The 56,227-nt window shown below is 70.0% G+C and carries 49 protein-coding genes and 19 tRNA genes (1 of these 68 cut by a window edge); 45 read left to right on the forward strand and 23 right to left on the reverse strand.

Annotation, left to right across the window (positions count from 1 at the left end; all coding sequences use genetic code 11):
• Positions 1–101 precede the first annotated feature (101 nt).
• The gene (locus VF647_17050) at positions 102–1,103 is read right to left on the reverse strand and encodes a ferritin-like domain-containing protein (GenBank protein HEX8453813.1); all 1,002 of its coding nucleotides are present in this window, start codon (positions 1,101–1,103) and stop codon (positions 102–104) included.
• Between the two features lie 167 nt (positions 1,104–1,270).
• Between VF647_17050 and VF647_17055 the strand changes: the two genes are divergently transcribed.
• Positions 1,271–1,936, forward strand: coding sequence for an LEA type 2 family protein (locus tag VF647_17055; GenBank protein ID HEX8453814.1), 666 nt, complete (start codon positions 1,271–1,273; stop codon positions 1,934–1,936).
• 508 nt (positions 1,937–2,444) lie between these two features.
• On the opposite strand, the gene VF647_17060 is transcribed toward VF647_17055, so the two are convergent.
• The 3 genes from VF647_17060 to VF647_17070 all read right to left on the reverse strand — a co-directional run bounded on the left by VF647_17060 (position 2,445) and on the right by VF647_17070 (position 8,274).
• Complete coding sequence (locus VF647_17060; protein ID HEX8453815.1) at positions 2,445–2,738, reverse strand: hypothetical protein; 294 nt, start codon at positions 2,736–2,738, stop codon at positions 2,445–2,447.
• A gap of 221 nt (positions 2,739–2,959) precedes the next feature.
• Positions 2,960–5,272, reverse strand: a complete 2,313-nt coding sequence (locus VF647_17065; GenBank protein ID HEX8453816.1) for a prolyl oligopeptidase family serine peptidase — start codon at positions 5,270–5,272, stop codon at positions 2,960–2,962.
• A complete protein-coding gene (locus VF647_17070; protein ID HEX8453817.1) occupies positions 5,269–8,274 on the reverse strand; it encodes a BTAD domain-containing putative transcriptional regulator in 3,006 nt (1,001 codons plus the stop codon). The genes VF647_17065 and VF647_17070 overlap by 4 nt, the downstream gene beginning before the upstream one ends.
• Before the next feature lie 230 nt (positions 8,275–8,504).
• On the opposite strand from VF647_17070, the gene VF647_17075 reads away from it, so the two are divergent.
• Both VF647_17075 and VF647_17080 read left to right on the forward strand, forming a co-directional pair.
• Positions 8,505–8,930, forward strand: a complete 426-nt coding sequence (locus tag VF647_17075) for a putative toxin-antitoxin system toxin component, PIN family (GenBank protein ID HEX8453818.1) — start codon at positions 8,505–8,507, stop codon at positions 8,928–8,930.
• Positions 8,927–9,178 carry a toxin-antitoxin system HicB family antitoxin gene (locus VF647_17080; protein ID HEX8453819.1) on the forward strand — a complete coding sequence of 84 codons (252 nt, stop codon included), beginning with the start codon at positions 8,927–8,929 and terminating at the stop codon, positions 9,176–9,178. Before VF647_17075 ends, VF647_17080 begins: the two co-directional genes overlap by 4 nt.
• A 59-nt stretch (positions 9,179–9,237) precedes the next feature.
• Here VF647_17080 and VF647_17085 read toward each other — a convergent pair whose 3' ends face one another.
• The 4 genes from VF647_17085 to VF647_17100 form a co-directional block, all read right to left on the reverse strand.
• Positions 9,238–10,026, reverse strand: a complete 789-nt coding sequence (locus tag VF647_17085) for a glycoside hydrolase domain-containing protein (protein ID HEX8453820.1) — start codon at positions 10,024–10,026, stop codon at positions 9,238–9,240.
• 41 nt (positions 10,027–10,067) lie between these two features.
• Positions 10,068–11,150: a magnesium/cobalt transporter CorA gene (gene corA, locus VF647_17090; protein ID HEX8453821.1), complete on the reverse strand. Its 1,083-nt coding sequence runs from the start codon at positions 11,148–11,150 to the stop codon at positions 10,068–10,070.
• A complete protein-coding gene (locus tag VF647_17095; protein HEX8453822.1) occupies positions 11,128–11,493 on the reverse strand; it encodes an SPW repeat protein in 366 nt (121 codons plus the stop codon). The genes corA and VF647_17095 overlap by 23 nt, the downstream gene beginning before the upstream one ends.
• A 73-nt stretch (positions 11,494–11,566) precedes the next feature.
• On the reverse strand, positions 11,567–12,475 hold the full coding sequence (locus tag VF647_17100; protein ID HEX8453823.1) for an ABC transporter substrate-binding protein: 909 nt from the start codon (positions 12,473–12,475) through the stop codon (positions 11,567–11,569).
• A 426-nt stretch (positions 12,476–12,901) separates the two neighbouring features.
• Here VF647_17100 and VF647_17105 point away from each other — a divergent pair, with 426 nt between their 5' ends.
• The 3 genes from VF647_17105 to VF647_17115 are packed head-to-tail and all read left to right on the forward strand — an operon-like array spanning position 12,902 to position 16,027.
• Positions 12,902–14,773 (forward strand): FAD-dependent thymidylate synthase, encoded by a 1,872-nt coding sequence (locus VF647_17105; GenBank protein ID HEX8453824.1) that lies wholly within the window; start codon positions 12,902–12,904, stop codon positions 14,771–14,773.
• A 1-nt stretch (position 14,774) separates the two neighbouring features.
• A complete protein-coding gene (locus VF647_17110) occupies positions 14,775–15,311 on the forward strand; it encodes a DUF402 domain-containing protein (GenBank protein ID HEX8453825.1) in 537 nt (178 codons plus the stop codon).
• A gap of 8 nt (positions 15,312–15,319) precedes the next feature.
• On the forward strand, positions 15,320–16,027 hold the full coding sequence (locus VF647_17115; protein ID HEX8453826.1) for a thioredoxin domain-containing protein: 708 nt from the start codon (positions 15,320–15,322) through the stop codon (positions 16,025–16,027).
• Positions 16,028–16,186: 159 nt separating this feature from the next.
• Here VF647_17115 and VF647_17120 read toward each other — a convergent pair whose 3' ends face one another.
• The 3 genes from VF647_17120 to VF647_17130 are packed head-to-tail and all read right to left on the reverse strand — an operon-like array spanning position 16,187 to position 17,666.
• Positions 16,187–16,399, reverse strand: a complete 213-nt coding sequence (locus VF647_17120) for a hypothetical protein (protein HEX8453827.1) — start codon at positions 16,397–16,399, stop codon at positions 16,187–16,189.
• Positions 16,400–16,428: 29 nt separating this feature from the next.
• On the reverse strand, positions 16,429–16,917 hold the full coding sequence (locus tag VF647_17125) for a vitamin K epoxide reductase family protein (protein ID HEX8453828.1): 489 nt from the start codon (positions 16,915–16,917) through the stop codon (positions 16,429–16,431).
• Positions 16,914–17,666, reverse strand: coding sequence for a DsbA family protein (locus VF647_17130; protein ID HEX8453829.1), 753 nt, complete (start codon positions 17,664–17,666; stop codon positions 16,914–16,916). Before VF647_17130 ends, VF647_17125 begins: the two co-directional genes overlap by 4 nt.
• A gap of 158 nt (positions 17,667–17,824) precedes the next feature.
• On the opposite strand from VF647_17130, the gene VF647_17135 reads away from it, so the two are divergent.
• Together VF647_17135 and VF647_17140 are read left to right on the forward strand one after the other, a co-directional pair.
• Complete coding sequence (locus VF647_17135) at positions 17,825–18,631, forward strand: hypothetical protein (GenBank protein HEX8453830.1); 807 nt, start codon at positions 17,825–17,827, stop codon at positions 18,629–18,631.
• Positions 18,628–18,843, forward strand: coding sequence for a hypothetical protein (locus tag VF647_17140; protein ID HEX8453831.1), 216 nt, complete (start codon positions 18,628–18,630; stop codon positions 18,841–18,843). The genes VF647_17135 and VF647_17140 overlap by 4 nt, the downstream gene beginning before the upstream one ends.
• A gap of 271 nt (positions 18,844–19,114) precedes the next feature.
• Here VF647_17140 and VF647_17145 read toward each other — a convergent pair whose 3' ends face one another.
• Positions 19,115–19,918, reverse strand: coding sequence for a gamma-glutamyl-gamma-aminobutyrate hydrolase family protein (locus VF647_17145; GenBank protein HEX8453832.1), 804 nt, complete (start codon positions 19,916–19,918; stop codon positions 19,115–19,117).
• A gap of 346 nt (positions 19,919–20,264) precedes the next feature.
• Between VF647_17145 and VF647_17150 the strand changes: the two genes are divergently transcribed.
• A complete protein-coding gene (locus VF647_17150; GenBank protein HEX8453833.1) occupies positions 20,265–21,272 on the forward strand; it encodes a hypothetical protein in 1,008 nt (335 codons plus the stop codon).
• Here the strand turns inward: VF647_17150 and VF647_17155 are convergent.
• Both VF647_17155 and VF647_17160 read right to left on the reverse strand, forming a co-directional pair.
• Positions 21,247–22,107, reverse strand: a complete 861-nt coding sequence (locus VF647_17155) for a metallophosphoesterase (protein ID HEX8453834.1) — start codon at positions 22,105–22,107, stop codon at positions 21,247–21,249. The genes VF647_17150 and VF647_17155 overlap by 26 nt on opposite strands.
• Entirely contained in the window at positions 22,104–23,036 is a 933-nt protein-coding gene (locus VF647_17160) for a hypothetical protein (protein ID HEX8453835.1), read from the reverse strand. The genes VF647_17155 and VF647_17160 overlap by 4 nt, the downstream gene beginning before the upstream one ends.
• A gap of 154 nt (positions 23,037–23,190) precedes the next feature.
• Between VF647_17160 and VF647_17165 the strand changes: the two genes are divergently transcribed.
• On the forward strand, positions 23,191–23,829 hold the full coding sequence (locus VF647_17165; protein HEX8453836.1) for a hypothetical protein: 639 nt from the start codon (positions 23,191–23,193) through the stop codon (positions 23,827–23,829).
• 297 nt (positions 23,830–24,126) lie between these two features.
• Here the strand turns inward: VF647_17165 and VF647_17170 are convergent, their stop codons facing one another.
• On the reverse strand, positions 24,127–25,020 hold the full coding sequence (locus tag VF647_17170) for a hypothetical protein (GenBank protein ID HEX8453837.1): 894 nt from the start codon (positions 25,018–25,020) through the stop codon (positions 24,127–24,129).
• 193 nt (positions 25,021–25,213) lie between these two features.
• Here VF647_17170 and aspA point away from each other — a divergent pair, with 193 nt between their 5' ends.
• The 8 genes from aspA to VF647_17210 all read left to right on the forward strand — a co-directional run bounded on the left by aspA (position 25,214) and on the right by VF647_17210 (position 35,589).
• Positions 25,214–27,091, forward strand: coding sequence for an aspartate ammonia-lyase (gene aspA / locus VF647_17175; protein ID HEX8453838.1), 1,878 nt, complete (start codon positions 25,214–25,216; stop codon positions 27,089–27,091).
• Between the two features lie 14 nt (positions 27,092–27,105).
• Positions 27,106–28,842 carry an aminodeoxychorismate synthase component I gene (gene pabB, locus VF647_17180; GenBank protein ID HEX8453839.1) on the forward strand — a complete coding sequence of 579 codons (1,737 nt, stop codon included), beginning with the start codon at positions 27,106–27,108 and terminating at the stop codon, positions 28,840–28,842.
• A 244-nt stretch (positions 28,843–29,086) separates the two neighbouring features.
• The gene (locus VF647_17185) at positions 29,087–29,347 is read left to right on the forward strand and encodes a hypothetical protein (GenBank protein HEX8453840.1); all 261 of its coding nucleotides are present in this window, start codon (positions 29,087–29,089) and stop codon (positions 29,345–29,347) included.
• Entirely contained in the window at positions 29,348–29,788 is a 441-nt protein-coding gene (locus VF647_17190) for a hypothetical protein (GenBank protein HEX8453841.1), read from the forward strand.
• A gap of 99 nt (positions 29,789–29,887) precedes the next feature.
• Positions 29,888–30,943, forward strand: coding sequence for an aminopeptidase (locus VF647_17195; GenBank protein ID HEX8453842.1), 1,056 nt, complete (start codon positions 29,888–29,890; stop codon positions 30,941–30,943).
• Between the two features lie 77 nt (positions 30,944–31,020).
• A complete protein-coding gene (locus tag VF647_17200; GenBank protein HEX8453843.1) occupies positions 31,021–32,244 on the forward strand; it encodes a hypothetical protein in 1,224 nt (407 codons plus the stop codon).
• A gap of 114 nt (positions 32,245–32,358) precedes the next feature.
• Complete coding sequence (leuS, locus tag VF647_17205; GenBank protein ID HEX8453844.1) at positions 32,359–34,809, forward strand: leucine--tRNA ligase; 2,451 nt, start codon at positions 32,359–32,361, stop codon at positions 34,807–34,809.
• Positions 34,810–34,980: 171 nt separating this feature from the next.
• Positions 34,981–35,589: a hypothetical protein gene (locus VF647_17210; GenBank protein ID HEX8453845.1), complete on the forward strand. Its 609-nt coding sequence runs from the start codon at positions 34,981–34,983 to the stop codon at positions 35,587–35,589.
• A 27-nt stretch (positions 35,590–35,616) separates the two neighbouring features.
• On the opposite strand, the gene VF647_17215 is transcribed toward VF647_17210, so the two are convergent.
• The 3 genes from VF647_17215 to VF647_17225 form a co-directional block, all read right to left on the reverse strand.
• Positions 35,617–35,961 carry a type II toxin-antitoxin system RelE/ParE family toxin gene (locus tag VF647_17215; GenBank protein HEX8453846.1) on the reverse strand — a complete coding sequence of 115 codons (345 nt, stop codon included), beginning with the start codon at positions 35,959–35,961 and terminating at the stop codon, positions 35,617–35,619.
• Entirely contained in the window at positions 35,958–36,296 is a 339-nt protein-coding gene (locus VF647_17220; protein ID HEX8453847.1) for a hypothetical protein, read from the reverse strand. Before VF647_17220 ends, VF647_17215 begins: the two co-directional genes overlap by 4 nt.
• Before the next feature lie 119 nt (positions 36,297–36,415).
• Positions 36,416–38,563 (reverse strand): prolyl oligopeptidase family serine peptidase, encoded by a 2,148-nt coding sequence (locus VF647_17225; GenBank protein HEX8453848.1) that lies wholly within the window; start codon positions 38,561–38,563, stop codon positions 36,416–36,418.
• 241 nt (positions 38,564–38,804) lie between these two features.
• Between VF647_17225 and VF647_17230 the strand changes: the two genes are divergently transcribed.
• From VF647_17230 to VF647_17320, 19 genes are all read left to right on the forward strand, one after another.
• Positions 38,805–38,878 (forward strand) — tRNA-Met (locus tag VF647_17230).
• Positions 38,879–38,922: 44 nt separating this feature from the next.
• Positions 38,923–38,995 (forward strand) — tRNA-Phe (locus VF647_17235).
• A gap of 25 nt (positions 38,996–39,020) precedes the next feature.
• Positions 39,021–39,093: transfer RNA gene (locus tag VF647_17240), tRNA-Trp, on the forward strand.
• Between the two features lie 19 nt (positions 39,094–39,112).
• Positions 39,113–39,185 (forward strand) — tRNA-Glu (locus VF647_17245).
• A gap of 29 nt (positions 39,186–39,214) precedes the next feature.
• A tRNA-Thr gene (locus tag VF647_17250) sits at positions 39,215–39,287 on the forward strand.
• 22 nt (positions 39,288–39,309) lie between these two features.
• Positions 39,310–39,381 (forward strand) — tRNA-Glu (locus VF647_17255).
• A gap of 7 nt (positions 39,382–39,388) precedes the next feature.
• Positions 39,389–39,461, forward strand: a tRNA-Gly gene (locus tag VF647_17260).
• Positions 39,462–39,506: 45 nt separating this feature from the next.
• Positions 39,507–39,580 (forward strand) — tRNA-Asp (locus VF647_17265).
• Between the two features lie 71 nt (positions 39,581–39,651).
• Positions 39,652–39,724, forward strand: a tRNA-Ala gene (locus VF647_17270).
• A 16-nt stretch (positions 39,725–39,740) separates the two neighbouring features.
• Positions 39,741–39,824, forward strand: a tRNA-Tyr gene (locus VF647_17275).
• A gap of 14 nt (positions 39,825–39,838) precedes the next feature.
• Positions 39,839–39,912 (forward strand) — tRNA-Val (locus VF647_17280).
• Positions 39,913–39,931: 19 nt separating this feature from the next.
• Positions 39,932–40,004, forward strand: a tRNA-Ala gene (locus VF647_17285).
• A gap of 15 nt (positions 40,005–40,019) precedes the next feature.
• Positions 40,020–40,091, forward strand: a tRNA-Thr gene (locus tag VF647_17290).
• Positions 40,092–40,132: 41 nt separating this feature from the next.
• A tRNA-Gly gene (locus VF647_17295) sits at positions 40,133–40,205 on the forward strand.
• Between the two features lie 9 nt (positions 40,206–40,214).
• Positions 40,215–40,287: transfer RNA gene (locus VF647_17300), tRNA-Gln, on the forward strand.
• 24 nt (positions 40,288–40,311) lie between these two features.
• Positions 40,312–40,398: transfer RNA gene (locus VF647_17305), tRNA-Ser, on the forward strand.
• Positions 40,399–40,408: 10 nt separating this feature from the next.
• Positions 40,409–40,494 (forward strand) — tRNA-Ser (locus tag VF647_17310).
• 24 nt (positions 40,495–40,518) lie between these two features.
• Positions 40,519–40,592: transfer RNA gene (locus tag VF647_17315), tRNA-Pro, on the forward strand.
• Between the two features lie 15 nt (positions 40,593–40,607).
• A tRNA-Ser gene (locus VF647_17320) sits at positions 40,608–40,690 on the forward strand.
• Positions 40,691–40,885: 195 nt separating this feature from the next.
• Here VF647_17320 and VF647_17325 read toward each other — a convergent pair.
• Positions 40,886–42,145, reverse strand: a complete 1,260-nt coding sequence (locus VF647_17325; GenBank protein HEX8453849.1) for a DUF4268 domain-containing protein — start codon at positions 42,143–42,145, stop codon at positions 40,886–40,888.
• A 399-nt stretch (positions 42,146–42,544) separates the two neighbouring features.
• Here VF647_17325 and VF647_17330 point away from each other — a divergent pair, with 399 nt between their 5' ends.
• The 6 genes from VF647_17330 to VF647_17355 all read left to right on the forward strand — a co-directional run bounded on the left by VF647_17330 (position 42,545) and on the right by VF647_17355 (position 47,911).
• Positions 42,545–43,267, forward strand: a complete 723-nt coding sequence (locus tag VF647_17330) for a vWA domain-containing protein (protein ID HEX8453850.1) — start codon at positions 42,545–42,547, stop codon at positions 43,265–43,267.
• Positions 43,268–43,366: 99 nt separating this feature from the next.
• Positions 43,367–44,758, forward strand: coding sequence for a protein kinase (locus VF647_17335; GenBank protein ID HEX8453851.1), 1,392 nt, complete (start codon positions 43,367–43,369; stop codon positions 44,756–44,758).
• A gap of 96 nt (positions 44,759–44,854) precedes the next feature.
• The gene (locus VF647_17340) at positions 44,855–45,688 is read left to right on the forward strand and encodes an FHA domain-containing protein (protein ID HEX8453852.1); all 834 of its coding nucleotides are present in this window, start codon (positions 44,855–44,857) and stop codon (positions 45,686–45,688) included.
• A gap of 8 nt (positions 45,689–45,696) precedes the next feature.
• Positions 45,697–46,086 (forward strand): hypothetical protein, encoded by a 390-nt coding sequence (locus tag VF647_17345; protein HEX8453853.1) that lies wholly within the window; start codon positions 45,697–45,699, stop codon positions 46,084–46,086.
• The gene (locus VF647_17350) at positions 46,083–47,336 is read left to right on the forward strand and encodes a metallophosphoesterase (GenBank protein HEX8453854.1); all 1,254 of its coding nucleotides are present in this window, start codon (positions 46,083–46,085) and stop codon (positions 47,334–47,336) included. The genes VF647_17345 and VF647_17350 overlap by 4 nt, the downstream gene beginning before the upstream one ends.
• On the forward strand, positions 47,333–47,911 hold the full coding sequence (locus VF647_17355; GenBank protein ID HEX8453855.1) for a hypothetical protein: 579 nt from the start codon (positions 47,333–47,335) through the stop codon (positions 47,909–47,911). Before VF647_17350 ends, VF647_17355 begins: the two co-directional genes overlap by 4 nt.
• Before the next feature lie 93 nt (positions 47,912–48,004).
• Here VF647_17355 and VF647_17360 read toward each other — a convergent pair whose 3' ends face one another.
• The 4 genes from VF647_17360 to VF647_17375 all read right to left on the reverse strand — a co-directional run bounded on the left by VF647_17360 (position 48,005) and on the right by VF647_17375 (position 53,101).
• A complete protein-coding gene (locus VF647_17360) occupies positions 48,005–51,232 on the reverse strand; it encodes a PAS domain-containing protein (GenBank protein HEX8453856.1) in 3,228 nt (1,075 codons plus the stop codon).
• Entirely contained in the window at positions 51,229–51,372 is a 144-nt protein-coding gene (locus VF647_17365) for a hypothetical protein (protein HEX8453857.1), read from the reverse strand. The genes VF647_17360 and VF647_17365 overlap by 4 nt, the downstream gene beginning before the upstream one ends.
• A 216-nt stretch (positions 51,373–51,588) precedes the next feature.
• Positions 51,589–51,765, reverse strand: coding sequence for a hypothetical protein (locus VF647_17370; GenBank protein HEX8453858.1), 177 nt, complete (start codon positions 51,763–51,765; stop codon positions 51,589–51,591).
• A 34-nt stretch (positions 51,766–51,799) separates the two neighbouring features.
• Entirely contained in the window at positions 51,800–53,101 is a 1,302-nt protein-coding gene (locus VF647_17375; protein ID HEX8453859.1) for a family 10 glycosylhydrolase, read from the reverse strand.
• 537 nt (positions 53,102–53,638) lie between these two features.
• On the opposite strand from VF647_17375, the gene VF647_17380 reads away from it, so the two are divergent.
• Together VF647_17380 and VF647_17385 are read left to right on the forward strand one after the other, a co-directional pair.
• Positions 53,639–55,129: a GAF domain-containing sensor histidine kinase gene (locus tag VF647_17380; GenBank protein ID HEX8453860.1), complete on the forward strand. Its 1,491-nt coding sequence runs from the start codon at positions 53,639–53,641 to the stop codon at positions 55,127–55,129.
• A gap of 155 nt (positions 55,130–55,284) precedes the next feature.
• On the forward strand, positions 55,285–56,227 hold the 5' portion of the coding sequence (locus VF647_17385) for a DUF4956 domain-containing protein (protein ID HEX8453861.1). 224 nt of this gene lie beyond the right edge of the window; 943 of the gene's 1,167 nt are visible here — the first part of the coding sequence; the start codon lies at positions 55,285–55,287; its stop codon lies beyond the right edge, outside the window.

Below are 56,227 nucleotides of genomic sequence, written 5' to 3' on the forward strand. Positions count from 1 at the left end.
TCGGCGCCGGGAAGGGCGTGCCCCGCGGGAAGGCGGTCCGCATCGTTCATCGTCCGGTCTTCCCCGAACGGATCACGAGTCTCATCCATGGATCGTTGCTCCTATCGAAGTAGACGTCCGACGACGAATCCAGCCACTCCCGCCATGAGCAGCGTCTGCACCGGCTTTTCGCGGATGCGCGCTTCCAGCGTGGATGCCGCGTCCATCGCACCCTGGCGGGCGGTCCCCACCCCGCCGCGCACCTTGCCGACCGGCGCGGCGAGCGGCCCCTCTTCCATGTCCAGCAGCCCGGAGATGCGGTTGCTGGCCCCGGTGGTCCCATCCGCGACGCCGCCGCGCACCGTCTCGGCCAGGCCGCTGACGCGCTCGCGTGCGGTACCGGCCAGCTCCGTCGCCCGTTCGCGCGCCGTGCCCGCGAGCTCGGTGGCCCGCTCCCTCGCCGTTCCCGCCACGTCGGCCAGCCGCTCGCGCGCGGTGCCGGCCGCGTCCACGATGCGCTCTTTCGCCACCCCGGCCACTTCCACGATCGTCTCGACGGCGTTCTCGACGGTGGTGCCGGTCACCAGCGCCTTCTCGCGCGCGGCGGTGGCGGCGTCGATCTCCGGGCCTTCACCCATGCCCACGCCCATCGCCTGCATCGCGTCGGCCACCCAGCGGTAGTGCCGCTCCTCGTCCAGCGCGTTGCGGTCGATGGCGCGCTTCAGGTTCTGCGGCCAGTGGTTGGCCTTGGCGGCGTACAGCTCGTACTTGCTGCGCACCTGCAGCTCGTTCTGCCGGAACGCGGCGAGCACCCCGCGGTCTCCACCGACCGCGCCGAGGCTCTGGAGCGCCTGCTTGAACGGCCCGGTGAGGTGGGGCTGGTTCTTCGCCTCGCCGCCCAGCCCCGCGATCAGCTCGTTCAGCTCCTGGATGTGGCGCTCGTGGTCGCGCCGGAAGCCCAGGATCTGGTTGGCGTGGTCGCGGTCCGCCAGCTTCTCGATGGCGACGTCGTACGCGCCGATCGCGTCATGGTCGAGCTGGAGCAGGTCGTTGAGCCCGTCGATGATGTCCGACACCGGCACCGGCGGTACCCCGCCTCCGGGCTGCGTCATGTCCGTGTCCACCGCTCCCTCCTCGTGATGTCCGTTCGCCTGTAGCCGCGCCGTGCGGCGCACATCCCCCGTCGTGTCCCGTCCCCTGGTTTCGCTGCCGACTGTCCCCTGCGGCGGGCGCCCCCCGGTTTGGCGACGGGCGTCCCCATGCACCTTCCATTCCAGCCGGAACACCCCCGATGCGTGCAGCCGCGCCGCTTTTCCGCGCCTCCGTGGACGATGACGGCGTGTGGGGCTCCGCTCTTGCACAGGTGTTGGCGCGTGTGGCCGCCGCGGCGGCTTCCAGGTGGCGCAACTCGATGAGGCGAAAGAAGATGTATACGCGACGCACGATCCCGTTCCGGCGCCAGGCGCTGCTCCTGCCGCTCCTCGCGGTGCTTTCCGGCTGCGCTTCGATGGGCAACCTGGGCGCCTTCCTGAGCGCCCCGACCTTCCAGGTGGACCAGAACCAGCAGGCGCAGCTCCGCCTCCTGCCGCCCGGCCCCGGGCGCCCCGCCGGCGGCGCGGCGATCCGCCTCTACGCGCGCGTCACCAACCCCAATCCGCTGGCGCTCACGCTGAGCACGCTGGCCGGGCAGCTGGAGCTGGAGGGGCGGCAGGCGGCGGAGGTGAACTTCCCGCTCGGCGTCCCCCTCGCCGCCGGCGGGCAGACGGTGGTGCCGCTCGACATTGCGGTGAGCTTCAGCGACGTCCCGGCGCTCGGGAGCGTGATCATGAACGCCCTCACCGGCCGCTCTATCGCCTACCGTCTGAACGGCACCGTCGGTGTGGATGCCGGCCCGCTCGGCCGGCCCACCTTTGGGCCGATGGCGCTGCTTTCGGGGAGCACGCGCGTTACGCGGTAGGGGTTGAGGTACGTGGAACGATGGCGGGGGTGCGGCTTTGACGGCTGCGCCCCCGCTTTCGTGTGTCCCACGGCGTAAAACTGCAGGCCTCACGCGGAGGCGCGGAGAGCGCGGAGGAGAATCGGCGCAGAAGCGTAGGGTGGTACGTGGGAGGGCACGGGCAGCCACGTGGGGCGGCCCCTACGGGATTCGGGATTGAAGGGGTGAGATCGAGGCTGCGGCGAGGAGGGCAGACACGCAGGTCTGCCCCTACGGAGATCGGTGCGCGAGGACGGGGGACGGGGCAGCGCGTGACACGGGCGCGATGAATCGCGCCCCTACAGGGCATCTGCGAAGCGCGAGGGCAGTTCTCCCCCTCACCCGCCCTGCGCCCCCGCAGGCGGGGGAGGGGGTCGGGGGGGAGGGGGCCCTCAAACAGAAGCGGAGCGCACGTTCGTGCGCTCCGCTCCGGGGACCCTCTGACGGGACGATCAGCGTGTCTGGCGGCCCCTGCGGGAGGGGCGCGGGATCACCCTTCTTCGCGCCCGACGCCGGCCAGGATGCCCACGGCCCGGAAGCACTTGTGGCAGTAGAGCGCGGCGGCGTACTCGCCCTCCGGGTCCGTGACCGAGGCGAAGCCGTTGGGGTCGATCTGCGGTTCGATGAAGGCGAGGACCTCGATGTTCCCCGGGCCGCACATGGGGCAGGGGACGTTGGAGGGATCCTTTCGGTACGCCATCAGGAGCTCCAGCGCTTCGGCGTCCGTAAACGGGCCCTTGGGCTGCGGAAGCGCGTCGGAAAGCTCACGGTCGATGCGGTTCATGGGTCCCTCCTGGGTGTCTGCGGCGCGCCGGCCCTCCGTCGCCCCGCCTGCATGCTGACCTGTCCCCGTGGCTCCTCAAATGCAACGCACGTGCCGAACCGCATAACAGACAAACGCTTACGAAAGTGCTCGCCAGCCCTGCCGCTCCGGCCCGGGGTGATTGGGCAAGGTCCGGGCCGGAACTTTGGGGAATGGGGAATGGGGTCGGGGGGAGGGCCCCCTCACCTCAGCGTCCGCTCGAACAGCTCGTAGATGCGCCGGTACTCGTCCGCCCACGACTCGGGGCGGGTGAAGCCGTGGTCCTCCACCGGGTACACGGCCAGCTCCCAGTTCGTCTTCCCCAGCTCGATCAGGCGCTGGCTGAGGCGCACGATGTCCTGGAAGTGCACGTTGGTGTCCACCATGCCATGCGCCATCAGCAGGTCGCCGCGCAGGCCCTCGGCGAAGTAGATGGGCGACGAGCGGCGGTAGGCGAGCGTGTCATCCTGCGGCTGGTTCAGGATGCGCGCCGTGTACGGATGGTTGTAGTGCGCCCAGTCCGTCACCGAGCGCAGCGCGGCGCCCGAGCGGAAGACGTCCGGCTCCGTGAACAGCCCCATCAGCGTGATGAAGCCGCCGTACGATCCGCCGTAGAGGCCCACGCGCTTCGCATCGACGCCCTCGTTGGCCACCATCCAGCGCGCGGCGTCCACGTGGTCGGAGAGGTCCTTGCCGCCCATGTGGCGATAGATCCCCGTGCGCCACGCGCCGCCATACCCCGCCGAGCCGCGGTAGTCCACGTCCATCACCGTGTAGCCGCGCGACGCGAGCAGGTGGTTGAACATGTACTCGCGGTAATACGTGCTCCATCCGCGGTGCGCGTTCTGGAGGTACCCCGCGCCGTGCACGAAGAGGACGCCCGCCCCGTTGGGCGCGGCGCCCAGCTCGCGCGGACGGTAGATGCGCGCGTACACCGTGGCCCCGTCCTGCGCCTTGAAGGTCACCACCTGGGGCTTGATCCAGGGACCGCGCCGGAACTCCGCCGTGGTCGAGGTCGTCACGCGGCGGGGCGCGGCGCCGCGGCCCACGGGCATCAGGTACAGCTCGTTCGGCGCGTCGGCGGTGGAGTGGAGGAGGGCGGCCCAGCGGCCGTCCGGCGACACGCGTGCCTCGGTCCATCCCTCCAGCGACGTGAGGCGGGTGCGCGGGCCGCCGTCGATGCCCACTACGTACAGGCTCCGCTCGCCGGGGTGCGTCTCGCTGGTGGTGATGTGGAAGCGGCGCCCGTCCGCCGAGGGCTGCACATCCGTCACCTCCCAATCGCCCTGCGTCAGCGCGGTGATGGCGCCGCCGGTGGCGGGGGCGGTGTAGAGGTGCGAGTAGCCCGTCTTTTCCGAGACGAACCAGACGCGGTCGTCCCCCGTCCAGCCGCCGGAGAAGAAGGCGGGGCCGCCCACCCACGCGTCGTCGTGCAGGTGCTCGATGAGCGTGGTGCGCGCATCCGGCGTGGCCACGTAGATCCAGCGGTCCTTGAAGTTCTCGGGCACGGACATGAGCAGCGCCCGGTCCGCGCGCGGCGCCCACCCCAGCGTGGCGATGGAGGGGCGGCGCTCCTTCTCCGCCTCCACCCAGGACACCTTTCCCGTCGCCAGTTCCAGGATGCCGACCCGTCCGCCCGCCTGCACGTCGCCGACCTTGGTGCGGGAGGGGATGTCCTCGGTGAAGCCGCTTTCCGTGATGTAGTTCGGGACGATGGTGGTCTTCTGCGCATCGACCCGCGCGTTGGTGGTCAGCAGCAGGTAGCGGCCGGACGGCGACACCTCGGCGCCCTGCAGGGTGACGTCCTTGCCCAGGTACACGGGCGGCACGCGGACGCGCAGCGAGTCCTCGCGGGCGCGGTGCAGGCGCTCCTCGCGGCGGTCGCGCACAGCGTCCAGGAGCTCGCGCTGCTGGTTCTCGAGGAAGCGGCGCTGGCCCCGGGCCGTGTCGCGGGCGGGCGCGGCCTCCATGCGCAGGTCCGTGATCTGGCGCAGCGGACCACCCTCCACCTCCATGGCGAAGACGTTGTTGCCGGAGAGGAAGTAGACCGTGCGCCCGTCCGCCGAGAGATGTGGCGACCGCTCGCGCTGGGGCGTGTCGGTGATGCGATGCTCGCGGCCGGTGGCGTCCACCACGAAGACGTCGCCGCCGCGCTCCGACGCGCGGCGCGTGCGCTCCGGATTCCAGTCGCCCTGCTGCGCGGGCGCGATGCGGTACGCGAGGCTGTCCGGCACCATCTCCGGCGCGCCGCCCGCCGCGCGGACGCGGTAGACGTGCGTGGTGGTGTCGCGCGACTCCGGGTCGCGCCAGCGGAAGTAGACGGTGCGCGAGTCCTCCGACCACCTCACCTCGTCCGGCGAGCGGCCCACCAGCCCCTCGCCGCGCATGATGTTGCGCACGCTCAGGTCGAAGGCTGGGCGTGCGGGCGCGGTCGTCTGCGCGGCGGCGGGGGCGTACACGGCCTGCACGGCCGCGACGAGGAGGGGCGCCGCGAGGGCGCGGATCGGGATGGTCATGGCTGCAATCGTTGAAGTCGTCGGCGCGCCCGCTCCACTCGCGGGCGCAGCACGGGGTCACACTCCCGCCACAGCTCCACGAAGCGCCGGTAGTGCGCGGCGGCTTCGGCGGGGCGGCCCAGGCGGTCCAGGATCTCGGCGGTGCGCAGGTGCACCGGGGCCGCGTACACGATGCTCTTGTCGAAGTGCTCCGTCACCGCTCCGTACCACGCCAGCGCCTCGCGGTGCCGCCCCGCCATGCGCAGCAGCTCCGCGCGGAGGAAGCGCGGGTGCCCGGAATCCAGCAGGTAGGGAAAGACCTCGGGCTTGCGGTCGACCTCCTGCCAGGCGCTGTCGATCACCGCCAGCCCGTCCGCCGGCCTGCCGCCCAGCCACGCCACGTGCGCACGCACTCCATCCGCCAGCAGCGGTCCACGGATGCGCATCCCGGCCGTAGGCGGATCGAAGGCATCCAGGCGCCGCGCGTACTCCAGCGCCGCCGCCAGGTCGCCGCGCCGCGCCTCCAGCAGCCCCAGCGCGTGAAGCTGGAGCTCGGCGTGCGGCGTGGGCGCCCGCTGCGGCTCGGGTCCCGGCGGCGCATCCGCGATCCCCGCGCTCCGGGCGAGAAGCGCGGCCCTCACGCGCTCCACCTCCGTCCGCTCCACGGGCACGAAGGGGAGGACGGCGAAAAGGGTGCGCGCCTGCAACGCCATCGCGGGGTCCAGCTCGGCCGCGGAGTCGAGCTGGGCGCGGGCCGCCCTCCACCGGCCGCGGGCGACCTCGGTGTGCGCCAGGAGCACGCGGCCGCTGGCGCGGATGCGGGCCGGGCGCACGGGGTCGAGGAGCGTCTCCACCATCGGCCGGGCGCGGAGCGGGTCGCGGGTGTCCTCCACCATCCGCCACGCGATCACCCACGCCGCAAGGTCGCTCACGCGGCGCATCCCCGCCACTGCCGCGTCCAGCGCCGCGCGGTCGTCCAGCAGGATGCCGCGGTAGCCACGCCACACCAGCGCGCGGTCGCCCTCGGGATTCAGCGCCAGGGCGCGGGCCAGCAGGGTGTCCGCATCCTCCAGCCGGCGCTCCGCCATGGCGATGCGGGCCAGGTAGCCCATGGCGTCCACGTTGTCCGGCTCCAGCGCCAGGACGCGCTCCCACGCCGGGCGAGACTCGGCGGTGGAGTGGCCGCTCGGCGCGGCGCCGTGGAAGAGGACGTGGGCGAGCTGGCTCCATGCCTCCACGTCGTCCGGCCGTGCGGCGACAGCCTGGCGGTACATCCGCTCCGCGTCGGCGTAGCGGAACTCCCACGACGCGAGCCACGCCTGCAGGAGCAGCCTGTCGTACGGCTCCAGCCGTCCGGCGTAACGCACCGCCTGCCGCGCGGCCTCTCCGGTGCGCTCCCCGGAGCCCGCGACGGCCACCGAGAGGCGGTACCAGGCGAGGGCGAATGTGGTGTCCTCCTCCACCGCGCGCTGCAGGGCCGCCTTGGCCGCATCGTAGTTGCCGGCGCGCATCTCGCTTTCGCCCTGCAGATACGCCTTGAGCGCGGGGACGGAGGGCGTGGTGAGCACCGCCGTCCGCTGGAGCCGCGCGTGCGGCCCGGTGAGGCGCCCGGCCAGCAGCTGCGCGACCAGCCGGTCCACCAAGCGGGGCAGCGAGTCGCGCGCCCCCTCCACCACCGCGTCCGATTGCGGCGACGGTCCATCCGGGGTCCGCCGATAAAGGGCGGCGCGGAGCTGAAGCTGCGGCCCCGCCTCCACCACGCTCCCCATCACGAACAGCTTCGCGCCCATCCTGGCCGCCGCGTCTCCGCCCGCGCCCGGACCGGCGGCCGAGCCCAGCGACGCGAGGAGCGCGCGCGCATCCACGCTCCGCAGGTCGCCCGCGCCGTCCAGCTTGGTGGAGAGGAGGTCCACCATCCCCTCCCTCAGATACGCCATCTCCCCCCGCCCGTACACCGCGAACGGGAGGACCGCCACCAGCTCCTCGGGCGCCGCACCGGCCGCGGTCCGCCCCGCCGGTTCGCGTAAGCGCCAGATGCCGGCCCCTACCGCCGCGCACAAGACGACCGCCGCCAGCGCCGCGATCCATCGCCGCCCGATTCGCGGACGCACCGCAATGTCGCTCGCGACCGGCGCTGGCGCTACATCCGCGATGGGCGCGAGCTCAGGCGTCGGAGCAGGCGCTGGCACGGCCTCCGGTACGGCGGGTGGCGCGGGCTCCACGGCGGAGACGCGCGCCGGCTCTGCACCCCGCGGGGGGTCGGCACGAGATTCGGGAACGGGCGCGGGCGGCTCGGGATCGGCGGCGCCGCGGCGGATCTCGTCGGCCAGGGCGCGCGTCTGGCGCGACGGCTCGGCTACGTAGTCCGCGCGGAGGCGCTTCGAGAACTCCTCGTAGGCGTAGATGGCCCCCGCGCGGTCGCCGTGCGCGGCCAGGCGCTGCATCAGGCGGCGCAGCGTGCCCTCGTCTTCCGGGTCCAGCGCGGCCGCACGGCGCGACCAACGGGCCACCGCGGGGACATCCCCCTCCTCCTCCGCGCGCGCGGCCAGCGACTCGGCGGCCTCCACCGCACGGCGCCGCAGCCGCTCGCGCTCCCCGCTCAACCAGCGCTCCCAGTCCGCCATCCCAGCCAGGTTGAAGCCGGCGAGCAGAGGTCCCCGGTACAGCTCCAGCGCCTCGGCGGCGCGGCCGGCGTCCAGCGCCTCCTCGAAGGCGAGCGCGTCGCACCACACCGCCCCCGGCGCGATGCCGACCTCCTCGGTCCCGCGCCCCGCGATCACCCCAGCTCCCAGCGCGCGGCGCAGGAAGTGGAGGCCGGTCCTCAGCGAGCTTCGCGCCCGCTCCGCGTCCGACTCGGGCCAGAAGAGGGTGAAGAGGGTGTCGCGGCGGTGGAAGGCGCCTCGCCCGGCGACCACCAGGTAGACGAGCAGGGCGAACCGTTTGGGCTGTGCCAGCACCTGCCGAAGCTCGCCGTCCTCCGCCGAACGGAGGTCGATGGAGCCGAGGGTGCGAATTCGGATCATGCCGTCGGATGGGGAGGAACCGAACGATTCCGGCGAATCACGCCCAGATCACGCAGCGGTGACGGCGGGAATGTATAGTGTTGCGCAGCTTCACGTCAGATCCCCGCTTTCCACTCGTCTGCATCCGTGCCGCGCTCGCTGAACAGCATGTCTCACGCGGAGGCGCGGAGACGCAGAGAGAGGTCGCGGGCGGGCTGGTGCAGTATCGCCCGCGATATTAAAATGGTGCGATGCGGATCGTTCTCGACACCTCAGTCTTCGTGGCGGCGCTCCGGAGCAACAGTGGAGCCTCGAACCGTCTGGTACAGGAGGCGCTGCACGGGAGATACACGCTCCTGGTTTCAGTGCCGCTCCTGCTCGAGTACGAGGCGGTACTGAGCCGGGAAGAACACCTTGCCGCCTCCGGTGTTACACCTGATGATGTAGGTGTCCTCTTGGACGCGATCGCTTCGGTCGCGGAGCAGGTTCGGCTCTCTTTTCTCTGGAGGCCGACCCTTCGCGACGAGGACGATGAGGTCGTGCTGGAGACGGCGATCAACGGCCGCGCGGATCGGCTCGTGACCTTCAACGTGAAGGATTTCGACGCCGCGCCTCGATTCGGTGTGGCCGTAGTCACCCCTGGTGAGGCATTGCGCTCAATCGAGAGGAAACAATGAGACGGAGCAATTTTGCGCTGAGGCTGCAGCCCTCGCTGCTGGAGGAAGCGCGCCGTTTAGCGAAAGAGGAGGGGGTGGCGCTCAACCAGTTGATCAACGTTGCGGTGGCGGAAAAGCTCTCCGCTCTGCGCACGGAGAGCTACTTCCGCGAGCGAGCCGAGCGCGCCAACCTACCCGCGGCGCTGGAGGTGCTCCGGCGCGCGGGAGCGGACCGCGAGCCTTTGGCTGGCGACGAACTCCCCGAATAGCATGCAAGTGGCCCCGGTCCTACCTGGACCGGGGCCGCTCTACTGTCTCTAAACCAGCGCTACGGCGCTGACGGTGAGGCGGTGGTGGAGACGTTCTCGTCGATGGTCAGGGTGACGCCGGCCCAGGTGCGGGGGGCGGGGAGGCCCTGCCAGACGGTTGCGAAGTCGACGCCGCTCTCGCGCGGGGTGCGCTCGAGGGAGAAGTTCGGGCCGCCCGCGACCCAGAAGGGGACGGGCGCGCCCGCCGCTCCTTCGACGACCGGGCGGAGTACGGCGGCGTTTTCGCGGTGCGCGTAGAGGGCCGGGCGGAAGCGGCCATCGCGGCGCATCGCTTCGGTCCACGCGCCGACGTAGGCGGAGAGCTCGGGGCTGAGCGTCGTGAAGCGCTCCACATCCAGGAACACGGCCGTTCCGCCAGGGAACCCCTCGAACGCGGTGCGGGCGATGGCATCGGCCGCGTCCGCGCGGCCACGGTCGGCGGTGAGGAGGGCGCGCGAGCAGACCAGGGGAGTGCCGGGCAGGACGACGGCGGTGTCGCTCTCGAACTGCTGCTGGCCCACGTAGATCACCGCGAAGCCGTAGCCCATCGCCTGGATGGCCGCGCGCTTGCCGCTCCAAGACGCGTCGCGGTGGCAGGGCGCGGGGAGGTAGTAGCCCACCCACTCGTACGGCGCGACGCCCCGCCAGGCCCGCAGCGCGTCGTCGCCGGGGTAGCGGCCGAGGTCGAAGCCGGGGTGGTTGGGCGACGCGGCGCGCGGAGCCGCGGGTGCCGGGCCCGCGCCGGTTGCGGGCGCGGAGGCGCAGGCGCCCGCGAGGATCAGCAGGACGGGAGCAAGGTAGTTTCGCATGCGCGGCCGGTGGCGCAAAAACGGCGCCCGCACGCTCGTCCTCAGACCCAGTGCTTGCGGCGGAAGTAGAGAAAGATCGCCGTCCCGATCGCCGCCATCAGGGCCAGCGCCCACCAGTAGCCGTAGCCCCACCGGAGCTCCGGCATCACGCGGAAGTTCATCCCGTAGACCCCCGCCACCCACGCCATCGCCATCAGGATGATGGACCACGCGGCCATCAGCCGCATCGTCTCGTTGAGCTGGTTGGAGGAGACGGTCATCTGCGCCTCGATCGCCATCCCCAGGCGGTCGCGGAGCGCCTCGGTCTCTTCCACCACGCGGATCGAGTGGTCGTACACGTCCTGGAAGTACAGCATCAGGTCGGGGGAGAGGAAGGGAAGCTCGCGCCTCACCAGCGTCCCCAGCACCTCGCGCCCGGGGCCGAGCACGCGGCGCAGGGTCGTGAGCTCGCGGCGCATCCCAAGCACCTCTTCGAGAGAGGCGATCTTCCCGGCGGTCGCGTTCGTGTAGATGCGGCTCTCCATCTCGTCCACGCGGTCCGCGAAGTGGTCGAGCACGGGAAAGTAGCCGTCGACGATGGTGTCCACGATGGCGTGCGCCAGCGCCCCCACGTTGCGGAAGCCGGCCTCGTTGGCGCGCCAGCGCACCAGCACCTCGCTGAGCGGCGAGATGTCGTGGTCGTGCACCGTCACGATGAAGCGGCGCCCGATGAAGACGTGCACCTCGTGCAGCGCCATTCGCCCCCGCCCCGCGTTGATGGCGGCCGCGTAGAATACCAGGAAGAAGTAGCCGGGATAGCGGTCCAGCTTGGGGCGCTGGCGGCCGCGGACGGTATCCTCAACCGCCAGCGGGTGGAAGTGCAGCGTCTCGCGGAGGAAGCGGGCCTCCTCGTCGCCCGGAGCGGCCACGTCGATCCACACCAGCGGCGTGGTCTCGTCGGTGGGCGACGCGGCGGCCTGGCAGCGCGCGTAGAGCTCGACGCCGCGATCCATTTTGACCGCGTGCACCCCCTCACCTTCATCCGCGTAGATCATGATGCGGGAGCGGGCGCGGACCTCCTCCACGTCCATCCCGTACAGGTCCAGCCCGGACTCGCCGGACTCAGCGGGCGCGTCGGCGCTCATAGGCGGGGATGGTGTTGGTGAAGAAGGCGGTGACCACCTCCAGCGCCCCTGCGACCACGTGGGGGATCCACACCTTTTCGTCGAAGCCCAGCACCCACGGCGACGCGATCAGCACGACCCCCGCGATCCCGTCCAGCAGCAGGTGCATGGGCACCTGGATGCGCTTCACCACGCCCAGCTCGTAGTCGGTGAAGAGGGAGTACAGGATGGCGCCGGCACCCACGCCGACCGGCACCCACTGCTCTGGCCCGCCCGTGGCGAAGCCCAGCAGCCAGGGCGCCGCGATGAGTAGTGCGCCCATCAGGTAGTCCAGCACCCCGTGTACGCGGGTGGGGATGCGCATGGCACGGCCTCCGGCGGTGGTTTCGTTGGATGATGCCCGTCACTGCCTTCGCGCGGTGTGCAAGCGGCGCGCCCTACGCCCACCGCTCCAGCCGCCCCTCGGCGGCGCTCACGGGCAGGGTGCCCGGGTGGAGCCACGCGGCGAGCGCCTCGATGCCGCCCACCGCGCGCGGGCCGGAGCGGCTGAAGAAGGCGCTGTGCCCGATCGCCGCCTTGCCGTCCGTCTGCGCACGCGGGGCGAGCGCCTCCAGCTTGGGCCGCGCGCGCTCCGCGTCCGCCCGCGTGGCTTCGAGGTCGTAGCCGCAGGGGATCAGGAGGAGGCGCTCGGGATCCAGTCCTTCCGCCTGCGCCCAGGGGATCTCCACCGAGTGCCCGCCCGCCGTGCCGAGCAGCGACTCCGCGCCCGCGTGCTCGATCATCTCCGGGATCCAGTGCCCCGGCGCGAACGGCGGATCGAGCCACTCCAGCGCCAGCGTGCGCGGCCGGTTCCTCCCCGCGACGGCCTCCGCGACCCTGTCCAGCCGCCCGCGCAGCCGAGCCACCGCCGCCTCTCCACGACGTGCATTGCCCGCCGCCTCCGCCACCTGCGCCACGGTCCCGAGGATTTCCTCGAGCGTGTGCGCATCCAGCGAGAGCACGGTGGGCCGCGACGGCAGCGCGTCCACCGCCTCGTGCACTGATGCGGTGGGAACGGCGCACACTTCGCAGACGGCCTGGGTGAGGATGAGGTCGGGCTTCGCGTCGCGGAGGGCGTCCACGTCGATGGCGTACACGCTCCCGAACTCCATCATGCAGCGCCGCACCTCCGCGTCGATCTCGCCGCTGGTGAGTCCCGCCGGCTCGAAGCGCACTCGGCTCGCCCGGGGGAGCCGCAGCGCCTCGGGCGGGTAGTCGCACTCGTGCGAGATGGCGACCAGGTGCTCCTGGAGCCCCAGCTCGTACACGATCTCGGTCGCGCTGGAAAGAAGGGAGGCGATTCGCATGGGGGTAAGGTAAGGCCCTCACCCCCGCTCGTCAGGCCCCCTCCCCCCAGCCCCCTCCCCCGCCTGCGGGGGCGCAGGGCGGGTGAGGGGGAGAACTGCCCTCCGCTTCACACGGATCTGGTAGGGGCGCGATTCATCGCGCCCGTGCCCGCCGCCGCTCCGCCACCCGCCTTCCACACCAACGCCCGTAGGGGCCGACCTGCGTGTCTGCCCACCGCCCGCCTCCCCCCGATCCCCCGCCTCCCCGCACCCAAACCCGTAGGGGCGGCCCCGCGTGGCCGCCCGTGCCCGCCGCCGCCCCGCCGCCCGCCGCCCGCACCCATGCCGGCCATCACGCCGCCGCATACAGCCCGGTTTGACGCTCCGCGCCCGCCTGCCTACCTTGTCGCGCTCGCCCGCGACGACCCCCGAGACACCGGTTCCCCGATGCACATCATCCGCGCGCCGCGCGTGACTCTGATCGCGCGCCAGCAGTTCATCCCGCCCCCGCACATCCGCTGGGAGAGCGACAGCGACGTGCCGGGCGAGGCGCTGGCGGAATTTGCGGGACGTCTTTGCTATTTGTCCTTCGGAGAGGACAGTGGCCTCGAAGGAGGACACCGCACCATCGCCGGCCGCACGACGAACGAAGCGTATCTGGGGAACATCCTGCAGGTGAAGCACGGGAGCGTACTGGAGCACGCGGTCTTCACTTTCCTCATCGAAGGGGTGAGCCGCTCGCTTACGCACGAGCTCGTCCGGCACAGGGCTGGAATGGCGTACTGTCTGAGCGGCGACACGCTCGTGTACAGCGAGCGGCGCGCTGGGGGAATGCGGAACGGGCCACGCAAGCGCACACTGCGCAGCATCTACGAGATGACGCAGACGCCGCACGGCCGTTCGCGGCTGAAGCTCCTCCGCCTGCGCACGCTGGACGAAACGACCGGCACCTTCACGACCGGCCGCGTGCGCGCCGTCGTCTGCTCCGGGAGCAAGCCGGTGTTCCGGGTGGAGCTCGAGGATGGGAAGACCATCACCTGCACGAAGGAGCACCGCTTCCTCACGCCGAACGACGGATGGAAGCCGCTGGAGGAGATCGTCGGCGGGCTGGAGGTTTCCGCGAGCGGGCTCGCTGTGTACGGGCGGAACGACGCCTCGCTGCTGGCCAACGGCGTGCCCGCGTACCGCGATCCTGCCTGGCTCCGGCACCACTACCACGAGCGCGCTCTTCCGCAGGAAACCATCGCGCAGCTCGCGGGCGTATCTACGCACACCATACGCGCCTGGGTGCGAAAGCTCGGCCTGCAGAAGCCGCTCGGCTCGTGGACGCGGGGGGTCTCCCCGTGGAACCGCGGTAAGCGCTACCGTGCCGGTTGGACGCACACCGAAGAGACGAAGCGGATGCTCGCCGAGATGAAGCTCGGCGAGGCCAACCCGCAGTGGAAGGGTGGGATCACTCCCGATGGCGTCCGGCTCCGGAAGCCCCTGGAGGCCCTCCGGGCGGAGATCTATGCGCGCGACGCCCACACCTGCCGTGTCTGTGCGGAGAAGGGCGGGAGGCTGACGCTGCACCACGTACTGCCGATATGGGCGCGCCCCGACCTGGCGGACGACGTGAGCAACGTGGTGACCGTCTGCCGCGATTGCCACCTCTCGCTCAACGGGAGGGAGTTGGAGTACGTGGAGCACTTCGGGCGCAGCCTGTCCGAGATTCCGGAGGGCGTCACCCAGCCTCATGGCCGGGGCAACGCGCTCGTCCCGCACGCCCTGCGCATCCGCTCCGTGACGTACGAGGGCGAGCAGATGACGTACGACCTGGAGATGGAGGGGCCAAACCACAACTTCGTGGCCGACGGCATCGTCACGCACAACTCGCAGCTAAGTCAACGTTATGTAGACGAGTCGGACATCGCGTTCGTGATCCCGCCGGAGATCGACGAGGGGACGGAGGCGTACCGGGCTTGGGAGCAGGCCTGCGAGGGGTCGCTGCAGGCGTACCGGCGGCTGCTGGACGAGATGACGGAGCTGGTGGGGGAGAGCGGGCCCGCGACGATGCGGAAGAAGCGCGCACGCCAGGCCGCCCGCGCCGTCCTCCCCAACTGCGCGGAGACCAAGCTGGTGATGACGGGGAACGCCCGCGCCTGGCGCCACTTCGTGGAGATGCGCGGGAGCGCCACCGCCGACGTGGAGATCCGCCGCCTGGCCGGCGCCGTGCTCAGCCGCCTTCGCGACGAGGCGCCGCACATCTTCGGCGACATGCACCTGGTGCCGCACAACGACGGCACCGCGACGGTCGAGACGCCCAACAGCAAGGTCTGACGTGGCGGGGGAGCGCTGGGTGGAGATCGAATACCGGCGCCTCCCCGACCGCGAGCAGCGCTTCCACCAGCGGGTGCTGGATGATGACGGCGAGTGCGTCGTCACCTTTCTGGAGTCCGCCGAGCTGCCGAAGCCGGTCAGAGCGGGGACGCGAGTGATCCTGGAGCCGGGGGCGCCCGTGGTCTGGCTCACCTTTCGCGGCCTCTGGCACGACGTCGGCCGCTTCCACCTGCGCGACGGCACCTTTACCGGCTTCTACGCCAACGTCCTCACGCCGGTGGAGATGGAGGGGGACCGCTGGCGCACGACCGACCTCTGCCTGGACGTCTGGCTGGGCGCGGACGGCGAGGTGCAGGTGCTGGACGAGGACGAGCTGGCCGAGGCGGAGCGCCGCGGCTGGGCCACCGCCGAAACCGCCGCGCGCGCGCGCCACGAAGCCGCCGATCTGGTGGAGCGGGCGAGGGAGGGGCGCTGGCCCTCCGCGCTTCTCCACGATTGGACGCTGGAGCGCGCACGCGCCGCCATCCAACCCACATGAAGGCTCCGATGAATCGCAACGACGCACTTCGCCGCGCCCTCGTGGCCGCCATCGCGCTCACCCTGGCGGGGAGCGGCGCGTGCGCCCGGCCGCCGGCTCCATCCGCGGGCGCCGCGGCGGCGCCCGTGCCCGCCGACGTGGACTCCGTGCTCCCGCGCGCCGACCGCGACCGCGCCAAGGGCGTGCAGGGCGCGCCGCTGACGGTGGTGGAGGTCTCCGACTTCCAGTGCCCGTTCTGCCGCCAGTGGACGGAGACCACGTACCGGCAGTTCGACAGCGCGTACATCCGCACGGGGAAGGTGAGGATGGTCTTCATCAACTACCCGCTCCCCAACCACCCGCGCGCCTACGCCGCCGCCGAGGCAGCCATGTGCGCGGGGGCGCAGGGGAAGTTCTGGGCGATGCACGACCGCCTCTTCGCCACGCAGCGCGATTGGAGCGGGATGGCCGACGCTTCGCGCCGCTTCGACGCCTTCGCCACGGAGATCGGCCTCGAAATGGGAGCGTACCGCGACTGCACCGCCAACGACCGTGTGGCGCAGCTCATCATCGGCGACGCGCTGAAGGCGGCGGGCGGCGGGATCAGCGGGACGCCCGCGTTCGTCATCAACGGCACCCGTTTCCTGGGCGGCGCCGTCACGTTCGACCAGATGAAGACGGAGCTCGACGCCGCGCTCGCGAGCCCCGCGCCCGCGCCGCCGCCGCCGCCCAACTGAAGAACAGTAATAGTCTCACGCAAAGGCGCGAAGGCGCAAAGAAAGCGTTTCCGTGTCTTTCCTTCGCGTCTTCGCGCCTTCGCGTGACATTGCTTTTGGTGAATGCACGAACGCCCGCACCTGTCGTCAGGCGCGGGCGTTCGGACGTGCGGGTACGGATCAGTGCTCTTCGCCGACGACGTAGGCGGAGACGAGGCGCTGCATGTCGAGGTACATGTGCTGCGTCACGCTTTCTTCCTCGCGGAGCAGGTCGATCAGACGGTCGTAGCGGCTGAGGACGCTCTGCTGCACGTGCACCGTCTCCGCGTGAAAGGTGCCCTTGTCCGCGAAGACAAGGCGGACGGGTACGGTGGGGCCCGGCGCTTCCGGCATCATGCCTCCAGCGGTTGGATCGAGGCCGCTCACCGGGCCCTCTTCAGGCCCGGGACCGACAGGAGAAAGATCAGCGTGACGAGGATCGCGGAGATCACGCACCACTGGCACCACGCGTGGATCACCGCCGCCTCCAGGTACGTGAGGTAGGCGGAGAAGAGCACCCCCACTCCCGAGATCCCAAAGAGGGCCAGCGCCACCCACCGCGCATCGGCGAAGCGCGGCTGAAGCCCCAGGATGGAGACCACCAGCAGGGTGACGTAGGCGCCCAGCCCCCACACCGACACCGGCTGCCCAAAGAGCACGGACCAGGGCGAGTTCTGCACCGTCTCGCATCCGCCGATGGTGCACTGGATGGGGCCCATCACCCCCCACTTGTACATCGACAGGTAGAGCGCCACGAACAGCCCCAGCAGCGACAGCACGGCGATCCCCATCCGCGCCACCGGCGGGCGCGGAGAGGCGTCGGCGTAGTCGTCGCCGTGCACCTCCGCGCGCGCCGCCTGCGAGGTCGTCACCGGGCCGCCGCGCTGTCGGCCGCGGGTGCGGCAGCCGGAGCAGCACCGGTGGAGCCGGGAGCGATCTTCTCCAGCTCGGCGGCGAACGCGCTGTAGTCGCGCGGGATGTCCTGCAGGCGCTGGCCGTTCACGAAGATGGTGGGCGTGCCCCCCACCCCGAGCGACTCGCCCAGCTTGACGCTCTCGGAGACTTCCCGGGCGAACCGGTCCGAGCGGATGCACTCCTCGAAGCGGTCCTCGTCCGCCCCGGCGGCCCCGGCGTACCCGACGAAGAGGGGGACGGGGTCTTCCTCGAAGGCCCACTTTCCCTGATTCTGGAAGAGCGCGTCGTGGTACGCCCAGAACTTCCCCTGCTCGTTGGCGCAGCGGCCGGCCCGCGAGGCGATGAAGCCGTTCACGTGCATCGCAAGGGGGAAGTCGTAGAAGACGTAGCGGGCGCGCCCCGTGTTCACCAGCCGCTCCTTGATCAGCGGCTCCATGAAGGTGGCCCACCCCTGGCAGCCGGGGCACTGGAAGTCGGCGAACTCCAGGATGGTGAGCGGCGCGTCCGGGCGGCCGATGCTCATCCCCGGGAGGCGCTGGAGCTCGGCCGGGCTCATCTCGACCTTGATGGGCGCGCGGGCAGCTTCGCCGCCCTTGCGCATCTGGGTGAACAGGACCCCGGCGCCGGCTACGACGATGAGGCCCAGGAGCAGGTACAGCGGCGTGAGCGGCGAGCGCTTCTTGGCCGCCGGGGCGGGTCGGGGCACGCTTCTTCCTCCGTGGGATTGTCCGATGATACGGTGGACCGCCGTCGGCGGCGGTCCATGATAACGGATCGGCGCGCGGCAGAGCAAGCCGACGCGCCTTGTAAACCAGGGGCGGAACGCCGGTTCCGGCGCCTCCCTGCAACCTTCAGCGGACCACGATGGACATCCGGCTCGTACGAGGCCGCAACCAGCGGCTCTGGGTTTGGACGATGGGGATCGTCACCGTCGCGCTGCTCGCGTGGGGGTCGGCGTTCGTCCTGGGCGACGCCACCATGAACCCCGGGAAGCAGGTGGGCGCCAAGGCCAACTTCGGCGGCGAGCGCGCCCAGGTGGTCCCCATGCAGAGCGAGGCGTTCGAGTCCGCGCTCCCGCTGGAGGATCGCGAGCTGGGGCGCCGCCTGCGCCTTACCGGCATCGCGGAGAGCCGCACGGTGCGCAACGCCGTATGGGTGCGCACCCAGAACCCGCGCCGCTGGATCCTGCTGCGCGTGGAGCCGGTGCCGAAAGGGCAGGCGATGCGTCCCCTCTACCCCGGCAGCGGGGTGGACGTGCAGGGCTATCTTCAAAAGATCTCGCGCGCGGAGTTCGACGCCTGGATCGACTCGCTGGACGTGTACCTTCCGCGCCCCACGCCGGGGGTGAAGTTCGGCGACCTGCCGGACAGCGGCTTCATCCGGATCGATTCGCTCTTCATCCGCGACTACTACATCTCGGTGCGGCCCGAGGGGCTGCCCGGCGGACTGATCGCCGCGCCCGTCCGGCCCGCCCCGCGCCCGACGCGCGCCGCTCCGCGCACCCCGCCGCCGCCCGCGCGCAACCCCGTGCCGGAGAAGAGCGCGCCCGCCGCGCCGGCCACGGGCACCACGACGACGCCCGCGCAGACGACGACGCCCGCGCCGGCGCAGGGTCCGCCTCCCCCTGCCGAGTTCCCGCCGCCAGACAGCGGGCGGGCGCCCCCTCCATGAGGTGGACGCCGGACGACCTGGACCGCCTGGAGCGCGCGATCCTGGACGGCACCCGGGTGCAGCTCTGCCGGCGGGGCACGGAGCTGATCGTGGTGCCGGAGGACGTGCGCGCCCGCTTCGGCCGCGACATCCTCCGCGCCCGCCGCGTCGCCACCGGCGAGTCCGACGAGTTTCCGCTGGACGAGGTGGAGAGCTTCGAAGTGCTGGACTGAAGGGCCTCCCTCCCGGCCCCCTCCCCCGCTCGTCACCTCGCGACCCCTCCCCCAAACTGCTGGGGGAGGGGTGTTTGCGTCGTGTCCCGTCCCCTCCGCCGGCTGTCGTCACAACCGAAATCGTAGGGGCAGACCTGCGTGTCTGCCCTCCCTCGCCCCCGCCCGGATCTCCGCACCTTCGCACGAATCCTCGTAGGGGCCGCCCCACGTGGCTGCCCGTGTCCTCCCCCACACCAACGCCTGCATCCTCACACCCATCCCCCACCGGCCCTTACTCCGCCGCGGCGCCCACCGGCCGCGCCGTACCTGCGGCGAACTCGCGGGCGGCCTCGACGAAGTCCCAGAACAGGCGCCGGTTGGGATCGCGCTGGTCCTGCGGTGCCTCGGCCTCCCCGCGCTCGGGGTGCCACTGGACGCCGCAGATCCACGTGTCGCCGGTCCCCTCCACGCCCTCCACCACACCGTCCTCTGCCCAGGCGGAGGCGCGCAGGCCGTCGCCGAGGGCATCCACGGCCTGGTGGTGAAAGGAGTTGATGAAGAGCGCGCGCGTGCCAAAGATCGCCGCCAGCCCGCTTCCCTCCTCGACGGTGGCGTGGTGCCACTCCTTGTCCACCGGCGCGGCCTGCTCGTGAAGAAGGCCGCCGGTGCGCTGCGACGGGATGTCCTGGATGAGCGTGCCGCCGAGCCCCACGTTCAGCACCTGCATTCCGCGGCAGATGCCGAGCACCGGGATGCCGCGCCGCACCGCCGCCGCCAGCGCAGCCAGCTCCACCGCGTCGCGCGCCGGGTTCACGGAGGTGACGGTGGGGTGCGGCGACTGGCCGTAGCGCGCCGGGTCCACGTCTTCGCCGCCGGTCAGCATCAGCCCGTGCGCCACTCCCACAATCTGCTCCACCGATGCCAGGTGGTGCGCCGGGGTCAGCAGCAGGGTGGCGCCGCCGGGCGCCTCCACCGCCGCGATGTACTGCGCGTTCAGCTTCACCCCCGGTAGCCCGTGCGCCCCCACGGGCGCGAGCGAGGTGGTCACGGCGATCAGCGGGCGTTCGGGGTGCAGCACGGGATCTCTGTCTTCCACGGGTTGGTCTCTTCGGGTTTTCGGGTCGTACGGTGTCGGGCGCGGAGGTCTGGCGCAAACACGGGGCCGGGAGGGTGGGGCGGAGGTCGCGGACGGGGTGCGAGGGGCGGGGCCCGGGATGGCACGGGCAGCCACGTGGGGCGGCCCCTACGAGGGTTCGTGGTAAGGTGCGGAGGTCTGGGTGGCGGCGAGGGCGGGCAGACACACAGGTCTGCCCCTACCGGAACCTATGCACAGGGCGGCGAATTCTCCCCCTCACCCGCCCTGCGCCCCCGCAGGCGGGGGAGGGGGCCGGGGGGTGGGGGCCCTCCCCCACGGCCCGCTCCTTGTATCCACCCCAGGCCAAATGCCCAAGAAAACGACGAAAGAGCGGCCCTGGCGCAGGGTCGGGACGCCCGAAACGGGGTTCAGCTACCTGCGAGGCGACGGAGCGCCGCTCAAGAGCAAGGCGGCGCTGGAGCGCATCCGCAAGCTGGTGATTCCGCCGGCGTGGACGGACGTGGAGATCTCGCCCGACCCCGAGGCCAAGGTACAGGTCACCGGGATCGACAAGGCGGGGCGCAAGCAGTACCGCTACAACGCCGAGTTCACCGCCAAGCGCTCGCGCGGCAAGTACCGCAAGCTGCTCGACCTGGCGCGCTGCATCCCGCACCTGCGCGAGGCCACGGACGAGCACCTTGAGCGCGAGGGCGTAGGGCGCGAGCGCGTGCTCGCCACCATCGTGCGGCTGATGATGCGCGGGGCTTTCCGCGTGGGGAGCGAGCGCTACGCCACCGAGAACAAGACGTTCGGGCTCGCCACGCTGCGCAAGAACCACCTGCGCATCGAGGGAAACAACCTCGTCTTCAAGTACCGCGGCAAGAAGGCCGTCCACCAGCGGCAGGTGGTGGCCGACACGCCGCTGGTGGAGGTGATGCGGGAGATCCTGGAGATCCCCGGGCCGCGCCTCTTCAAGTACCTGGACGACGAGGGAAAGGCGCACCCCGTGACCTCGCGCGACGTCAACGAGTACGTCAAGGAGATCGTGGGGAAGCGGTTCACGTCCAAGGACTTGCGGACGTGGGGCGGCACCGTGCGCGCGGCCGTCGTGCTGGCGGAGCTCGGGCCGCCCAAGAATCCGAGCGAGGCGAAGAAGAACACCCTCCTCGCCTGCAAGCTGGTCTCGGCGGACCTGGGGAACACGCCGGCCGTGTGCCGCAGCTCGTACATCCACCCCGCCGTCTTCGAGCGGTACGAGCGCGGGCTTACCATCGCGCCGCTGATGCGCAAAGAAATACGCCCCGGCGAGGAAAGCCTGCCGGGGCGCTTCTACGCGGAAGAGGCCGCGCTCATGCGCTTTCTGGAGCGCCGCTAGCCGCGGGGGCGGGCTCCATCGTCTCCACCGCGTCCTGCGGGATGGGGATCTCGTAGACGAAGTACATCTCGCCCACGCCCTCCTGTCGCACCAGCGAGAGCGACACGTTGAACACCGGCACCCCGCCCGCCGTCTTGCCCCGAAAGGTGCCGTGGTGCGCGTGCCCGTGGAAGACCACCGAGGCGCCGAAGCGGTCGATCGGCTCCGCCAGTCGGTCGTTCCCCAAGAAGGCGTGGATCGTCTCCGGCTCGCCCAGCACCGTGTCCACCGTGGGCGAGTAGTGGAGGAGCACCACGCGGATGGGCGTCGACAGCCGGCGCAGCGCGAACTCCAGCGTCTGCGCCTCCTCGATGGTGGTGCCCACGAACTCCTTGGTGGCCGCCTCGCCGAACGCGGTCAGCGTCCAGCGCCCGAAGCCGCCCATGAAGCCCTTCACCCCCGCGATCCCCACGTGCGGGTTGAGCTGGAAGGGCTCGTCGTCCAGCAGGTGCAGCCCCTCGCGCGAGCGCAGGAGCGCCTTCGCCTCTTCCACGCGGCCGCTCTCGTGGTCGTGGTTCCCCAGGACGGCCAGGATGGGGATGCGCACGTCCGCAAGCTCGCCCAGCACCACCCTGATCTCGGGCGGGGTGCCGCGCCGCGTCAGGTCGCCGGCCAGCAGCAGGACGTCGGCGTCGTCGTTGACGCGGGCGAAGTGCTCGCGGTACTTCCCCACGTCCTCCTCGCCGCAATGAAAGTCGCCGACGGCGGCGATGCGCACCACGCCGGGGCGCGGATCGGTCCTGCGCCGCCGCTCCGCGGGCCGCCCGTCCGAAGCGGGTGTAGCCGGATCCGTCATCCGTCGCCCTCCTCAGAGTCTGCCTCGTTCTTTTCGGCGGACGCGCGCTCGTCCCAGACTTCGCTCGCCACCAGCGCGGTGACGGAGGGGTGCTGCTCCATGCGCTGGATCAGCTCCTCGCGCTGGTCGTGGAAGCCCCACTCGTTCACGTCGATGGTGAAGGAGAAGCGCGAGATCAGGGTGCCGCGCGTCACGTCGTGCGCATCGCCCTCGGCAGGGCGGTTGCTGGCGGCGGAGCGCGCGTTCTCCAGCAGCTCGTCCAGCACCCACGCGGGCACCTGGTCGCTGTAGCCCGGATAGACGTAGCGGAACATCATCACCTGCGACAGGAGGAGCGGCCAGTGCTCGCCCGTCTTGTCCACCAGCCGGCGCCAGTCCATCTGGTGCCCCTTGCACAGGATCAGGTGCGCGATGTCGGCCATGTCGTGCCGGTGGCGCTCGCTGATGAAGAGGCGGTGCCAGATCAGCTCCTCCACCGGCGCCACGCGCACGGGCATCGCGGCCAGGATTGCGGGCGACGAGTGCTGGAACCAGTCGCGGTCGATCAGCGCCAGCCCGTTCCCCATCCCGTAGATGACGTCGATGAAGTACGGGTCGTCGAGCGCCTTGGCCAGCCAGTGCCCCTGCTCCAGCCGGCTGCGGAAGCCGACCGTGCGAAGGACCTCCATGGCCTGCATCACCGCCTCCGGCTCGCAGAAGAGGTCCAGGTCCTTGGTCTGGCGGTAGATGCCGGTGTGCTCGTAGATGGCGTACGCGCCGGCGACCACGTACGGCACGCCCGCCTCGTTGAGCGCCGCGAGGGCACGCTTGTAGATCTCCCGCTCCGCTTCCGGGATCCAGAAGCCGCCGTGGGTGACGGATTTCTGCTCTTCCTTGGACAGGTTCCCCATGCGGGGGAGGCGGATGGGAACCGGTTCGGTCTTGGCCATTGGGAATCCTCGGGTGGTCGTCGGGGACGCGGTCAAGGCAAGGATCAGGCCCACGGGGCTCCAAGCTCGGCCCCGCCAACCCCTTGCCCCGGCCCCCTCCGCGCCCCGACATTCCGGGGCCCGCGCCACCACCACCTCCCGCTCCCCGCCGCCCATGCTGGACGACCTGAAGAGACTGTTCGCGCAGAGCTGGAACGCCCTGCTGGAGGAGACGGCGCGGCGCGATCCCGAGGACGACGTGGCGGGTCTGCTGGCCTCCATGCGCCGCGAGATGGTGCAGGCGCGCGCCGCCCTCCCGCTGTACGAGAAGAACGTGCAGGCCACCACCGCCCAGCTGGAGCGCGAGCGCCGCGCCCTGGACGACACGGTGCGCCGCGGTGGGATGGCCGAGCGCATCAACGACGCGGAGACGGCGCGCGTGGCCAAGGAGTTCGCGGACCGCCACCGCCAGCGCGTCGCCGTGCTGGAGGAGAAGCTGCGCGCCGCCAACGCCGAGCTCCAGCTTCGCCGCGCCGAGTCCGAGGAGATGATGCGGCGCTACAAGGAGGCGGACGCGAACCGTTTCATCCTGGTCGCCGAGATCCGCCGCCGCGGCGCCCACGCCGCCATCGACGCCGCCGGCCGCCGCGACCCCTCCGACCCGCTGGACGACATGTCGCGCATGGAGGAGCGCATCGCCACCGACACCGCCTACTCTGACGCGCTCAACGACCTCTCCGGCGCCCCCCCCCCCCCTCCGCGCCCCAACGTCGACGACCAGCTCGCCGAGCTGAAGCGGCGGATGGGGCAGTAGGAGGCCCTCACCCCCGCTCGTTCCTCGCTGCCCCCTCTCCCGATAACAGGAGAGGGCTGCGCCCTCTGTTCTCGAGAGAGGGGGCGAAACGGCACCGAATCCGTAGGGGCAGACCTGCGTGTCTGCCCGCCCTTGCCCGCACCCCGATCTCCGCCCCGCACCCCAACCTCGTAGGGGCGGCCCCGCGTGGCCGCCCGTGCCCAACCCCACACCGTCGCCCGCGGTCGGCACGGACCCAAACGAAACCGGCCCGCCGCGACAACCGTCGCGGCGGGCCGTTCCCCGTTCCCGGTTCGCCTAGAACCAGTCGCGGTCCCTGCGGTTCCGGTAGTTCGCGTCGTAGCGCGCCGCGAACCCGGGGTCGTCCATGTCGCCGCCCTGCGCGCCGAACTCGCCGCCGTTGTAGTACGGATCGTAGTTCGGGCCGCGGTTGTAGCCGCCCTGGCCCTGGTGCGCGCGGTACGACTCGTCCTCGCGATCCAGCCGGTCGGACGAGAGGCGGTTGTTGCGGTCGCCGCGGTTGAAGTCGGTGCGCTCCATCCCCTGCGCGCCGAAGGCCCAGCTCCGGTCGTATCCGCCGCGGTCGCGCCCCATCATCCCGCGATTGCCGAAGTCGCCGCGCCCCATGTTGCCGCCGCCCATGTTCCCCTCGCGCCCGCGCATCACGCGGATGGGAGTCTGCTGCTGGCGGTCGCCGAACGGGTCGCCGTTGTCGGTGTCGCGGCCGGGCTGGAATCCGCGGTCGTACCCCATCCCGCCCGCCGCGCCGTAGCCGCGGTCGTACCCGAAGCTCATCCGCCCGCCGCCCATCCCGTACTCGCGGTCGTAGTTCATGGAGGCGAACCCGGCCTCGTCGCGATCGCCAGCGCCGTAGCCGTAGCCCAGGTCGCGCCCCATGCCGCCGTTGTCGTTGCCGCCCGGCACGCCGCGATACGTCATGTCGCGGTCGTACTCGTTCCCCATCGGCCGCGTGCCGGAGCCCATGGTGTTTCCGCCGGCCCCGTACGAATCCCCGTTCCAGCCGCCGTTGGGGCGGCCCTGGTAGTTCATGCGGTCGTAGCCGCCGTTGCCGCGGTCGTGCACGTGGTCCATCCCCTGGCGCATCGCGTTCCCCGCGCGGTCGGTCAGGTTGCGGGCGCGCCCGCCCATGTTGCCGCGGTTGCCGTTGTCGTTGCGGTCCCAGATCGCCATGTGACCCTCCATTGCGTGGTCCCCTCACCGGCCCGCGGAAGCGGGCCCGTCCGGTCCAAGGAGGGGCGCGGGGGTGCAATCTCCGTTCCATGCACCGGGTTGCGTACACGAGGCAGAGAGAACAGGTTACAGCGCTCGGGCGGGGGCTGGTTCCCGTCCCTCGTCTCACATCCAACGTGCCCCCGCAGTCGCCATGGACCGGTCCGCCGCCGACGCCCTTCGCTCGCACCCGCTCTTCCAATCGCTCAGCGACGAGGAGCTCGGGATGCTCGCCGCGCACGCGCAGTCCAAGAGCTGCCCGGCGGGCGCGTACGTCTTCCGCGAGAGCCAGCCGCGCCGCGCGTTCGGGGTGCTGGTGAAGGGGCGGGTGCAGATCGTGAAGGGCTTCAACGGGCGGCCGCAGGTGCTGCACCTCCTCACCGAGGGCGAGTCGTTCGGTGAGGGGAGCCTGCTGGACGACTACCCGCACTCCACCAGCGGCGTGGTGACCGAGGACGCCGAGTTCGTGGAGATCCCGCGCGACGCCGTGGCCCGCATCGCAGGCGAGCACCCGCAGCTGTACGGGAAGCTGGTGACCGCCGCGGCGCAGGTGATCTCGTCGCGTCTGCGGTACGCCAACACGCTCCTGAGCGGGCGCGGCAGCGGGTACCTTTCCGGCGAGCTGCGCACCGAGCACGACCTGCTGGGCGAGCGCCAGCTCTCCGTGGACCTGTACTACGGCGTGCAGACGCTGCGCGCCACCGAGAACTTTCCCATCACGGGGATACCGGTGTCGCAGTACCCTTACCTGATCCACGCGCTGGCGGCCATCAAGGAAGCAGCCGCGCTGGCCAACAGGGAGCTGGACCTCCTGCCGGAAGACGTGGCCGACGCCATCGTCCGCGCCTGCCGCGAGATCCGCGACGGCGGGCTGCACGCGCAGTTCGTGGTGGACGTGGTGCAGGGCGGGGCGGGGACTTCCACCAACATGAACGCCAACGAGGTCATCGCCAACCGCGCGCTGGAGCTGATGGGGCGGCGCAAGGGCGACTACGACGTAGTGCACCCCAACAACCACGTCAACCTCAGCCAGAGCACCAACGACGTGTATCCCACCGCGCTCAAGATCGCCGCGCACTGGGGGATCGACGACCTGGTGAGGGCGCTGGGCGAGCTGCGCGACGCCTTCTTCGCCAAGGGCGCCGAGTTCGCGGACGTCCTCAAGATGGGCCGCACGCAGCTCCAGGACGCCGTGCCCATGACGCTCGGCCAGGAGTTCAACGCCTTCGCCGTCACCATCGGCGAAGACATGGACAGGCTGCGCGAAGCCTCCGCGCTGATCCGCGAGACCAACATGGGCGCCACCGCCATCGGCACCGGCATCAACAGCGACCCGCGCTACGCCGCCCTCGTCTGCCAGCGCCTCTCCGAGATCACGCAGCTCGACCTCGAGACGGCGCCCGACCTGATCGAAGCGACCGCGGATACGGGCGCGTTCGTGCAGGTCTCGGGCGTGCTCAAGCGGGTGGCGGTGAAGCTGAGCAAGATCTGCAACGACCTGCGCCTCCTCTCGTCGGGACCGCGCACGGGGCTCAACGAGATCAACCTGCCGCCGATGCAGCCGGGCTCCTCCATCATGCCGGGGAAGGTGAACCCGGTGATCCCGGAAGTCGTGAACCAGGTCTGCTTCCAGGTGGTGGGGAACGACCTCACCATCACCATGGCGGCCGAGGCGGGGCAGCTGCAGCTCAACGTCTTCGAACCGGTGATCGGCTTCAACCTCTTCCAGAGCACCGACATGCTCACCCGCGCGGCCATCGTGCTGCGCGAGCGGTGCATCGTGGGCATCACCGCCAACCGCGAGCGCCTCCGCTGGATGGTGGAGAACTCCATCGGCCTGGTGACGGCGCTCGTCCCGTACATCGGCTACGAGCGCTCCACCGAAGTCGCCCTGGAAGCGCTCCAGACCGGCGCCGGCGTCTGGGACCTGATCTGCGCGAAGGGCTGGATCGCGCGCGAGGACCTCGACAAGATCCTCTCCCCCGAGCGCATGACCCGCCCACAGCCCATGCCGCACCCGGTGGAAAGCTGAGCGGCTCCGCTCCCGTGGACGCGCCTCTCGTACGCTTCGACTCGTTCGATCCGCTGCGGGGGGCGCGCTCGTTCCGCTTCGGCGGGTTCCAGCGCATCGTGCGGGCGGACCGCGTGGAGGACGTGCTCCGCGTGCTCGCCGAGGTTGAGGCGGCGACGGATGCGGGGCTGCACCCGGCGGGCTTCGTGGCGTACGAGGCCGCCCCCGCTTTCGATCCCGTGCTCACCACTCGCACCCCCGACCCGCGCCTCCCACTCGCCTGGTTCGCGCTCTTCTCCAGGCGCGACGAGGCCGATCCGGATGAGATACCGCACGGACGATTCGAGCTGGGCGGTTGGGAGGCCGCCACCCCGAAATCCGCGTACCTACAGCGCGTCGGCGAGATCCGCGAGCTGATCGCGGCGGGCGACACGTACCAGGTCAACTACACCCTGCGCCTGCGCGCGCCCTTTCGAGGCGACCCGCTGGCACTGTACGACCGCTTGGCGCGCGCGCAGCGCTCCGCCTTCTGCGCGTACCTGGAGGTGGACGGCAGCGCCATTATCTCCGCGTCACCCGAGCTCTTTTTCAGCTTCCGCGACGGCGGGCTGGTGATGCGGCCGATGAAGGGCACCCGCCCCCGCGGCCGCTTCCCGACGGAGGACGTGGCGCTGGCGGCGGAGCTGCTCGCATCGCCCAAGGAGCGGGCGGAGAACCTGATGATCGTGGATCTGCTGCGGAACGATGCGGGGCGGGTGGCGGAGCCCGGAAGCGTGCGCGTGGAGCGGATGTTCGAGGTCGAGCGCTACGAAACCGTCCACCAGCTCACCTCCACCATCCACGCCCGCCCGCGCGCCGGCGCGCGCCTGACCGACATCTTTCGCGCGCTCTTCCCCTGCGGCAGCGTGACGGGCGCGCCCAAAGTGCGGACGATGCAGATCATCGCGGACGTGGAGGACGAGCCGCGCGGCGTGTACTGTGGCGCCATCGGCTTCGCGTCGCCGGGGGAGGCGGTGTTCAGCGTCGCGATCCGGACGGTGGTGGTGGATCGCGATGCCGGGCGGGCGGAGCTGGGGGTGGGGAGCGGGATCACCTGGGACTCGGATGCGGCGGCGGAGCACCGTGAGTGCCTGGACAAGGCCGCCTTCACCCACCGCGCCCCCAACGACTTCCGCCTCCTGGAAACGCTCCTCTACGAACCCGGCGCGGGCTTCTTCCTGCTGGACGGGCACCTGCGGCGGCTGGCGGAATCGGCCGCCCACTTCGGCTTCCGCTTCGACCGCCGCGAGATCATCCGCGCGCTCCACAGCGGCCTGGACACGAGCGGACCGCAACGCGTGCGACTCCTCCTGGATCGCACCGGAGAAGCCGTCGTTGAGACATCCCCGCTCGACCGCACGCCATCGCCGGTGCGCGTCGGAATCGCGCCGGAGCCGGTGGACAGCCGCGACGCGCTCCTCTTCCACAAGACGACGAGTCGCGCCGCTTACGACACCCGCCGCGCCTCCCGCCCCGACTGCGACGACGTCCTCCTGGTGAACGAGCGTGGCGAGCTGACGGAATCCACCCTCGCCAACCTCGTTCTCCGCCTCGACGGCGCGCTCTGCACGCCGCCTCTCGCGAGCGGTCTCCTCCCCGGCGTCTTCCGCGCGCACCTCCTGCACCGCGGCGACATCCGCGAGCGCGTCCTCCGCCCCGCCGACCTGCACCGCGCCGGCGGCATCTACCTGATTAACTCCGTCCGCCGTTGGCGACGCGTGGAGTACGTTTAGGTACGACGCCGCGACAGCGGCGCGAATACAATGCGCCGCGTGCTGTTCGCGCCACCGGATTCACAGGTGAAGCGACACGGTGTCCGCCTTTGCACCCTGGTGGGCGCCGTGTAGTCACATCGGGTACTTGTTGGTGATGGTTGACTCGACACCTGCGGAGCAGTGATATTGAAGTACCTTATAAAGCACCGATAAAGGGGACATAGACATGTTTGAGACCCGAGGCTCTGCGGTATTCGCCACTATGGGCGACCTGAAGATGCGCGCGAAGCAGACGATTGAGAGAGCCCAGGACAAACCCGTTTACCTGCTCCGCGACGGCGAGCCCGTCGGCGGAATCGTCAGCCTCGAAATGCTTGAGTTGCTCCAGGATGTGCTGGAGGACCGATATCTCTCGGACGTGGCCGCGCAGCGCCTGCAACGGATTCGCGACGGCGGTGAAGACCTGTTGGACGAGGACGATTTCTGGATGAGGGCAGATCAGATCATGGGGCAGAGGAAGTAAGTGACGGCCGCGAAGAAGAATGACAGGGGGAGAGGCGGTCGTGGCGGCCCGAACATACCTCCTTCGGTGCCTGAACCATGGAAGCTACGCTTCTCAGCTCGCATCCTCACCGACGATTTGGGCGAGCTCGGGCACGCCGCGTACGAGAATGCGAGAAAGGCAATCCAGAAGAAGCTCCCGATAGATCCGCATCAGTACGGAGACGGGCTCCGCCCTCCGCTAGGTGGAATCCACAAGCTCAAATCGTCGCACGTCAGGGTCGCGTACCACATCGAGGAGGCCGAGCACGAGGTCTGGATTCTCATGATCGCGGATCGAAACGTGATTTGGGACAGGCACGAGGACGAAATCCTCGGACGATTGGGTGGGATGGTCGAGTCGCAGCGGCAGCGGCGCGCCGCACAATCCGAAACGGATCAGGGGCGGACGAAGGGCCGCTGACCGCCAAAGGGTGGTTGTTTACGTTGACTACCCAGGCTTAGCCCATTCCTTGCCGGTGCTCACTCGCGACCTCGTCTGAAAGCCCTGACCCAATAACCCATGCGTCGCTCGACCGTCCTCCTGCTCGTGGTCACCCTCGCCGCCGCGGCCTCCGCGTGCTCGCCGGCGTACCTGGTGCGCGCGAGCTGGGAGGAGGCCAGGATCCTGGCGCGGCGCAAGCCGATCGCGCGGATCGTAGCGGATCCGGCCACGGATGCGGAGACGCGGCGCAAGCTGGTGCTGGTGCAGGAGGCGCGGCTCTTCGCGCGCGACTCGCTGGGGCTGGAAGCAGGCGACAGCTACACGCTCTTCGCGCGCGTCCGCTCGGACACGCTGGCGATGGTGCTCTCGGCGGCGCGCCAGGACACCTTTCAGGCGCACACCTGGTGGTTTCCCATCGTGGGACGGGTGCCGTACAAGGGGTACTTCGACCCCGAGGACGCGGAGAAGGAGGCGCGGCGGCTGGAGAGGAAGGGATTCGACACGTACGTGCGGCCGACCTCGGCGTTCAGCACGCTGGGGTGGTTCAACGACCCGCTCCTCTCCACGCTTCTACGCTACGACGACGTGTCGCTGGGGAACACGGTGGTGCACGAGATCGTCCACAACACTTTTTTCGCGCCGGGGCAGGCGGCGTTCAACGAGAGCTTCGCCAACTTCGTGGGCGGGCGCGGCGCCGTGCACTTCTTCTGTGCGCGCGAGGGGGCGCAGGGGCCGCGATGCCGCGAAGCCGCCGCGTCGTGGGAAGACGACGTCATCTTCGGCGAGTTCCTGGAGGGGCTGGTCCGGGAGCTGGAGGCGCTCTACGCCCGGCCAGACCTCACGCGCGACGACAAGCTGCGCGAGCGCGAGCACGTCTTCGCGCGCGCACGCGAGCGCTTCACGGCGGAGGTGCAGCCGCGCTTCAAGGCCGGCTCGTTCTCCGGGTTCACACGCGGGCCGCTCAACAACGCCACGCTCATCTCGCGCCGCATCTACTACCAGCGGCTCGGCCTCTTCGACCGCGTCTACCGCTCGCGCGGCGGGGACCTGCGGCGGACGGTCGCGGACATCATCGCCGCCGCGCGAAGCAACCGCGCCGACCCGTACGCCGCCGTGGCCGCGCTGGCGCCCTGAGCCCCGTTGTGCGTTGCGGTGGGCGCCATTACCTTCCACTTCCCCGCAAACCTCTGTTCCCCCAAGCAGGCCTCTCCATGAGTACCTCAACTCCCGCCAGGGTGCGCATCTTCCAGGTCGCGCTGACCACGCTGTGCGCCGCGAGCATCGTGCAGTCGCTGATCGGCCTGGTGTGGCCGCAGGTGATCTCCGCGCACCGCGGGCTGATGAACGCGGCCCTCTCCGCATCCGCCGGAGTCAACCTGGGCAGCGCGAAGGTCCCCGCGGTGGAGCTGTACGTGGAGGGCGCGGTTTGCCTCGCCGCGGTGGGGCTCGCGCTGGCGCTGGTGTGGCGCGCGGGTGCACGGGCCGACTCGCGCGCGCTGGTGCTCGTGCTGGCGACAGCGTTCTTTCCCGCATACGTCGTGGCGAAGGCGGGGGTGCCGTATTCGGCGGTCGTCATCATCCAGAGCGCCATGCAGTGGGTGTACCTGGGCGCGTTCCTGCGCTTCGCCGCACTCTTTCCGCAGCCGCTCACGCTGGCGGACCTGGAGGCGTCGGACCGCGCGCGCGCCGAGCGCAAGGGGCGCGTCGCGAAGCCGGTGAGCCGCGGGCGCCGCATCCTCCTGAAGCCCGCCGCGGTGTGGGGTGGCACGGCGGTGGCGAGCGTCATCTCGGGGCTCGGCGTGGCGACCGGGCAGGCGGCGTTGCACGTGGTGCTGGTGCCGGTGATGCTCTGGTCGCTGTACCGCGGGGTGGGGCTGCTGCGGGCCAGCTACGCCGTGGCCGATCCCGTGGGCCAGCGCCGCATCCTGTGGGTGGTGCAGGGGCTCTACTCGATGGTGTGGCTGGGCGTGGTGATGATGGGGGCGATGGGGTACGGCATGGTGCACGGCGCGCGTGCCGCCACCGCCGGCATCCCGGCCAACGAGATCCCGATCCCGTACGGCGTGTTGATGGTCACCAACATCAGCCAGTCGCTTTCCGTGCTGGTGATGGTGGTGTGCCTCGCCTTCGCCATCTTCTTCCAGGGCGCGCTGGATCCGCGACTGGCCCTGAAGCGCACCACCGTCTACGGCATGATGGCGGTGAGCGGTGCGCTTCTCTTCGCCGTGGTGGAGAACGTCGCCTCGTCGTTCATCGCGGACGTGCTGCACCTCTCCGACGGTTTCGGGGCGGCGGTGGCGGGCGGCGTGGTGGCGCTGGGGTTCAACCCGGCGCGCGCCTGGCTCGACCGCCGGGTGGAGGGCCGCCTGGGCGGCGCGATCCCGGACGCCGATCATTCCGCCGCCGAGCTCCCGGCCGAGGTCGCGCCCGCGTAGCAATCGCCGCGGGGTTGTAAATCGCGGGCGTCGGGATAGATTTGCAGAAGGCTACAGGCCGCCGCCGCGAGGGAGCTCCCCCGCGGCGGCGGCCCGATTTTCAGGGGACCGACCATGAGCAGCGAACACATCACCGGCAGCTATCAGCCCGCCGAGGTCGAGCGGAAGTGGCAGGCGCGCTGGGACGAGCGGGGAACCAACACGTGGACGGAGGAGGAGCTCCGCACGGCCGCGCGCCCCTTCTACAACCTGATGATGTTCCCGTACCCGAGCGCCGAAGGGCTGCACGTGGGGAACATCTACGCCTTCACGGGCGCCGACATCTTCGGCCGCTTCAAGCGGCTGCAGGGGTACGACGTCTTCGAGCCGATCGGCTTCGACGCATTCGGCATCCACTCGGAGAACTTCGCGCTCAAGCAGGGGATCCACCCCGGCGAGCTGATCCCGCGCAACGTGGAGCGCTTCACGAAGCAGCTGCGCCGCGTGGGCTTCATGTACGACTGGAACCACACCGTCGACACCACGCGCCCCGAGTACTACCGCTGGACGCAGTGGATCTTTCTGCAGCTCTACAAGGCGGGGCTGGCGGAAAAGAAGGAAGCGGCGGTCAACTGGTGTCCCAACTGCAACACCGTGCTCGCCAACGAGCAGGTGGTGGGCGGCGAGTGCGAGCGCTGCGGCACGGCCGTGGAGATGCGCTTCCTGAGCCAGTGGTTCTTTCGCATCACGCAGTACGCGGGGAAGCTGCTGGACAACCTGAAGGGGCTCGACTGGTCCGACACGACGCGCAAGGCGCAGGAGAACTGGATCGGGCGCAGCGAGGGGGCGGAGATCCTCTTTCCCGTCGTGGGGCAGGACGCGGGCGAGCCGATGGCGGTCTCCGTCTTCACCACGCGGCCGGACACGCTCTTCGGCGCCACCTACATGGTGCTGGCCCCCGAGCACCCGCTGGTGGACCGCATCACGACGGACGGACAGCGCGCCGAAGTGGACGAGTACCGCCGCCAGGCGACCGCCACCGACCTGGTGTCGCGCAAGAAGTCGGACAAGACCAAGACCGGCGTGGACACCGGCGCCCGCGCGCTCAACCCGATCAACGGCGAGGAGATCCCCGTCTGGATCGCGGACTACGTGCTGATGGAGTACGGCACGGGCGCCATCATGGCCGTGCCGGGCCACGACGAGCGCGACTTCGAGTTCGCGCATAAGTTCGGCCTCACCATCCGCCGCGTCGTCGCCGGCGAGGGGGAGGACGGAGACACGCCGCTGGAGGCCGCGTACACGGGCGGTGGCCGCCTGGTGAACTCCGGCCGCTTCACGGGGCTGGAGGTGGAGACGGGGAAGATGGCGATCACCACGCACATCGCGCAGCAGGGGGCGGGGACGTCTCGCGTCAACTACCGGCTGCACGACTGGACGATCTCGCGCCAGCGCTACTGGGGGCCGCCCATCCCCATCCTGTACTGCGACGAGTGCGGCACCGTGCCCGTGCCCGAGGACCAGCTCCCGGTGCTGCTGCCGCCGATCGAGGACTTCAAGCCGGACGCGTCGGGCGTGTCGCCGCTGGCGCGCCACGAGGAATGGTACCTCACCGACTGCCCCTCGTGCGGCGGCCGCGCGCGGCGCGAAACCGACGTGTCGGACACGTTCCTGGACTCGTCGTGGTACTTCCTGCGCTACCCGTCCGCGGGGAACGAGGCGGTGGCGTTCGACGACGCGGTCACGAAGGCGTGGCTCCCGGTGCACAGCTACATCGGCGGCAACGAGCACGCGGTGCTGCACCTGCTGTACTCGCGCTTCATCACGATGGCGCTCAAGGACATGGGGCACGTTGGATTCGAGGAGCCGTTCACCCGCTTCCGCGCGCACGGCCACATCGTGCGCGAGGGCGCCAAGATGTCCAAGTCCAAGGGCAACGTGGTGGTGCCGGACGAGTACATCGCGGAGTGGGGCGCGGACACGTTCCGCACTTTCCTGATGTTCCTGGGCCCGTACCAGGAGGGCGGCGACTTCCGCGACGCGGCGCTGGTGGGGCCGTTCAACTTCCTCAACCGCCTGTGGGACAGCGTCCTGACGGCGGAGGATCGCGAGCTGGACCCGGCGGTCGAGCAGAAGCTGCACGCCACCATCAAAAAGGTGACGGACGACCTCGAGGTGCTCTCCTACAACACCGCCATCGCGGCGATGATGGAGTACCTCAACGCCGTCCGCGCCGGCGGCCGCACCCCCGAGCGTGCCGCGGTCGAGCCGCTGGTGCGCCTGGTGGCCCCCTTCGCCCCGCACCTGGCGGAGGAGCTGTGGGAGCGGACGGGCCACACGAGCTCGATCTGGGACGAAGCCGAGTGGCCGTCGTACGACGCCGACAAGACGATCGCGGACAGGGTGGAGTTCGTGGTGCAGGTGAACGGAAAGGTGCGCGCGCGCATGCCCATGCCGCGCGGCATCGCTGAAACGGACGCCCGCGCCGCCGCCCTCGCGGACGAGAACGTGCGCAAGTTCACGGAGGGCAAGGAGGTGCGAAAGGTGATCTTCGTGGCGGACCGGCTGGTGAACCTGGTGGTGTGAGGGGCGGGCCCCCTCCCCCGCTCGTTCCTCGCGACCCCTCCCCAAAACTGCCTGGGGGAGGGGTTGCTTGCGTACATGCCCATTCCCCATTCCCCATTCCCCTTCGTTGTGCCCGCCGTCCGCCGTATATATGTTCGAACAGGCTCCGCAAACCTCACCCGTGGGGCGGCCATGAGAAGCATCTTCCAGGCACCGCCGGTACACCTGATCCTGCGCGCGTACCCGCCCGCTCCGGCGCGGCTGGGGCTGTGGCGCAGGCCGTTCGCGTTCCGGGTGGTGGCGTCGGTGCTGTCGCTGGCGGTGTTCTGGGGGGTGGCGCCGGTGTCGTTCTGGGTGCCGCCGCACTACCCGTGGCCGGTCCTCTGCTTCGTGGCGGGGGCGTACCTGGCGATCTGGTTCTCGCGCCAGTACCGGGTGCGCTGGTTCGCGGGGTTCTGCCCCCGGTGCGGCAAGGAGCTGGAGCTGCAGCGCGGCGCCGCCATCAACCTGCCACACTCGCTCACCTGCTTCCACTGCCACTTCGAGCCGCAGCTCGAAGCCTTCACCGAGGCCGAGGAGGAGCGCCTGGCGGTGGACGAGCGCCTCCACCTGCGCCACGTGCGCTCCGAGTGCACGGGCAACTGGAGCGAGGTCGCGGTCTGGCGGCAGCACTACCTGGCCTGCACCACCTGCGGCGCCCGCCATCACGCCACCGGCGCCCTCCGCCGCGCCGCCGAAGAAGAGAACGCCACCGGCCGCCTGCTCGAGGACCTCGCTGACGAGGGCCGCTATCTCTGCTGATTTGTGCGATGGGTGTGCGCCAGGCGATCAGAGCGGCGGCGTTGTCCCGGTCCCCGGGCGCCTGAGCTGAGCCTGTCGCTGATGCCGGACGCGCATGGCCCACACGCGGTCGTCCACGATCAGGTAGAGGATGCGGTAGTTGGCGAAAAGGGCGTTGCGCACGTCCCGCCTCCACGCTCTGCGCTCCGGTGCCCACGGGTGGCGCTCGGCGGGCGTGCGGAGGCCGGCGAGGGTCTCTTCGAGCATGCCGTACCACGACTCCGTATAACCAGCAGTTATCTCGCCCTTCTCCTCACGATCGCGAAGGTGCGCGACGAGCTTCTCGACGTCGTCCTCCAGCCGAGGCGCCAGGAGTACGGTGAACCGCTTCAACGCGATGCCTTCCCGATGCCGAGCCGGTCACGAAGCGCGGGAAGCACTTCCTCCAGGGGCCGCCCCTCGCCTCGTCGCAACTCGCCGTACGCCTCTTCGAGAGCGTTCAGCGTCTCCAGCTCGTCCAGCCTCTCACGCAGCTCGCGGTTCTCTTCGCGGATGCGACTCGCCTCTTCAGCGTCTCGCTCGTACGCCCGCACATCCTGCAGGACGAGCTCGGCGGTTCCGTTGATCGTGAGCACTTCTGGGCGCCCCGTCCTGCGCAGCTGCTCGTGGTGCCGCTTGTGGTTGCGCACGAAGTCGGTGACGGGGTGAATATCCTCAGACTTGAACATTGGTCTCCACTGTATGAGTTACATATGATAATTATATGTCGTGCCACTCTCCGGCAAGACAAAGAGGCACAGAGATCAACTCATCTCTGTGCCTCTTTGTCTCTGTGTGGGCCCAGTCTTTAGAAGCTCGTCCGCATCCCAAGATTCCGCGCCAGGAACGCCCACCGATCTGCCGCCTCCTCGATCTGCATCTGCGTGGGCTTGCCGGCGCCGTGGCCGCCACGCGTCTCGATGCGGATGAGGACAGGCGCAGGGCCCGCCTGCGCGGCCTGCAGCGTGGCGGCGTACTTGAACGAGTGGCCGGGCACGACGCGGTCGTCGTGGTCGCCCGTCGTCACCAGCACGGCCGGGTAGCGCGTCCCCGGCTTGATGTTGTGCAGCGGCGAGTAGGCGTAGATGGACGGGAAGAGCTGCGCGTCGTCCGGCGAGCCGTAGTCCGAGGTCCAGGCCCAGCCGATGGTGAACTTGTGGAAGCGCAGCATGTCCATCACCCCCACCGCGGGGAGCGCGGCGCCGAACAGCTCGGGGCGCTGGTTGAGCACCGCGCCCACCAGCAGCCCGCCGTTCGAGCCGCCGGAGATGGCCAGCTTCGCGGGCGAGGTGTACCGCTGCGCGATGAGGTGCTCCGCCGCGCCGATGAAGTCATCGAAGACGTTCTGCTTCCGCTCCTTGGTCCCCGCGGCGTGCCACTCCTCGCCGTACTCGCTGCCGCCGCGGATGTTGGCGACCGCGTAGACGCCCCCCATCTCCAGCCACACCGCCACGCTCGCGGCGAACCCCGGCGTCACGGCCGAGTTGAAGCCGCCGTAGCCGTACAGCAGCGTGGGGTTGTTGCCGTCCAGCGCAATCCCCTTGCGGTGCGTCACGAACATGGGGACGCGCGTGCCGTCCTTGCTCCGGAAGAAGAGCTGCCGCGTCTCGTACTGGCTGGCGTCGAAGGCCACGCGCGGCGCCCACACGACGTTCGAGCGCCCGGTGCGCACGTCGTGGCGGTACACCGTGCTGGGGCTCAGGTACGACGCGAACGAGTAGAACAGCTCCGGGTCGTCCGGCTCGCCGGAGAGGCCGCCGACCGAGCCGAGCCCCGGAAGCTGGACGGTGCGCATCGGCGCGCCCGTCTTGTCGAAGATGCGCACCTGCGAGGCCACGTCGTGCATGTACTGCGCGACCAGCCGCCCGCCGGCCATCGTCACGCCGCTCATGGCGTCCGGCGCCTGCGGGACGACGGTGCGCCAGCGGTCGCGCGCGGGGTTGCGCAGGTCGATGGAGATCACTCGCCCGCGCGGCGCCTCCAGGTCCGTCTGGAAGAAGAAGATGGGTCCGTCGTTCCCCACGTAGCTGTAGTCCGCGTCGAAGTCGTCCAGCAGCTTCACCATCTCGCCGGTGAGGCGCGGGGTTGCGGCGGTGCCCAGATCCTTGATGTACACGCGGTTCCGGCGGTCCGTCCCCTGGGTGACGTTGACCACCAGGTAGCGCCCGTCCTCGGTCACGAAGCCGCCGAAGCCCCAGTCCGGCTGGTCCGTGCGCTCGTACACCAGCACGTCGGCGGACTGCGGCGTCCCCAGGCGGTGGTAGTACAGCTTCTGGTTGCGCACCGTGGCGGTGAGCGCGTTGCCGGTGGGCTGCGGGTAGCGGGAGTAGAAGAAGCCGCGCCCGTCGTGCGTCCAGCTGATCCCCGAGAACTTCACCCACTGGATGCGGTCGGAGAGGTCACGGGCCGTGGCCACGTCGCGCACCCGCAACTCCTGCCAGTCCGATCCGCCGGACGACACGCCGTACCCCAGCAGCTTCCCGTCCTCGCTCACCGATGTGGCGGAGACGGCCAGCGTGCCGTCCGTGGAGAGGCGGTTGGGGTCCAGCACCACGCGCGGCGTGGCGGCGAGCGACGGGGCGGTGTAGAGCACGGACTGGTTCTGCAGGCCGTTGTTCTTCCACCAGAAGTAGCGCCCCGCGCGCTTGAACGGCGTGCCGTTGCGCTCGTAGTTCCAGAGCTGCGTCAGCCGCTGCTCGATGCGCCGCCGCTGCGGGATCGACTCCAGGTACGAGCTCGTCAGCCGGTTCTGCGCGGCGATCCAGGCGCGCGTCTCGGGCGAGTCGGTGTCCTCCAGCCAGCGGAACGGGTCCGCCACGCTGGTGCCGTGATAGACGTCCACCTGCTCGCCGCGGCGCGTCTGCGGATACTCCAGGCCCTGCGCGTGCGCCGCCGCGGGTGCGAGGAGCATCGCCGCGAGCGCCCATCCGGCGCGGGACGGAACGATTGGGTTCATGGCTCCGATCGGGGTAGCTTGGGAAACGTGGAGCGGGATGGTGCCACGATACGAACGTTTTCCCGGGGCGGCAACCGGCGCGGGGCGCTAACCGGAGGCGGATTGTTGTCAAGGGCTTCCGTTTCCGGGAAATCGGAATATGTTTGTCCCTCCCCGGCGGGCCCGTCCCGCGGCGCCTGCGGGGCGGGGAAAACGGGGGTTGACGGTGGGGGAGGGGCAGGTTAGATTGGTGGCTCTGTGTCGCGGGGTGGAGCAGCCTGGTAGCTCGTCGGGCTCATAACCCGAAGGTCGCGGGTTCGAATCCCGCCCCCGCTATAGCCCCAAACCCCGCCGCCGAAGCCGGGCGGTTTTTTGTTCGGGGCCAGGTAGCTCAGTTGGTAGAGCATGCGACTGAAAATCGCAGTGTCGGGGGTTCGACTCCCTCCCTGGCCATCTGGGTCGAGAATGTGAAGTCTGTACGCCTGTAGCTCAATTGGTAGAGCACCGGTCTCCAAAACCGGCGGTTGGGGGTTCGATTCCCTCCGGGCGTGTGCGGACACCAAGCGATACGCCGCTATCGTCTAGGGGACTAGGACGGCGCCCTCTCACGGCGCAAACCGGGGTTCGAATCCCCGTAGCGGTATTGACGGACAAGCTCGGGACCCGGGCGTTGCTCGCGTAGCTCAGCCGGCAGAGCACTTCCTTGGTAAGGAAGAGGTCATGGGTTCGAGTCCCATCGCGAGCTTGTAGGGAATTGATCGGGATCGGCTCCCATCGTCTATCGGTTAGGACACGACCCTTTCAAGGTTGAGAGCGGGGTTCGACTCCCCGTGGGAGCGCTGGTACGCGGGAATAGCTCAGTTGGTAGAGCGCAACCTTGCCAAGGTTGAGGTCGCCGGTTCGAGCCCGGTTTCCCGCTCTGTTGAAGGACCGGAGAGGTGAGTTCTCCGCAAGCAGTACCCAAGGGGCCGTAGCTCAGTCGGTTAGAGTGCCGGACTGTCACTCCGGAGGTCGCGGGTTCGAGTCCCGTCGGCCCCGCTTGAAGATGAGCGAAAGTGCTTTTTGAAAATCCGGGTTGGTTCGCTCACCCCTCCGGGGGCGGGCACAGCGGGGCCGTAGCTCAGTTGGGAGAGCGCTTGAATGGCATTCAAGAGGTCAGGGGTTCGATTCCCCTCGGCTCCATGAAAGGCGAGTACATGGTGGGGTGGCCGAGTGGCTAATGGCAGCAGACTGTAAATCTGCCGGGCTTCGCCCTACGTAGGTTCGAATCCTACCCCCACCACTCAGGGCAGCATCGGGCGGTTAGCTCAGTTGGTTAGAGCGCCACGTTGACATCGTGGAGGTCACAAGTTCGAGTCTTGTACCGCCCACTGCGCAGGTGACAAACACGGGGCTGTAGCTCAGATGGGAGAGCGCTGCAATCGCACTGCAGAGGTCAGGGGTTCGATTCCCCTCAGCTCCATTGGTACGGGAGAGCGCCACCGTAGCTCAGTGGTAGAGCACTCGATTCGTAATCGAGCGGTCGTCGGTTCAATCCCGACCGGTGGCTCTTGTTCAAATCGCCGATCCGGCGTTAGCTTGTAGGCCGTCGCGGGAGTAGCTCAGTTGGTAGAGCATCAGCTTCCCAAGCTGAGGGTCGCGGGTTCGAGCCCCGTCTCCCGCTTGTGTGTGCAGCCCTCTGGTGTAATTGGCAACACGCCTGACTCTGACTCAGGAAAGTCCAGGTTCGATCCCTGGGGGGGCTACTTTCGGTTTCGGTTGCGGGTTTTGGAGAGGTGGGTGAGTGGCTAAAACCAACGGTTTGCTAAACCGTCCTGTCCAAAAGACAGACGCGGGTTCGAATCCCGCCCTCTCCGCTCCGCGTTTGGACCGGTGTCCGAGTGGCTTAAGGAGCACGATTGGAAATCGTGTGGGGTGAATAGCCCTCGTGGGTTCGAATCCCACCCGGTCCGCTCGGTGGTCGCAGGTGGTTGTTTCGGGACGTGGCTCAGCCCGGTAGAGCACTCGCTTCGGGAGCGAGGGGTCGCCGGTTCAAATCCGGCCGTCCCGACTGTGTGCAGGATCAGGAGGCGTAGTCTAATTGGTAAGGCACCGCACTCGAAATGCGGCGGGCGCAAGCCTTTGGGGGTTCGAGTCCCTCCGCCTCCGTGCTGTGGTAGCAACAAAAAACGGCCCTGGTTCGCTTCGGCGAGCCAGGGCCGTTTTCGATGGTACCTATCGCCTTGGGCCAAGCAAGCTATTTGAGCCCTTCGCCAAAGTACACCCGCTTCGCCCCAGTCTCTCGCCTGGGGCGGGCCTTTCCGTTGCCTGGAGAGCAGGCGCACACCTGCATGCTGCTGTGGTCTAAGGCCGAAACACTTCAGACTTCCCGAGTTGTGGCTGCAGCGCGGAAGTCAATGACGCCATCGCGTCTACTAACGCCGACTGAATCGCGGCCCACTGCTCCTCGGGTGCTGTCAAACCGCGGTCGGTTACTGTGTAGCGGATCTCGGATCGGCGGTTGTCGTCGAGACGCTCCCACTCAAGAGGCGCGCCGAAGGATGCTTCGATCGCAGACCTATTTCTATGCAGTGCATCGAAGGCTTCTTTGTTTTTGTCCTTGTCATTCGTGCCGATCATGAGCTCGACAGCGGTTGCGTCGGTCCAAACGACGTAATTCCAACTGTATCCCGTAATTCCGACAGCTCCACCTAGCCAATGCGCAGTAGTGGGCGATCGGTTGGCATGGAAGGGCAAGCCCTTTCTCCTCGCTCTGTCGAGCAACTGCTTCCAGAATCGAAGCCGGCGATCATCGCGTGTCTCAGCCTGCTTTTTATCGGATCGTCGGCTCGGATCGAGATCGGCTATCTGATCGATGATGACACGCCCAAGTTGACGTGTGTTCAGCGGATTCCCGTTTCGATTGAGCAGTCCGATCTGTAGCTGCAACGCGATTTCCCGCAGCACTGGTTTCGTCGGGGTCACGTGATGCCCATCCTTCTCGACTTCGATACTCCCGCTCTCCAACGCCCGGATGGCGTACGGCCCAAACTCGACCACCGTAGCGAGTGAGTCTCCGTGTTTCCGAGTGGGTTGTTGCTCAACTAGGTCGGGCGCGGTCCGTACGGCCTCTACCTTAGGCGCGCGCAACGCTTCCTCAATGACTCCACTCAGCCTGGAGAACAGCTCTTCGCGCCGGGCGGAGCGGAGCGCGACCAAGGGCTTGGAAGGACTGTTCACCGCCTGAAAGTCACAGAGCCCCTCAGTCTGCTCGAAACGGCAAGGTTTGATGATTACTGGTAGGATCAGGGTTCCCCGTTTCTCCGCCGCCCTAAGAAGCGGTGGCAACTCGTCCATCGTAATGAAATCAGACGCAAGGAAATCGGCGGTGACCAGCAGCACCGCCACTCTCGCGTGCTCTAATGCATTTCGGATCTCCTCTCGCCAACGGGTGCCGGGTTTGATCCTTGTGTCGTCCCACAAGGTGATTGCACCCTGCCGTTCCAGTGGTTTCAGGTGTACCCGCAGTCGCTGCAGCCACGTTGTGTCTGCGTGGCTGTACGAAACAAATACCAGGTTCTGACCGGCGGAGCTAACGGCAGAGGTAGCGGGTCGTGGGCTCATCTTAGTAGCTGGCTCAGTAAACGGATGCAGCTAAACCTCAGCCGTCCCGACGGGTAGAACAAGGATCATTATGTACCCCAGTAACCGTTCTAATCCTCGGTGTCAACATCGGGACGACGACTTGGACTTCGTGGTATCTGCAGAATCCAATACGAATCCTACTAACAATCCAATACAAATCCTACTAAGCTTGAATAGTACTTCTCTGAACTCCTTACGAGGGGCCCTGGGGCGTTTTCGCCTGCGGGGCCTTTTTCGCGCCCGCACGTGCGTGCCGGTACCAGCCCCCCCGCTTGCGCTCGGACTGAAACGTGCATGGGCGGCGGGCTTCGTTTGCGGTACGGACCCCGGCGGGCTCGCCCGCACCTCGTCAACGACCTCGACGGAACGGCTAGCGAAATGGACCAGCAGCAGAGCAAGACGCGGGGCGTCGCGGACATCGTCTTCCTGATCGACGTGTCGGGGAGCATGGCCCCGGCGATCGACGCGCTTAAGGCGAACATCGGGACGTTCGTGGAGTCGCTGAGCAAGGGGGAGGGGAACAACGTGTCGCCCGTGCGCGACTGGCGCGCCAAGGCGGTGGGCTACCGCGACTTCGACCACGACGCGGAGCCGTTCATCGACAACCCCTTCGTCACCGACGTGGAGGCGCTCCGGTCGCAGCTCGCCGGGCTGACGGCGGAGGGCGGCGAGGACGAGCCGGAGTCGCTCCTGGACGCGCTCTTCAAGGTCGCGAACATGGGGCAGACGGAGAAGGGCGCGCAGAGCCTGGACGCGACCAGGTGGCGCTACCGCAGCGACGCGGCGCGTGTAGTCGTCGTGTTCACCGACGCCTCGTTTAAGCCCGCGATGACCATCCCCGAGGCCAAGGGCGGCGGCGTGCAGGACGTGACCAACGCCGTCATCAACAACCGCATCATCCTGAGCCTCTTCGCCCCCGACATGCCCGGCTACGACGAGCTGAGCCAGATCGACAAGTCGGAGTGGGAGGCGATCTCGTACCCCGGGATGAACCCGCAGGAGGCGCTGGTGAAGTTCACCACCGACCAGGCGAACTTCAAGAACACGCTGCGCCAGCTCGCGGCCAGCGTGTCGAAGTCGGCGGAGACGGTAGCGCTTTGAACGGATAGTGCTGAGTGCTAAGTGCTAAGTGCTGGGTTGAAGGCACTTAGGACTTAGCACTTAGGACTCAGCACTCACGCACCTCTCCTGCATTCCGCGATGGCCAAGAAGCTAAAAGTCGGCGACGAGATCAACGGGTACCGGATCACCGACGTGTTCGGGCCGGGGGCGATGGCCATCTCGTATGGGGCGGTGAACGGCGCGGGGCAGCGCGTCTTCTTCAAGCAGTACAAGTCGCCGGCGGTGACGGTGGACTGGTACCGCGACTACGTGCGATACCAGAAGGAGCTCAACCGCCGCATCGCCGAGAGCCCGGCGCGGAACTACTGCGTGCGCGCCATCGACGCGTTCGAGGCGGTGTGGGGCGGGCGCAACTACTTCCAGGTCTTCGAGTTCGTGGAGAACGGCGCGGACCTGGGCGGGATCTTTGAGCGCGAGGCGGCGGAGAACGGCGGCCGCCTGCTCACGGTGCCGTTCAGCTCGCGCCTGTGGGAGCAGCACCTGATCTGGGCCAAGGTGCTGATGTCCGGCATCGATACGCTCCACAAGGCGAAGGTGGCGCACGCGGACCTGAAGCCGGACAACGCGTTCCTGATCGAGGACCCCTCCATCGCGGCCGGCTTCCAGCTCAAGCTGATCGACGTGGACTTCTCGATCCTCACGGACCAGACGGCGCCCTGGCACGGGAAGCAGGGGTACGTGGGGACCGACAACTACCGGTCGCCCGAGCACTTCACCGCGGGCGCCACGCCGGGTGCCGCGTCGGACGTCTTCACCTGCGGGCTGATCCTCTACCAACTGCTGACCGGCCGCCATCCCTACTGGTCGGACGACCAGGCGGAGTACGCGAAGATGGCCCTGGCGCACGCCGCCGAGCGGCCCATCCTGGGCGGCGCGGTGCCGGCTCCCGCCAGCGCCGAGGCCATCGCGGAGGTCATGCACCGCTGCCTCGCCCCGCGCGCCGCGGACCGCCCCACCGCCACCGAAGTCCGCGACGTGCTCACCGGGCGCGCGGGCGGCATCGCGGTGAAGGCGGCGCCCGCGCCCGCGCCCGCTGCCGCGCCCACGCCCGCGCCCGCGCCGGCCGCGCCTGCACCGCCGCCGGCCGCACCGCGCGCGCCGCAGCCGGCGCCCGCTCCGCCAGCGCCCGCCGCGTCGGGAGGGGACGGCGCGCCGATCCGCTCGGAGCGCATCCAGCTCGTGGGCGAGTCCGGGGAGGTGCTGACGATGGGGACGCGGACGCCGCTGGGGAAGCACATCGTCCGCCAGTTCGGAGCCGACTTCAACGTGTGGGATGCGGAGCAGTGCGCCGTGGAGCGCGGGGCCGACGGGGTCTGGCAGGTCGTGCCGGTTCCGGGTACGACCAACGAGACGCTGCTGAACGGCCAGACGCTGACCGGTGCGCACCCCCTACGCGAGGGCGACGTGATCGCGGTGGGGCGTGCGGCCAAGGGGATCGCGAAGCTGCCGCTCACCGTGCGAGCGGGCTGAGGGAACGGAGAGAACGCGGCGGAGCTTCGCCGCTGGAGGAGGGCGCGATGATCGCCATCGAGCCGACCCAGTCGTGACCGCATGTGGAGGACGACCGTGACGGAGAGCAAGAACACGCCCGAAGAGGGAACCGCATCCACCACTCCGCTGGAGGAGGCACCGCTCGCGACCCCGACGCCTGAGGAGGGGACCGCGTCCATGGGAGCTGCTCCATCGACCGGCGACACCGCGGCGGCGACTCCTGCGCCCGTAACCGAAACACCGGCCGTGGATGCCGATGCCACGTTGATCTCGCCGCCGCCCGCCGACGCGACGCTCGAATCGCCCGCGGCTACGTCCACCGAGGGAGGCGCAGTCGTGGAAGCGCCGCCCGCGGAATCCGGCACGGAAGCACCGGCCTCGGAGGCGCCGACCACCGAGACTGCGACGGAAGCACCGGCTGCGGAGGCACCGCCCGTCGAAGCGCCGGCCGCGGAGCTGCCGACTACCGAGACTCCGGCGGAAGTGCCGGCCGCCGAGGCGCTCACGCCGCCCAGCGCTCCCGCCACGGACGCTTCGGCCGGGGCACCCGCCGCGGTGCCCCCGACGCTCCCGGCCGATCCGCCGGGGGGCGCGCTCCGTTCCGAGCGCATCAACCTCGTCTCGTCGGCCGGCCAGGCGATGACGGTGGGGGTGCGGACGCCACTGGGGAAGCACGTCGTGCGGCGCTTCGGCGAGGAGTCGAACGTGTGGGATACGGAGCAGTGCGTGCTGGAGCGCGGGCCGGATGGCGCCTGGCAGATCGTTCCGGGTGAGGGCACCACCAACGAGACGCTGCTGAACGGCGAGGCGATCACCTCGCCCCGGCCGCTCCACGACGGCGACGTGATCGCGGTGGGCCGGGTGGAGAAGGGGATCGTGAAGCTGCCGCTCACCGCGCGGCAGGGCTGAGACGGCGTATGGCGTGGAAGTGCCCCCAGTGCGGCTTCGTCCACGAGGACGACGCTACCCTGAGCTGCGAGGCGTGCGGCTTCACCCGTGCCGGGAAGCTCGTGCTCGTGTCCGAGGAGACCACGAAGCAGCTCAGCGTGGGGGTGGACACCGCCATCGGCAAGCGGCTGCTGGAGAGCTTCGCGGGCGGCGACCACGTGTACGCGGCGGACCCGCAGTTCCTGGTGGCGCGCGACCTGGTGCGGGGCGGGTGGAGCATCTCCCCCGCACCCGCCACCAAGAACCCGACCTTTCTCAACGGCGCGGCGCTCGGCGACGCGCCGGCGCCGCTGGTGAAGGGCGCCATCATCTCCATTGGCCCGACCCGGCTGCGGCTGCGCGTCGAGAGCGAACCGTGATCCAGCCCGACGATCTCCCCACCGATGGCGCGCCGGAAGCCGGCGAGAACGCGCCGCTCGTGCCCGAAGCCGCGCCTGCCGCCGAGCCGCCGCCGGAAGACACGCCCGCTCCGGCCGTGGAACCGGCGCCTGCGCCTGAACCGGCCGCTGCCCCGGCCGTCAGCGGATCCGCGGGCCTGGTGAACGTGCTGGAAGTGCGGGAGCTGGACTGGGATGCCATCCGCGCCGCCGTCAGCACCCCGTTCGAGCAGGAGCGGGCGGAGCGGATCATCGGGCGGATGGAGGAGCGGCTGGCGGGGGGCGGGCCTCTGGGGCTCGCCTTCGAGGAGTACGCGGCGGGACCGGACGACCGCGCGGTGCTGATCGGCGAGGACTGGCCGGTAGGCGAGGTGTGGTTCGTGGGCGATCTGCACGGCGACCTGCTGGCGCTGGAGTCCGCGCTCCAGCACATCGACCGGAGCGGCGGCGGGGCGGATGCGCGCATCGTCTTCCTGGGCGACCTGTTCGACGACGGGGTGCACTCGGCCGAGGTCGTGCTGCGCATCTTCGAGCTGCTGCTGGACGGGCCCATGCGCGTGACCGTGGTGACGGGCAACCACGACGACGCGGTGCAGTGGGAGGACGGGCGCTTTCAATCGACCGTCCTGCCATCCGACTTCACGGACTGGCTGAACCAGGCCACCGCGGACGGCCACCCCTGGGCGGAGCGGCTGGGGCGGACAATCGTGCACTTCTTTCGCCGCACGCCGCGCGCGCTCTTCTTTCCAGACGGGCTGTTGGTGGCGCACGGCGGGATTCCGCACACGGACCTGCACCCCGTGCTGGCCGAGTGCCGGGACTGGAACGACCCGCGCGTGCTGCAGGACTTCGTCTGGCTGCGCGCCCATCCGCGCGCCCGCAAGCGCATCCCCAACCGCACCACGCGGGGGAGCGAGTTCGGGCGCGAGGACTTCGCGGCCTTCTGCGATCTGGCCACGCGGCTGGGGCGCCCGGTGAGCCGCATGCTGCGCGGCCACGACCACGTGGAGGAGCGCTTCGCCGTCTTCCCCGCCTGGGCGGAGCACCCCGCGCTCACCATCAACACCCTGTCGCACCGGCTTCCGCGCGAGGTGTTCGGGCCGTACGAGCGGGTGCCGGTCGTGGCGCGCTGGGTGCGCGGCGAGCTTCCGGAGGTGCGGCGGCTGTTCATCCCGCCCGAGCTGATCCGCGAGATCTACCCCGAGCCCGGCGGCGCGACGGAGGGCGGATGAGCCGCGTCGTCGCGCGCTGCCCCAACTGCGGCGTGGAGAACGACGACGCCCGGGGCGGCCCGTGCGAGGTGTGCGGCACCGAGCTGCGCTTCTGGTGCCGCCTGCACGGGGCGGAGACGGGGTGGCTCGACTCCCCTGACTGCCCCCGCTGCGCCGCGGAGGAGCAGGCGCGCCGCTCGCGCCCGGCGCCGCCGCCCGCGCCCGCTCGGCGGCCCGCCCCCTCTCGCTGGCGCCGCCGCGCTCCCGTCGAGCGCCCGCACGTTCCGCCCCCCGAGCCCGCCCGCGACCCGCGCGAAGTGCTGCGCGAGAGCGCCGAGGACCTGCGCCCGTACATGGAGGCCGGGGCGGACGTGGCGAATCGGCTAGTCCGCGCGACGTTCGCCGTGATCCGCAGCGTCATCCTGTTCGGAGTGCTGGGCGCGATCGTGGGCGGAGTGTTCGCCTACAACCAGCGCGGCGACCTGGTGTGGCCGGTGATCTCCGGGGCCCTCATCGGTGGCGCGGTTGGCCTCTTCTTCGGCGGCATCGGCGCGCTCCGCATCCTATTCGCGGGCACCTCTCGCCGCGTTCGGTAAAAAAACAGGGCTCACGCGGAGACGCGGAGACGCAGAGGAGAGGGGCAAGAGTTCCCTCCCGCGTCTCCGCGTCTCCGCGTGAGAGTGCAGTTCCTACGCGAGAGGGAGCGTCAGGGTAAAGGTGCTGCCGGCACCCACCTCGCTTTCCGCCGCGAGCGTGCCGCCCATACCCAGGGCAAGGTCGCGGCTGATGGCGAGGCCGAGCCCCACCCCCTGCTGGCTCTCGTGCGTCCGGTGCCGCTCCACCTGCACGAACGGCTCGAAGATGCGCTCGAGCTGCTCCGCGGGAATCCCCCGGCCGGTATCGGTCACCTGGATGCGCATTACGCCCGCCGAGGCGTCGGGGACGCAGCGCACGGCGACGCGGCCCCCCTCGCCCGTGAACTTGACGGCGTTGGTGAGAAGGTTGAGCAGCACCTGGCGCAGCTTCTCCGGGTCGGCGCGGACGAGGTGCGGCGGGCCGCACGCGTCGTGGTCGAAGGCGAGCCCCTTGGCGGCGATCTGCGGAGACATCAGGGGCTCGATGTCCGCCAGGAGCGCCGCGAGGTCGACTTCGGCGATGTTGTACTCCACCTGGCCTGCATCCAGCCGCGCGAAGTTGAGGATGTCGTTGACCAGCGACAGGAGGTACTGGTTGGCGCGCCGGATCCGCTCCAGGTCGTGCTCCTGCGCCTCGGTGACCGGGCCCCGCAGCCCCATGGTGAGGAGCTCCGCGTACCCCGCGATGGCGTTCAGCGGCGTCCTTAGCTCGTGGCTCATCGTGGAGAGGAACTGGCTCTTGGCCTGGTTCGCGGCCTCCGCGTGCGCCCGCTGGCGCTCGGCGTCGGCGCGCGCGGCTTCCACCTCCTGCCGCGCCCGCACCTGCTCCGTCACGTCGTAGGCGGCGCTGGCGATGGCGTACACCTCGCCGGCCGCGTCGCGCAGCGGCTGGTAGCCGATGTTGAAGAAGCGTTCCTCCAGCGCGCCGTCCGCCTGGTTCGCGATCAGCACGCCCCGCTCCGTGGCGGAATAGGGCTCGCCCGTCTCGTACACGCGGTCCATCGTCTCCCAGTAGCCCGTGCCCGCGAGCTCGGGGAAGGCCTCGCGCACCGTGCGGCCCAGCAGCGGCCGGCCCTGCCCCGGCGAGCGGGCGTAGACGGGGCTCACGATGGAGTAGACGTGCTCCGGGCCGGTGAGCACCGCCACGGCGATGGGCGCCTGTTCGAAGACCTCGCGCAGCCGCTCCTCGGCGGCTTCGGCGGCGTCGCGGGCGGCGCGCTCGACCTCCACGTCCGTGTTGGTGCCGAACCAGCGCAGCACGCGCCCCGCCGCGTCGCGCACCGGCATCGCGCGGGTCAGGAAGCGGCGGAACGCGCCGTCCGCGCCACGCAGCGGGATGATCATCTCGAACGGGGCCCCGGTGGCGAGCGAGGCCTGCCACCGCTCCACGACTCCGGCCAGCTGGGCGGGGTCGTGCACGGACTGCCACCCCCACCCCTCCATCTGCTCGGGCGTGGCGCCGGTGTACTCGTACCAGCGCGCGTTGTACCAGTCGATGTAGCCGTCCGCGCGCGCCGTCCACGCCAGCGTGGGGATGGCGTCCGCGAGCGTACGGAACTGGCGCTCGCTTTCGGCCAGCGCGGCCTCGATGCGGCGGCGCGGGGCGATGTCGCGCCAGAACACCGCCACGCCCCCGGCGGCGGTCGGGTAGGCGTCCACCTCCGCCACCAGCTCCAGGCCCTGGCCGGCGTACTCAGCAGTGAAGTGGACCTCCACCCCCTCACGCGCCACCTGCCGGTACGAGCTCTCGAAGATGGTGCCCACCGTGTCCGGAAAGGCCTCCCATATGCTTCGCCCCAGCAGTGACTCGCGCGCTACCCCCACGCTCCGCTCCATCGCGGCGTTGGCGCTGGTGAAGCGGAATTCGGCGTCGAGCACGAAGTGCGCGTCGGCCATCGCCTCCAGGATCTCCTGTGCGTTGCGCCGCTCGTGCTCGGCCTCCTGCCGCGCTGCCTCCGCCTCCCGGTACAGCCGCGCGTTGTCGACCGCCGCCGCCGCACGCCGCGCCAGCTCCTCCGCGAACGCCACGTCGTCCGGCCCGAAGCGCCGCCCGGACTCGCCGATGCCGAAGCCGAGCGCGCCGAGCACCTCGCCGTGCGCGACCACGGGCACGGTCATCAGCGAGCGGAAGCCGATGGAGCGGAGCAGCTCCAGGTGCTCGCTGTCGCGCGCTACCTGCTCCAGCACTGCGTCCGGGATCTCCTCGATCAGCTCGGGCTCTCCCGTGCGGAGCACCAGGGCGGCTCCGGCGGGCTCGTCCGCGCGGATGGGGTAGCGCCGGGCGAGCTCGCGCACGAACGCCGTCCTCTCCGGGTCCGTGTGGTGGATCGCCACCATGCGCACGGTGCCGTCGCCGGCGTCCACCGTGTACGCGCACCAGTCGGCGATGTCCGGCACGGCCAGGGCGACGACCTGCCGCAGGGTCGCCTCGTAGTCCAGCGACGATGCCAACCGCGTGCTCGCCTCGGCCAGGAAGGCAAGGCGTCGCGCGGCCTCGTCCGCCGCGGCGCGGGCCCGTTCCGCCTCGCCGGTGCGCGCCTCGAACTCCGCCGCTCCCTCCTGGAGCTGCTGGTTGGCCATCTCCAGCTCCAGCGCCTGCTCGGCGAGCTCGTCGTTCCGGGCGCGCAGCTCCGCCTCGGCGTGCAGGCGCGCTGAGACCTCCCGCCAGAACACCGCAATGCCGCCGTCCTCCGTCGGGTAGGCGTCGATCTCGATGTGGCGGTCGTATCCCTCGCCCACGTAGTGATGGGCGAAATGCACCTCTACCCGCTCCTCGACAACGCGCCGGTACTGCCGCTCCGCTTCCGTGCCCACGGAGGCGGGAAACACCTCCCAGTGCGTGCGTCCCAGCAGCGCCTCCGCCGGCATGCCCAGCGCCCGCAACGCGGCGCGGTTCACCGACAGGATGCGGAACTCCGCATCCATGGTGATGTGCTCGTCCGCCACCTGGTCGAGCACGCGCGCCGCACGGCGTTCCGCGCGCTCGGCCTCCACGCGATGGGTATCGTCGCGCAGGGTGAGCACCGCTCCTAGCCGCTCGCCCGCCGGCCCCACGATGGGGCGCGCCGTGCCCACGGCGAAGGTCTCGCCGCCGTCCGGCCGGCGGATGCGCCAGCGCTCGTCCACCACCGTCTCGCCGCGCAGGACCGCGCGGGAGAGCGGGAGCTCGGACGATGGATAGGGGCGGCCGTCCTCGGTGAGCAGGTTGTACGTCTTGGCGTAGCCTTCGGGGAGCACGTCCAGCCGGACGGTGCCGTGCATGCGCGCCGCCGCCTCGTTCACGAAGATGATGCGGCCTCCGCATCGGCCAGGATCACCCCCTCCGCGAGCTGCGCAAGCGCGGCCGCGACCAGTGAGGTCGGGCCGGTCTGCGAGTCTTCGTGTGGGACGGTGGGCGCGTGGCCCCGGGAGTCGGGCGGCATCCGGGTGCGGATGGGGGATGGAACGAACGCGGCGGGCGGCTCCGCCTCGCCAATCACAATCGGGCAAGGCAAGATACCGGCCCGTGTTCGTCGCACGATAGCCGATTCCGGGACGGTATGTAAGCGGGATGAAGTCAGCGCTTCTGCCGCGGTGCACCCTTGCCGAAGGGCGGATCGGGTGGCGGGAGCTTCAAGAGACGTACGCGAGCGGATGCTTTACGAGCCTACGAGGTCCTCTACTTCGCTCAGGTCGAACTCGTCGCCCACGTTCCCCTCGGCCATCTGCCGCATCGCCTCGTCCACGTGGGCGAGGGTGCGCTCCGAGATCGTCTCGGGAGCGCACTGCTCCAGCATGCTGCGTCCGTCATCGTGCTCGCCGTTCACATTCGCCATCGGTCTCCCTCCCGGTCGACGGTGGATTACCCCCTCACATCCAGGGCATCGGCGGGACGACGGCGGGTTCGCGGAAGGGGCCGTCGCCGAGGAAGGGGACCGCGCCGTGGCCGTTGAGGTTGTCGAAGGAGTAGAAGGAAAAGCCCTGTACTCCCTGCTCGCGTCCGATGCGGATCTGGCGCGCGATCTCGTCGTGCGGCATGCCGGAGGCGATGCCGATGTACACGTGCCGGCCCGTGGGACGCATCCCGGCGAGATGGTCTTCGAGCATGCAGCGCCAGTCCGGGTTCGGCTCGCGACCGGGGCGGCGCAGGTAAGTGCAGCGCTCCTCGTTGACGCGGAAGTAGGCCATCGGCACGGCCACGTCCAGCGACCCCTCGCGCGCCCATCCCCAGGTGTCCTGGTAGAACTGCCCGACCCCGCTGGACGACGGCCATCCGAAGCGGTCGCGGTCGTAGATGGGCCACACCGCCGCGGAGAGCGGCACCCTGCGGACGGCGCGGATGCTGTCGGCGGTCTCGCGCACCGTGCGGCTCACCATCTCGCGGCGGAAGCGGGCCCAGCCGGTGGGATCGGCCGCGGGGTCGCGCCCAAAGGCAGCGAGGCTGGCGCGGTCCCATCCGTAGTCGGAGCCGGGATAGCGGATGCGATCCAGGTGCACACCGTCGACCCGGTAGCGCCGCACCACGTCCGCGGCGACGCGGGCCAGGTGGGTGCGCACGCCCGGGTTGCCGGGGGAGAGATAGACGTACTCCTCGCCGTTCGGGCACGCCATCGGACGGCCGGCGCGGGTGTGCATCGCCCACTCCGGATGCCGCACCAGGATGTGGTCGGGGCGACCGGGCGCGCTCGGGTGCAGGCGGCGGCAGAAGTCAGCCTCCTGCGAGTCCCAGCCGGAGAGCGCGTTGATCCAGGCGTGAAGCTGCAGCCCGCGCGCATGTGCCTCACGCACGGCCACCTCGAGCGGGTCCCACGACGGGGTGCCGCCGAGCCGGCCGCAGAGCCGCACGGAGCAGGGGTCCAGCTCAGAGCGGTAGTAGGCGTCCGAGGGACCGCGCACCTGGAAGTACACCATGTTCAGGTGCGCGCGGACGGCGCGCACCATGATGTTGCGCACGTCGGCCTCCGTGCGGTACTCCCAGCGGTTGACCCACACCGCGCGGGCTTCGGCGCGGGGCTGCGGGGTCGTGGGCGCGGGTGACGGCGCGGGCTGCGCTTTCTCGACGTGCGTCGGGGCGGCCTCGGATGCACGAGGGGCGGTTCCGATTCCGATTGCCGCGCCTGCGATCAGGGCCAGCGGCGCGACGGCGAGCACCGCGCGGCGGGTTTGGATCATCGGGTCTTTCCTCTGGTGTGGCTTGCTGGTCTGTGTCGGCGAAAGGTACCCTGAGGCCGCTACAAGGTGCTAGGGCTACTCCGCGCGGTCGCCCCATGTTCCCGGCGCAGGGCTGATTCCGAGCGGGAAACAGCAGGGCTCACGCGGAGACGCGGAGACGCAGAGCAAGGGCGCAGAGCGCCGCCCTTTGTCATCCTGAGCGACGCGCCGCTCCGCCCTTGCCCGTGCTCAGGTCTTTGGCGCGGAGCGAAGGATCTACTGCGCGTGACGAGGGGTTCGCTCATTACCGCGGTCCTCGTGCCTCGCCGGACAGCTAGATCCTTCGGTTGCCGCAAAAGCAGGGCGGGGCACGGCGGACATCTGGGGGGCGGCTCCCTCAGGATGACAAATGCATTCCGCGCCCCGCGTGTGCCCGGCGGCGCTACGGGGCTGGTTCGGCGCTCAGCGGTAGGCAACGCATGGCCCGGCTCGGTTCGTGCGGCCCGGGGTGGCCACGACGCGCTTCCGGCGATCGTCATCACCCGTCCAGAGTCCGCAATGACCACGACCAGCCCGGACGCCGAGACGAGCGCCGACCCGCGCACGCGCCTGGGCTTCCTGGCGGAGACAAGCCGCTGCCTGGCGGGTTCGCTCGACTACGAGACGACGCTGGCGACGGGGGCGGGGCTAGCGCTGCCGCACTTCGGCACCTGGTGCATGGTGGACGTGGTGGAGCCGGACGACACCATCCGCCGCGTGGCCGTGATCCACCCCGACGCGGAGAAGCAGCGCACCGCCCGCGAGTTCTACGCGACCCATCCGCCGGACCGCGACGATCCGCTCGGCGCGCCGCGGGTGATCCGCACCCGCGAGTCGGAGTTCGTGCTCGCCTACGAGGACGTGCTGGAGAGCATCGCGCAGGAGGAGCACCGGGCGCTGCTGCAGGGGCTGGGCGCGCAGTCGTTCCTCATGGTGCCCATGTGCGCGCGCGGGCGGACGATGGGGGCCATCACCTTCGTCTCGGACGACCGGCGGCGGTACGACCCCGCGGACCTGCTGCTGGCCGAGGACCTGGGACGGCGCTGCGCGATGGCCGTGGACAACGCGCGGCTGTACGCGGCGTCGCGGGAGGCGCACCGCGTGGCGGAGGCGGCGCGCATGGCCGCCACCCTCACCGCCCGCCGGGCGGAGGAGCTTCTGGGCGAGGCCAACCTCGCGCGCTACGAGGCTGCCGCGGCGAACCACGCCAAGACAACCTTTCTCGGCACGATCTCGCACGAGTTCCGCACGCCACTCACGGCGGTGCAGGGGTACGCGGACCTGCTGACGGACGAGGGTTCCGCCCCGCTTACCGACGGCCAGCGGCGCCAGGTGGGACGCATCCGCGCGGCGAGCGACCACCTGCTGGGGCTGATCGAGGAGATCCTCACCTTCGCCCGGCAGCAGGCGGGGCGCTCCGAGCTGCGCATCCACGAGGTGGACCTCGCCGCGCTGGTGCGCGACGCTTCGGCGGTGGTGGAGCCGCTCGCGGCGGCCAAGGGGCTGAGCTTCGTGCTGGCGGTGCCCGAAGGGCCGATCCCCTTTCGCACCGACGTGGGGAAGCTGCGCCAGATCATCCTGAACATCGCCGCGAACGCCGTGAAGTTCACCGAGGCGGGCGAGGTGCGGATGGAGCTGGAGGCCACGGACCGCGCGGTGCTGCTGCGCGTGGCGGACACGGGGATCGGCATCGCCGCCGAGCACGCGGAGCACGTGTTCGAGGCGTTCTGGCAGGTGGACCAGACGGATGGCCGCGTCGGCGGAACGGGGCTGGGGCTGGCGGTCACGCAGCAGCTCGCCCACTTGCTGGAGGGCGAGGTGACGCTGGAGCCCGGCACCAAGGGCGGGAGCGTGTTCACCATCCGCCTGCCGCGCTACGCCCCCGAGCTGGGCGAGGCGGCCCAGGAAGCGCCGCCGGAGCCCGGCGCCGCGGAGAAGCGGTTGCGCGGGCGCCGCTACGAGACTCGGCGCGGCTCCAAGGGCCCGCCGGCGGGTCCGGCTAAAGGCTAGGAACAGCAGGGTCTCACGCGGAGACGCGGAGACGCAGAGAGAGAACTCCGCCTGCGCCGCGGCTCCGCGTGAGATTGCGGTTCGAGCGTTGGCAGAGCAACTTTGCGGAACGACGGGCATTCACACGGGGCGCGTTGCTCCCACCACCAGGCATCATGGCCGCCAAGAACAACCGCAACCATTCCGCGCCCGGCGACGGATCGGAGACGCTCCTGGCGCCTTCGGAGCCGATGCAGGACGAGCCGGCGCGCCGCGCCGAGAGCACGCCTCCGTCGCGGATTCGCGAGACGCGGCCCGCTCCCCGCGGCTTCCTCGAGCGCATGGCCGAGTCGCGGAGGGCGCCGTTTCTGCGGCTGATCGCGTACTACGTGCTGCTCATCGGCATCATGGGCGCGCTGGTGTACTGGGTGCCGATGGTGCGCGACGCCTTCATCTCCCCCGTCGTCCTTCCCGATCTGGGCAGAGGCGGGAGCGGATCGGAGCTGCTCACTCGCGCGCCCACGCTGGGCGACTACGGCGCACGGCTGTCGCTGGGCGAGGCGCTTCACCGCGCGCTCACTACGCTGCTGGTGATCGCCGGCGCGCTGTCGCTCGTGATTCCGGTGGCGTGGGTGTACATGTTCACCAAGCGCTTCCGCTACGATCCGGCGCTCGTTTCCTCGGTCATCATCCTGCCGATCGTGGTGGCGGGGATCGCGCTGGTGGTCAAGAACTCGCTGGCGCTGGCCTTTTCGCTGGCCGGGATCGTGGCGGCGGTCCGGTTCCGCAACACGCTCAAGGACCCGCGCGACGCCGTCTACATATTCCTGGTGATCGGGATCGGGCTGTCGGCGGGGGTGCAGGCGCTGGACGTTGCGCTGGCGATGTCGCTGGCCTTCAACTTCGTCGTGCTGTTGGTGTGGAAGCACAACGTGGGGTCGATCTACAGCGGCAGCTACGGGCGCACGGGCATCCTGTCGGTGGGCGATCCGGAGCTGATGGTGGCGGACGACCCCGCGGCGCAGCGCGACATTCGCCGGCGGATGCTGGAGCACGACGGCGACATGCGCACGGACGGCATCCTGCTGGTGCACTCAGGCGCACCGGACCTTGCGCGCC

The sequence above is a fragment of the Longimicrobium sp. genome, assembly GCA_036387335.1.
GTDB lineage: Bacteria > Gemmatimonadota > Gemmatimonadetes > Longimicrobiales > Longimicrobiaceae > Longimicrobium.

Coding starts and splice junctions, on each gene's coding strand:
- VF647_17095 (HEX8453822.1), bottom strand. CDS start 11,493: ATGCGCATCCCCACCCGCGTACACGGGGTGCTGGACTACCTGATGGGC.
- VF647_17075 (HEX8453818.1), top strand. CDS start 8,505: ATGCGGATCGTTCTCGACACCTCAGTCTTCGTGGCGGCGCTCCGGAGC.
- VF647_17375 (HEX8453859.1), bottom strand. CDS start 53,101: ATGATCCAAACCCGCCGCGCGGTGCTCGCCGTCGCGCCGCTGGCCCTG.
- VF647_17335 (HEX8453851.1), top strand. CDS start 43,367: ATGGCCAAGAAGCTAAAAGTCGGCGACGAGATCAACGGGTACCGGATC.
- VF647_17070 (HEX8453817.1), bottom strand. CDS start 8,274: ATGATCCGAATTCGCACCCTCGGCTCCATCGACCTCCGTTCGGCGGAG.
- VF647_17225 (HEX8453848.1), bottom strand. CDS start 38,563: ATGAACCCAATCGTTCCGTCCCGCGCCGGATGGGCGCTCGCGGCGATG.
- VF647_17105 (HEX8453824.1), top strand. CDS start 12,902: ATGCACATCATCCGCGCGCCGCGCGTGACTCTGATCGCGCGCCAGCAG.
- VF647_17115 (HEX8453826.1), top strand. CDS start 15,320: ATGAATCGCAACGACGCACTTCGCCGCGCCCTCGTGGCCGCCATCGCG.
- VF647_17325 (HEX8453849.1), bottom strand. CDS start 42,145: ATGAGCCCACGACCCGCTACCTCTGCCGTTAGCTCCGCCGGTCAGAAC.
- VF647_17120 (HEX8453827.1), bottom strand. CDS start 16,399: ATGCCGGAAGCGCCGGGCCCCACCGTACCCGTCCGCCTTGTCTTCGCG.
- VF647_17380 (HEX8453860.1), top strand. CDS start 53,639: ATGACCACGACCAGCCCGGACGCCGAGACGAGCGCCGACCCGCGCACG.
- VF647_17345 (HEX8453853.1), top strand. CDS start 45,697: ATGGCGTGGAAGTGCCCCCAGTGCGGCTTCGTCCACGAGGACGACGCT.
- VF647_17140 (HEX8453831.1), top strand. CDS start 18,628: ATGAGGTGGACGCCGGACGACCTGGACCGCCTGGAGCGCGCGATCCTG.
- VF647_17135 (HEX8453830.1), top strand. CDS start 17,825: ATGGACATCCGGCTCGTACGAGGCCGCAACCAGCGGCTCTGGGTTTGG.
- VF647_17065 (HEX8453816.1), bottom strand. CDS start 5,272: ATGACCATCCCGATCCGCGCCCTCGCGGCGCCCCTCCTCGTCGCGGCC.
- VF647_17355 (HEX8453855.1), top strand. CDS start 47,333: ATGAGCCGCGTCGTCGCGCGCTGCCCCAACTGCGGCGTGGAGAACGAC.
- VF647_17370 (HEX8453858.1), bottom strand. CDS start 51,765: ATGGCGAATGTGAACGGCGAGCACGATGACGGACGCAGCATGCTGGAG.
- VF647_17330 (HEX8453850.1), top strand. CDS start 42,545: ATGGACCAGCAGCAGAGCAAGACGCGGGGCGTCGCGGACATCGTCTTC.
- VF647_17365 (HEX8453857.1), bottom strand. CDS start 51,372: ATGCCGCCCGACTCCCGGGGCCACGCGCCCACCGTCCCACACGAAGAC.
- VF647_17170 (HEX8453837.1), bottom strand. CDS start 25,020: ATGGCGATCTGGGACCGCAACGACAACGGCAACCGCGGCAACATGGGC.
- VF647_17200 (HEX8453843.1), top strand. CDS start 31,021: ATGAGTACCTCAACTCCCGCCAGGGTGCGCATCTTCCAGGTCGCGCTG.
- VF647_17155 (HEX8453834.1), bottom strand. CDS start 22,107: ATGACGGATCCGGCTACACCCGCTTCGGACGGGCGGCCCGCGGAGCGG.
- VF647_17160 (HEX8453835.1), bottom strand. CDS start 23,036: ATGGCCAAGACCGAACCGGTTCCCATCCGCCTCCCCCGCATGGGGAAC.
- VF647_17220 (HEX8453847.1), bottom strand. CDS start 36,296: ATGTTCAAGTCTGAGGATATTCACCCCGTCACCGACTTCGTGCGCAAC.
- VF647_17085 (HEX8453820.1), bottom strand. CDS start 10,026: ATGCGAAACTACCTTGCTCCCGTCCTGCTGATCCTCGCGGGCGCCTGC.
- VF647_17210 (HEX8453845.1), top strand. CDS start 34,981: ATGAGAAGCATCTTCCAGGCACCGCCGGTACACCTGATCCTGCGCGCG.
- VF647_17060 (HEX8453815.1), bottom strand. CDS start 2,738: ATGAACCGCATCGACCGTGAGCTTTCCGACGCGCTTCCGCAGCCCAAG.
- VF647_17080 (HEX8453819.1), top strand. CDS start 8,927: ATGAGACGGAGCAATTTTGCGCTGAGGCTGCAGCCCTCGCTGCTGGAG.
- VF647_17165 (HEX8453836.1), top strand. CDS start 23,191: ATGCTGGACGACCTGAAGAGACTGTTCGCGCAGAGCTGGAACGCCCTG.
- VF647_17150 (HEX8453833.1), top strand. CDS start 20,265: ATGCCCAAGAAAACGACGAAAGAGCGGCCCTGGCGCAGGGTCGGGACG.
- leuS (HEX8453844.1), top strand. CDS start 32,359: ATGAGCAGCGAACACATCACCGGCAGCTATCAGCCCGCCGAGGTCGAG.
- VF647_17055 (HEX8453814.1), top strand. CDS start 1,271: ATGCGTGCAGCCGCGCCGCTTTTCCGCGCCTCCGTGGACGATGACGGC.
- corA (HEX8453821.1), bottom strand. CDS start 11,150: ATGAGCGCCGACGCGCCCGCTGAGTCCGGCGAGTCCGGGCTGGACCTG.
- aspA (HEX8453838.1), top strand. CDS start 25,214: ATGGACCGGTCCGCCGCCGACGCCCTTCGCTCGCACCCGCTCTTCCAA.
- VF647_17195 (HEX8453842.1), top strand. CDS start 29,888: ATGCGTCGCTCGACCGTCCTCCTGCTCGTGGTCACCCTCGCCGCCGCG.
- VF647_17100 (HEX8453823.1), bottom strand. CDS start 12,475: ATGCGAATCGCCTCCCTTCTTTCCAGCGCGACCGAGATCGTGTACGAG.
- VF647_17185 (HEX8453840.1), top strand. CDS start 29,087: ATGGGCGACCTGAAGATGCGCGCGAAGCAGACGATTGAGAGAGCCCAG.